The sequence below is a fragment of the Porphyrobacter sp. MBR-155 genome (genome assembly GCF_040547625.1).
GTDB lineage: Bacteria > Pseudomonadota > Alphaproteobacteria > Sphingomonadales > Sphingomonadaceae > Erythrobacter.
Map to the genome: position 1 here is coordinate 1 of NZ_JBEPQB010000001.1, position 55,464 is coordinate 55,464.

Genomic DNA, 55,464 nt, shown 5'->3' on the forward strand with positions numbered 1-55,464 from the left:
CCAGCCATCCAAAGCCCTTCGTCTGGAAGGCGGACCCCGACGAAATCATCGCCGCACGTAACCGGGGGTTCCAAACGTTGGAGTCAATCCACTAGACTCTTGTTAGTCTGCTTTTGGGCGGATGTTTCACGTGAAACATTGCTGGCTGTTGAGTGTTTGGCGGTCAGCCCGCCGCCAACCGCGCGGCGTGTCCTTTCACAAGTGCGATCATATTGGGCACGCCCTGGGTGCGGTTGCTCGATAGCTGGTTTTTGAGGTCAAACGGGGCCAGCGCGCCCATCACGTCCATTTGCGCGACTTCGGCGGCGGGCTTGTCCTGCACGGCGGCGATCACCAGCGCGACGATGCCCTTGGTGATCGCGGCATTGCTGTCGGCGAGGAAGTGGAGTTTCTGCTCCTGTTGCGAGGCGGGATAGACCCACACTGCGGCTGAACACCCGCGCACCAAAGTCGCATCGGTTTTCAGCGCATCGGGCATCGGTTCCAGCGTCCGGCCCAGCTCGATCAGCAACCCGTAACGGTCATCGCCTTCGAGGAATTCATACTCTTCGAGAATGTCGGAAAGGGTGCGCATGGAGTGCAGTTAGTTTGCCTTTTGCGAAAACCCAACCCCCTTCGTCCCACCCCCCCTTCGTCCCAACCCCCCTTCGTCCCAACCCCCCTTCGTCATTGCGAGGAGCCAAAGGCGACGCGGCAATCCAGAGCGTAGCGCGCGCCGCGCTGGATTGCTTCGCTACGCTCGCAATGACGCAATCAGCCTCACCCGCTCAGCCCGCCGGGGCGGGTGAAGGCGTGGTAGATGACATAGAACCAGCCGAAAAACCCGTGGACGATGGCCCAGATGATCGACTTGTTGAGGCTCCAGCTGATCGCCACCGCAATCGCGCTGCCAAGCCCGATCCCCGCCTGCGCGGCGGTATTGGCCCCGCCGCTCACAGTTCCACCCCGCTGGCGATGGCTTCCAGTTTGCGGATGCGTTCCTTGAGGTCAGCCAGTTCGATCCGCGCGGTGCCGATGGTCGAACCTTCGTCGGAGGCAGGGCGGTGGCCGCTGCGCTCCAGCTCCTGCCGTTTCAATTCCAGCCAGCCGTTCCATGCGCGCAGCAGGGCGGCGGCGATGACGATGATCGCGATCAGGCCGGATGTGGCGGTGATCAGCGTCGGGTCGAGAAGGGGCGTAATCATTCGCTGCGTTCCTCCTTGCTTGGCTTGTCTGTCGCAGGCAGTGCCCGCAGTGCTTCGATTTCGGCGGCGATGCGGTCGCGTTCGCGCGCCTCGCCGGTGTTGCCATCGGTGGCGATGCGTTCGAGCACCTTCACCCGTTCGCGCAGTTCTTCGACTTCGCGGCGTGCCTGTTCAAGCTCGGCAGCGCTGCGGCCATCATCGCGCGGGGCGAGGGTTTCCTTGCCATATTCATCGGAAATGATCCCCGCGCGGGCCTTGGCATATTGCACCACGCCCCAAACGATGATCGCGATGACGGCAACGATGGCCCAACCGCTCATCACGCTTCACCTTTGTCCTTGAGGTTCGACAAGGCCCGATCCCTGAGCGCATCGATTTCCGCGCCGAGGTGATAGCCGCCATCGGTCACGATTCGTTCGACATTGGCCATGCGATCCTTGAGGCTGCCGAGTTCAGCGCGCAGTTCGGCGTTTTCCTGGGTCAGCAGGGTGACGCGCTGGGCGTTCTGGGCATCCGATCCGGGCTTCAATGACTGGCCCCACATCCCTTCGAGCGGGTAGCCATTCTTGATCTTCATCCGGGTGGTCTGGAACGAGGTGAGGATTCCCGCCACGCCCAGCACAAACGCCCCGCCGATGATCCAGCCGAGATAGGGGAGAAAGTCGGCAGGCTCCATCACACGCGCTCCTTGCTGCCAAGGCCGAGCGGCACGCCCGCGCCTTCCTCGTCCACCCGGCGCTGGTCGCGCAACGCTTCGATCTGGGTGGCGATGTCGTAACCGCGATCGGTGACGATGCGTTCTAGCACCTGCACCCGGTCTTCCAACCGCTGGATGTGGGTCGCATATTGCGCGGCCTTTTCAGCGGTCTGTTCGGCAGTGGAGCCGATCTGCATTTCGGTCATCTTCTGCTGATGCTTGGTCCAGATTGCCACAAGGGGAATCGACAGGACGATGACGGGTAGCAGCAGTGCGAGTATGCCTTCCATTATTCAAACCCCCTCAGGTCAAAAGTTCAGCGCAGCCGCTCGATTTCGGCGGTCAGGCGCGGGTTGCTGCTGACATAGTGGTGTTCCACCGCCGCCAGCCGCCGGTCGATATCGCGGAAATTGGCGCGGATTTCGCGCGCGGTGCGCTTGGGATTCTGGCGCACGCCCTGCCAGTATTTCTGCTCGCTTTCATCGCGGTAAAGATAGGGCGGTTTTTTGTTGAGCAGGAACCCGGCGATCAGATAGCCGATGATCGATGAGCCGCTAGTGATGAAGAGCGAAGCAACGGCAGCCAGCCTGACCCAGAACACGTTGACCCCGGTGTAATCGGCAATCCCGGCGCAAACGCCCATCAGCTTGCCGTTATGCTTGTCGCGGTAAAGCGTGGTGTGGGGGGTGTTCATGCGCGGGTTCCTTTCTTTTCGGCCATCAGCGCGTCGAGTTCGCGCAGTTGCTGGTTGTCCTTTTCCTGATCGGAAATCAGGCGGCGGGCGGGGGTGAAGGCGGGGTCGTCACTGGCGACCAGCCGTTCCACCGTGTCCATCCGCTCATCCAGCCGCTTGGCGAGGTTGTAGAGTTCCTCCAGCAGCACTTCGTCATCGGTGGTGATGGTGGCGGCGGTTTTCCACTTGGTCATGTAATGAAGGATGACCCATGGCAGGCCGATGAAAAGCGTGGCGACGATCATCACCGCGATAAGTCCGTCTTCCATGGTCTATTCCCCCTTGCTGTCGTCGGCTTTGCCGAGCGCTTTTTTCATCGCTTCCAATTCATCATCAATCGCGTCCGATCCGGCGAGCGCCGCAATTTCATCGGCGAGCGTCGGGGGCTTGCCTTCGGCGATCTGCAAAGCGTCGGCGCGGCCTTCGGCGTAATCGACCCGGCGTTCGAGCTGGTCGAAGCGGGCGAGCGCCTCGTCGGTGCGTTCGGTGCTCATCAGCGTGCGCAGCTTGACGCGGTTTTCCGCGCTTTCGAGCCGCGCGGCGATCGCAGTCTGGCGGCTGCGGGCTTCGCGCAGGCGGTGCTGCAGCTTGGCGATATCGTCTTCGTAAGCGCGCAGCGCATCATCAAGAACCGCGATTTCGGTCTTGAGCTGATCGGCCATGTCACCGGCCTTCTTCTTTTCCACCAGCGCCGCACGGGCGAGGTCTTCGCGATCCTTGGACAGGGCGAGCTGCGCCTTTTCCCCCCAGTCGGCCTGAAGGCGGTCAAGCTTGACCGTGTGGCGGTGCATTTCTTTCTGATCGGCAATCGTGCGCGCCGCGCTGGCGCGGACTTCGACCAGGGTTTCCTCCATTTCGAGGATGATCATGCGGATCATCTTGGTCGGATCATCGGCCTTGTCGAGCATATCGTTGAAATTGGCGGCAATAATGTCGCGGGTGCGGCTGAAAATGCCCATGAAGGCTACTCCATCAAGAAACGAATTGATCTGGTCGCGGGGAGCGACTCGGTCTTGCTCCGGTTCACCGGTGCGCCCGCGCGTTTGCTTCGCGGAAGGGTTGCGGCGCAAGGCTTCGATTTCCTCATCAAGCCGCGACAGCCGCCCTGCGCTCAGCAAGCGGGAAGGTTGGGCCGGAGCGTCGCTGCTCTGGTCGACGCCTGCGGGGCTTGCGTCACCGGCAGCATTTGCGGGGGGGACATTTCGCTCCGGCCCGAGGGGATCGTGTTGGTCACGCGGGTTTCTGGGATTACCCATATCAGGCGATCTCGATCATCGCGCCGACTTCGGACGCGGGGTGAACGATCGGGGCGGCGCTGACCGCACCCGGCTGGATCTGCGAAGACAGCGCGATCATCATCACCATGGCGGCAATGCTGGCCATCGCGGCGTGCCCGAGCTTGCTGCTCCAGAAGGTGTTAGTGGCGGGTTTGGAGTTGATCATGATGAGCCTCTCAGGTGGTATCCGTGGTCTTGCCGAGTATTTTGCAACCCCCGTGCCAAATCGCAAAAATGGCGGATTATCACGGTTTTTTGCTGAAAATCAGCCACGCCCATTGGGGTCTATTGCCAAGCATTGGGAAATTTCACTATAAGTTTGGATATGCAGCACGAAACCCAATTCATCGGCCAGTCGGGGGCTTTTCTGGATGCGGTCGAACGAGCCAGCCGCGCGGCATCGATGAACCGCCCAGTGCTGGTGATCGGTGAGCGTGGCACCGGCAAGGAACTGATCGCCGAACGCTTGCACCGCCTGTCGAGCCGCTGGGACGAGCCGCTCGTCACCATGAACTGCGCGGCCTTGCCCGAAACCCTGATCGAAGCCGAATTGTTCGGGCACGAAGCCGGAGCGTTTACCGGCGCAACCAAATCGCGCGCGGGCCGGTTTGAGGAAGCCGACCGCGGCACGCTGTTCCTTGATGAACTCGGCACGCTGTCGATGGGCGCGCAGGAGCGGTTGCTGCGCGCGGTCGAGTATGGCGAGATCACCCGCATCGGTGCCTCCCGCCCGATCCGGGTCGATGTGCGAATTGTCGCGGCGACCAATGATGATCTGCCCGCGCTGGCAGCGGCGGGCGAGTTTCGCGCCGACCTGCTCGACCGGCTGAGCTTTGAGGTCATCACCTTGCCGCCCTTGCGGGTGCGTGAGGGTGATATCGGCGTGCTGGCGGAATATTTCGGGCGGCGCATGGCGGCAGAGCTGGAATGGGATCGCTGGCCGGGATTTGCAGATCACGTGATGGATGCGCTGGAAGATCACCAGTGGCCCGGCAATGTCCGCGAATTGCGCAACGTGGTTGAACGCGCGGTCTATCGCTGGGCCGATGCAGAAGCGCCGATTGCGCACGTGCAATTCGATCCGTTCGACAGCCCGTGGCGGCCGCAACCGCCGCAGCATCGCCGCGCGCCAACCGCGCCACCTGCCACCGGTGCCGCTGCCCATATTGTGTCTGCTGCAACCGAGGTCGACGCAATCGACGACCTGCGCGCAGCGGTTGACGCGCACGAACGCACCATCCTGCAACATGCGCTGGGCAAGCATCGCTGGAACCAGCGCCAGACCGCGCGGGCGCTTAACCTGACCTATGACCAACTGCGCCATGCGATCCGCAAGCACGGGCTGATGGAGGGGCAGGAGGAGGGCGCCTAATCAGGGATTAATCGCAACCTCATGTTCGTTTGGGAGCGGGACGATGCGCGCACTTCTCGATATTGTTGAAAACCTCACCAGCACTGTCCGGTTCATTTTCGGGATCATTGCGCTTGGCTTTATTGTCACGGGCCTGATGTTCACCATAGGCGCGTCCTATTTCGTGCCCAAGGCAGTCGATTCAGTAGGCGAACGGGCCGAGCGGATCGGCGAAAAGGCGATTATCGCCGCTCAGGAGGAACGCCGCGCTGCAGAAATGGCCAAGGATGGCTGGGGCTACCGGCCGCCAAGCGCGGCATCCCAGCGCGATCGGCAGCCCGATAACTCGCGCGACAGCCACAAGGATGGTGGCTGGGGCTATTAGCTCCTGACCTTATGATCGCCGTCTGATGTCTCAGTAAAAACCCGTAGGTGCATGGTCGCACCGCGCTTACCATGCTGCTGTTATCCTGCAGCACTATGTTGCCGAAACTTGCCACGCCTGATCGCGGCCCGCTGGAAAACGTCGGGCGGCGCGGCGCATCGCGATTGCGGCTATCGATACCAGCGCGGTTGATTACGACCTGCGAAACACAGATGTGCGTGCTGCTCGACCTATCACGAACAGGGGCGCGAATCGGGTTGGCGCGTCCTCTCAATGAAGGCGCAAGCGGCTATCTCCGGATCGAAGGCATGGAGATGTTCGTCACCGCGATCCGGCGCACTGCTGGCATTGATGGCGGCACCAATGGTTTGGCGTTCGACCTGCCGATTGCGCATGATGCGGTCGTGGCGATGCGGCATTACGCAGCCTCCTTCGAACGGCGCAAGCGTGAGGACTTGCGCGATCAGGTTCGCCGCTGGGTCACTGGCTGCAACTGACAGTTGCGACACGGCCCGCTGCCTTCGCGCTTGCCAAACCGGGCGCGCGCGCCTAATGGGCCGCTAATCCCGGCATTGTGGTAACAAGGTTTGGATGCTGGCGCCGCTTGGGGCCGGCACAAACCCGCATTTCTGCATGGCGGCCCTGATGGAGCAAGAATGGCCGATATCGCGCGCCTTATCCAGTTGATCGAACCCGAGGCGCAGGCGCTCGGGTTTGAACTGGTGCGCGTGGCGATGATCGCTTCTGAAGCGGGTGATGGCGGCATGGCGCTGCAGATCATGGCCGAAGACCCGGCTACCGGACAGCTGGTGATCGATCAATGCGCGGCCCTGTCGCGCCGGGTATCCGACGTGATCGACGCCGCCGAAGAAGCGGGCGACGTGCTGATCGAGGGGGCATACCACCTCGAAGTCAGTTCGCCCGGCATCGACCGCCCGCTGACCCGCGAAAAGGATTTCGCGAATTGGGCAGGTCACGACGTGCGGATCGTGATGGACAAGGGCTTTGACGGCCAGCGCGTCAACAAGGGCGTGCTGCATGGCCTTGAAGATGGTATGGTGCATATTACCGAAGTCAAGGCAGGCGATGTTCGCCTGCCGCTGACGCAGATTCACACGGCCAAGCTCGTCCTGACCGACGCGCTGATCGCCGCTACCCGCCCGCTGGATACCAGCGGGGCCGACGAACTTATCGAAGACAACGTAGAAGAAAAGGCAGACGACTGATGGCCAGTGCCATTTCCGCCAATAAGGCCGAACTCCTTGCGATTGCCAATGCGGTCGCCACGGAAAAGATGATCGACAAATCCATCGTTATCGAGGCGATGGAAGAAGCGATCCAGAAATCCGCGCGTAACCGCTACGGTGCGGAAAACGACATCCGGGCCAAGCTTGATCCGCTGACCGGCGATCTGACGCTGTGGCGCGTGGTCGAGGTGGTCGAAGAGGTTGAAGACTACTTCAAGCAGGTCGATCTGAAGCAGGCTGAAAAGCTGCAACCGGGTGCGACCGTTGGCGATTTTATCGTCGATCCGCTGCCGCCGGTCGATCTTGGCCGCATCGACGCGCAATCTGCCAAGCAGGTGATCTTCCAGAAGGTTCGCGATGCTGAGCGTGAGCGCCAGTTCGAAGAATTCAAGGATCGTCAGGGCGAAGTCATCACCGGGGTGATCAAGTCGGTCGAATTCGGCCATGTGATCGTCAACCTTGGCCGCGCCGAAGGCGTGATCCGCCGCGATCAGCAGATCCCGCGCGAAGCCGCCCGCACGGGTGAGCGCGTGCGCGCGCTGATCACCAAGGTCGAACGCAATAATCGCGGCCCGCAGATTTTCCTCAGCCGCGCGCACCCCGATTTCATGCGCAAGCTGTTCGCGCAGGAAGTGCCCGAAATCTACGACGGCATCATCGAAATCAAGGCCGCCGCCCGCGATCCGGGCAGCCGCGCCAAGATTGGCGTGATCAGCCACGATTCCAGCATTGACCCGGTCGGCGCCTGCGTCGGCATGAAGGGCAGCCGCGTGCAGGCGGTGGTGCAGGAATTGCAGGGCGAAAAGATCGACATCATCCCGTGGTCGGAAGACACCGCGACCTTCGTGGTCAACGCGTTGCAGCCCGCCACTGTCAGCCGCGTCGTGCTCGACGAAGATGATGGCCGCATCGAAGTCGTGGTGCCCGACGATCAGCTCAGCCTGGCAATTGGCCGACGCGGCCAGAACGTGCGGCTGGCGAGCCAGCTGACCGGCCACCAGATCGACATCATGACCGAGGAAGAAGCCTCGGAAAAGCGGTCGAAGGAATTTGCCGAGCGTTCGAAGATGTTCGAGGAAGAGCTCGACGTCGACGAAACCCTGTCGCAGCTGCTGGTGGCCGAAGGCTTCGCCGAACTGGTCGAAGTCGCTTATGTCGACCTGGCTGAACTCGCGACCATCGAAGGGTTCGACGAAGAACTCGCCGAAGAATTGCAAAGCCGCGCGCTCGAAGCGCTCGAACGTCAGGAAGCAGCCCACCGTGAGGTGCGCCGCGAACTGGGCGTTGAAGACGCGCTGGCGGAAATGCCGCACCTGAACGAAGCGATGCTGGTCACGCTCGGCAAGGCGGGGATCAAGACGCTGGATGATCTGGCCGATCTTGCCACTGACGAATTGATCGCCAAGAAGCGCGAAGCCCCGCGTCGCCGCAATAATGATGCCGCCGGCCCGCCAATGCGGCGCCCGCAGCGTGAACAAGACAAGGGCGGCGTGCTGGGCGAATATGGCCTGAGCGAAGAACAGGGCAACGAAATCATCATGGCAGCCCGCGCACACTGGTTTGAAGACGAAGACTCCGTCTCCAACCCCGACACTCAGGAGGCCGCCCATGCGGACTCCACCCAATGAGCGCCTGACGTCCGACATCGTTGAGCCGGAACTCCCCGCTGCGGTCGCCAATGACCCGGGGAGCGAGCGGCGCTGTATCCTTTCCGGGGAATGCTCGGCGCGGGATGATCTGCTGCGTCTGGCGATTTCGCCCGACGGGCTGGTGCTGCCCGATGTGGCCGGCAAGGCCCCGGGGCGCGGGGCTTGGATCACGCCGGACCGCGCGCTGCTGGAAACTGCGCTGGCCGATGGCGCGCTGAAGAAAGCACTGCTGCGCGCGTTCAAAGGTGCAGCTCTGACTATCCCCGATGACCTGGCTGACCGCGCGGAAGCCGCGCTGGCGCGCCATTTGTGCGACCGGCTGGGGCTTGAACTGCGTTCTGGCAAGATTGTGCTGGGATCGGCGCGGATCGAAGAACAGGCGCGATCAGGCAGGCTTGCCGCCTTGCTCCACGCCAGCGACAGCAGTGAAGACGGGCGGCGCAAGCTGGATCAGGCCTGGCGCGTCGGGCGTGAGGTTGAAGGCTCGGGCGAACGGGGCCAGGTCTTGCCACTGGACCGCACCGCGCTGTCTGTGGCATTGGGCCGCGACAATGTCGTCCACTTGGGCGTTGCCGGGCATCCCGGCGATACACGCGCGGCGAAGCGGGTGCTCGATCCGGTCACTCGGCTGACGAACTACCTTGGTGAGCGCGGCGCGCACATAACGAATGATATCGGTCGGGACGCATCCGGCCACGGCGACCAGCCCATATCGGGGCTGGCGACAATTGATGAATACGTGAAGGATTAAAGAGTTACAATGAGCGACGACGACAACCAGCGCACCCGCAAGCCCCTCGGCCTCAAACGGTCGGTTGACGCGGGCGAGGTCAAGCAGACCTTCAGCCATGGCCGCACCAACAAGGTGGTGGTCGAGGTGAAGCGTCGCCGCGCGATCGGCAAACCCGGTAGCGAGCCCGCTGCGCCTCCGCCGCCCGCGCCGCCTCCGGTCGCCGAAACGCCCGCTCCGGCGCCAACCCCGAAGCCGCGCCCGGCGCGCGCCGCGCCTGCTGGCGAAACCCCGCAAGAGCGTGTCAAACGCCTCCAGCTTGAAGCCGAGGAAGAGCGGCTGCAACGCGCCCAGGAAGCGCGCAAGCGTGAAGAAATCGAAGCGCGCGAGCGCGATGACGAAGAACGCCGCCGGGTTGAGGACAATCGCCGCGCTGAAGAAGAAGCCGAAAAGCAGCGCGGTGAAGCTGCAAACGCGGCGCCAGCGGTTGAGTCTGAACCTAGTGATGCCGCGCCGGTAGCTCCGGTTGAGGCAGAGTCTGCAACCCCTGCCACAAAGGCGGACGCTGCGCCCAGCCCGCGCCGCTTCACCCCGATCGAACGGCCCGAGCCCAAGCGGCCCGAGGTCAAGAAGAAGAAGGAAGACAAACGCGCCGCGCCAATCGATGCTGACAAAGACAAGCGCCGTTCAGGCAAGCTGACCGTCACCCGCGCACTCAACGAAGACGAAGGCCGCCGCGCCCGCAGCCTCGCCGCGCTCAAGCGTGCGCGCGAAAAGGAACGCCGCGGGCAGGGTGGCCCGTCCAAGCCGCGTGAAAAGCAGGTGCGCGACGTGGTCGTGCCTGAAGCGATCACCGTCGGCGAACTGGCCAACCGTATGGCCGAAAAGGGCGCGGATCTGGTGAAGGCGCTGTTCAACATGGGCATGATGGTCACGGTCAACCAGACCATCGATCAGGACACTGCCGAACTGCTGGTCGAGGAATTCGGCCACAATATCACCCGCGTATCGGCCAGCGATGTCGATATCGACAATTCCGAGGCAATGGACCCGGCAGAAACGCTGCGTCCGCGTCCGCCGGTGGTAACGATCATGGGCCACGTCGATCACGGCAAGACCAGTCTGCTGGATGCGCTGCGCGGCACCGATGTGGTGAAGGGCGAAGCTGGCGGGATCACACAGCATATCGGTGCCTATCAGATCACCGCGAAATCGGGTTCGGGCGATGAGCAGAAGATTACCTTCCTTGATACGCCGGGCCACGCCGCCTTTTCCGAAATGCGTATGCGCGGTGCGAACGTCACCGATATCGTGATTCTGGTGGTCGCGGCGGATGACGGGATCATGCCGCAGACGATTGAAGCGATTAAACATACGCAGGCAGCGGGTGTGCCGATGATCGTGGCGATCAACAAGTGCGACAAGCCCGAAGCCAATCCGCAAAAGGTGCGGGAGCGCTTGCTTGAGCATAACGTGATGGTCGAGGCGATGTCGGGCGAAGTGCAGGATGTTGAAGTATCGGCAACCACCGGCGCGGGGCTTGATAAGCTGATCGAAGCGATCGGATTGCAGGCTGAATTGCTCGAACTCAAAGCCCGGCCTGACCGTGATGCCGAAGCAACCGTGATCGAAGCGCAGCTCGACAAGGGCCGCGGCCCGGTGGCGACTGTGCTGGTGACGCGCGGCACGTTGAAGCGCGGCGACAACTTCGTGGTTGGCACCCAAAGCGGCAAGGTGCGCGCGATTGTCGACGACAAGGGCAATCAGTTGAAGGAGGCCGGGCCTTCGATGCCGGTTGAGGTGCTGGGTCTGGGCGGTGTGCCGTCAGCAGGCGACAACCTCACCGTGGTCGAAAACGAACAGCGCGCGCGCGAAGTTGCCAAATATCGTCTCGAAATCGCGACCGAAAAGCGCACCGCGCTGGCCCCGACCAATTTCGACACGATGTTCAGCACCTTGTCTTCCAGCGTCATCGAATTCCCGGTGGTGGTGAAGGCCGATGTGCAAGGCAGCGTCGAGGCGATCGTCAACGCGCTCCACAACCTGTCGAATGACGAGATCAAGGTGCGCGTGCTGAATGCCGGCGTGGGCGCGATCACTGAAAGCGATGTGACGCTGGCAGCAGCGTCAAAGGCGCCGATCATCGGCTTCAACGTGCGTCCCAATGCCAAGGCGCGCGATTTGCTGAAACGCGATAATGTCCGGATGATGTATTATGATGTCATCTATCACCTGACCGATGCCATCGCCAAGGAAATGGCGGGCGAGCTGGGGCCGGAACGGATCGAAACCGTGGTTGGCCGGGCCGAAGTCAAGCAGGTGTTCCCGGCGGGCAAGAAGGACAAGGCAGCCGGGCTGCTGGTTCTGGAAGGCGCGATCCGCAAGGGCCTGTTCGCGCGCCTTACCCGCGCCGATGTTATCGTTTCGGCGACCAAGATCCAATCGCTGCGGCGGTTCAAGGACGATGTCGACGAAGTCCGCACCGGTCTGGAATGCGGCGTAGTGCTCGAAGACACCAACGACATCAAACCGGGCGACAACCTCGAAGTCTTCTCGGTCGAGGAGCGTGAGCGGACGCTCTAGTCTTGCCTCGAATGCATGACTTTCGACGAGGAGGTTGAATGCCATATAGACCAAACAGGTGGCCTCGATTTGCCGCAGCGATTGTCTTGGCACCAATTGCCTTGATGATGCTCGTGTTTGGTCTTTACGTCCTATGGGGCGCTGGAGTGGGACTGTGAGCGACGACGCCTTTTACCCTGACGATGCCGGGCAGTCGCCGCATACGGCGCTGCTCGGCTCGCAATTTGTGGGCTGGGATTCCGCCAGCCAGACTGCCACCATGCGTTTCACCGTGAAGCGTGAAATGACCACCTGGCGCGGCGGCGTGCAGGGGGGCTTGGTTGCGGGCTATCTGGATGATGTGATGGGCTATGCCTATGTCGCGTCAACCGATGGCGAGATGGCGCCGCTGAACCTGGAAATTTCCATGTCGCTGATCCGCCTGATACCCGAAGGCGCGACGATTATCGGCAAGGGCAGGGTGGTCAAGGCCGGTCGGCGCGTGGTGTTCCTTGAAGGTGAATTGCTGGGAGAAGACGGCACGCTCCACGCCCGCGCCACCTCAACCGCAATCCCGACCCCGCGCCCCACGCCAACCTCCACCGGGATGGTTTGAGGCATGGCAAAGACCCCTTTCACCCCCGAACAGCAATCGGTACGCGTGCTCAAGGTGGGCGAGCGGGTGCGGCATATCCTGTCGGAACTGCTGGCGCGCGGCGAAGTGCATGATGATGTGGTCAGCGCGGCGAACATTTCGGTCACCGAAGTGCGCATGACGCCCGATCTGCGCCACGCCACCGCTTACATCAAACCGATGCTGGGTGCGGGCGAGGATGAGGTGGTGCACGCGCTGCGCCAGAACACCGCGTTCCTGCAGCGCGAGGTGGCCAAACGCCTCGGCCTTAAATTCGCGCCCAAACTGCGCTTTCGCAAGGATGAAAGCTTTGCCGAGGCTGACCGGATCGAGGCGTTGCTGCGCGATCCCAAGGTGGCGCGCGATCTGGGCGAAGAAGAGTGAATCCCCGCCTCTAACGCGGCACCATTCGTGCCTTCAGCATGATGTCCACCTTGTTGCCGACGATCAGCTGATAGGATTTCATTCCATATTGCCGCCGGTCAATCGTGGTGGTGCCGGTGAAGCTGACCGGCTGGCCTACCTGCGTCAGTGGGTCGGCATCGAAGGTGACGGTAAGCGTCTGCGGCTTGGTCACCCCGCGCGCGGTCAACTCGCCTTCCACGGTGCCGCGCGTCGGGCTGGTCAGCTTCAACGATCGGCCGACGAAGTGCACGGTCGGGTATTTTTCGACCCAGAAGAACTTCTCGCCGCGCAGGCGGCTTAACGTCAGGTCATCGGGCGCTTCAATCGCGGTGGCATCAAACGTCACGTCGATTACCGCGCGTTCGGGCGCGCCGGGAACAATCGTGACTGCACCCTGCATTTGGGGAAAGCGTGCGGTTTTGCTGGCGATCCCGAAGAACGGAACCTTGGCCGATACATTGCTGGCGCTGGCATCAAGCGTGTAGCGCTGCGGCGCGCCGATATTCGCAATCGCAAATATCGCCAGCAGCGGCAGCAGGATGATCCGAACAAGGACGGCTGGTTTGCTCATTATGCTGCTTATACGCCTCAACCGGGCAAAAGGTCCAAGCCCTATCTCGCCGTGCGCGCGACGAATCGTTAGGTTGGCGCGATGGCCAAACTCTATTTCTACTATGCCAGCATGAACGCGGGCAAATCATCGCACCTGTTGCAGGCGGATTTCAATTACCGTGAACGCGGGATGCGCACGATGTTGTGGACCGCCGCGCTTGATAGCCGATCAGCCGGGATGGTGCGCAGCCGCATCGGGCTGGAAAGCGCGGCGCAGCGGTTCCACCCGGACACTGATCTGTGGGCAGAGGTTGCCGCTGCCCATGCTGCCACGCCGCTCGATTGCGTGCTGGTGGACGAGGCGCAGTTCCTTGACCCCAAACAGGTTTGGCAGCTTGCGCGGCTGGCGGATGAGACCGGGGTGCCGGTGCTATGCTACGGATTGCGCACCGATTTTCAGGGCGAATTGTTCCCCGGTTCGGCGGTGCTGCTGGGGATTGCGGATGCACTGGTGGAACTGAAAGCGGTATGCCACTGTGGGCGCAAGGCGACGATGAACTTGCGGGTTGATGCCAGCGGAAAAGCCGTGCGGCAGGGCCAGCAGACCGAAATCGGCGGCAATGATCGCTATGTCGCGCTGTGCCGCAAACATTTTTCGCAAGCGTTGGCCGGGTGATTGTGCCCTGCGCCTCTGGCTTTCGCCGGGCTGCACCCTACATGCTGCGGCGATGACCCAAACCCTCTCCCTTGCGCTGGTGCTGATCCCGGCGCTTGTCATTGCCATCGTGTTTCACGAGGTCGCGCATGGCTATGCCGCCAAATTGCTCGGCGATACCACCGCGTCGGATCGCGGGCGGTTGACGCTCAATCCGATCAGGCATGTCGACCCGGTCGGCACGCTGTTGGTGCCGGGCGCGCTGGCGCTGCTGGGCGGGCCGGTGTTTGGCTGGGCCAAGCCGGTGCCGGTCAACAAATGGCGGCTTAGCAATCCGCGGTTCGGGATGATGGCGGTGGCCGCCGCCGGGCCGGGGAGCAATTTCGTGCTTGCAGCTGTGGGCGCAGTGCTGCTGGGGCTGGCGATGCCTTCGGGCGTTGGCATGGGCGGCGATGTGGACGGCGGCGCGGCGCTGCTGGTCAATCGGCTGGGTGAGACCCAATGGCTTGCTACCGGCTTATTTTACTTCATCCTCATCAACATCTTCCTCGGCCTGTTCAACCTGTTGCCGATCCCGCCATTTGATGGATCGCACATTGTCGGCGGGCTGTTGCCAGCGCGGTTGCAGGCGGGGTGGGAAAAGTTGCAAGGCATTGGCATGGCGCTGTTGTTGATCCTGATCGCGGCAAGCTGGGTGTTCGGAACGGGTTGGCTTAGCCAGGTGCTGATGCCGCCGGTCGCCGCGATGATGGGCCTTTATCTAGGTCTGGCAGATGCGATTGCGGCGCTGATTGCCTGATTTGTGCGCGGGCGCATTGCGTGGCGTTTTGGGCGCGGCCTGATTAAGAGGACACGGTGAACGATAGCGTTAAACCTGTGCCGCTGTCTGGCTGGCTGATCCTTGATAAGCCGCGCGGGCTGGGCAGCACCCAAGGCGTGAGCGCGGTCAAGCGCGTGCTACGACAGGGGGGCTATGCCAAGACCAAGGTGGGGCATGGCGGCACGCTCGATCCGCTGGCTGAAGGCGTGCTGCCGATCGCGCTGGGGGAGGCGACGAAACTTGCCGGGCGGATGCTCGACGCCAGCAAGATCTACGAATTCACTGTGCAGTTTGGGGCTGAAACCGCAACGCTTGATACTGAAGGTGAGGTGGTGGCGACCAGCGATCACCGTCCGACGATGGCTGAGATAGAAGCGATACTGCCGCGCTTTACCGGGCCGATCGAACAGGTGCCGCCGGCCTATTCCGCGCTGAAGGTCGATGGCCAGCGCGCCTATGACCGCGCACGGGCGGGCGAGGCGGTGGAATTGCAGGCGAGGGCGGTGACGATCCATTCGCTCGCTATCCGTCATTCCGGCGAAGGTCGCGGTGACGATATTGTGCAAGACATCACCCTTGCCGCCCACGTGTCCAAAGGCACCTATATCCGCAGCCTCGCGCGCGACATTGCCAGCGCGCTTGGCACCTGCGGTCATGTCACCTACCTGCGCCGCACCAAGGCTGGGCCGTTCACCGAGGCCCAAGCGATTTCGCTGGACTTGCTGGAGGAATCCGCTAAGCGCCGCGCATTAGAAAACCTGATCCTGCCGTTAGAGGCAGGGCTGGACGACATCCCGGCCCTCCACCTCGATCAGACAAGCGCGCAGGCGGTCCGTCAGGGCCGGGTATTGTCTGACATGCCCCAATCATCCGGGCTTTATCTGGCGAAACTGGGCGCTGTCCCGGTCGCGCTGATGGAAATCACGGATGGCATGGCCGCGGTCGTGCGGGGTTTTAACCTTCCCGATGTCGCTGAGTAAGGATGAAAAACTATGTCGGTAACCGCCGAAAAGAAGCAGGAAATCATTGCTGACAACGCCCGCGATCCCAAGGATACGGGCAGCCCCGAAGTTCAGGTTGCGATCCTCACGCAGCGCATCCGCAACCTCACCGAACACTTCAAGGGCCACCACAAAGACAACCATTCGCGTCGCGGCCTGTTGATGATGGTCAACAAGCGTCGCACGCTGCTGGCCTACCTCAAGAAAAAGGATGTGGAGCGCTATAATGCTCTGATCCAGAAACTGGGCCTGCGGAAATAAGAGTTTTGCGAAAAGGCGGCTCAACGGGCCGCCTTTTTTGCTTTTGGGGCAAGCAGACATCCGGTCTGCCCGCCTTGGGGCCAAAGCGCCCCACACCGGACCGGGACGGTCTTTTCCCCGGCACATGAGGCCCCGCACGCAATAGGGCGACCGCGGGACAGAAGGAAAATCAATGTTCGACACGAAAACCGTATCGCTGGAATGGGGCGGCAAAACCCTCACTCTGGAAACCGGGCACGTTGCCCGTCAGGCCGATGGCGCAGTGCTGGCCACCTATGGCGAAACCGTGGTGCTGTGCGCCGTGACCGCCGCCAAGAGCGTTCGGGAAGGGCAGGATTTCTTCCCGCTTACCGTCCATTATCAGGAAAAATTCTCAGCCGCCGGACGCATTCCGGGTGGCTTCTTCAAGCGTGAACGCGGCGCGACCGAAAAGGAAACGCTGGTTTCCCGCCTGATCGACCGTCCGCTTCGCCCGCTGTTTCCCGAAGGTTTCTACAACGAAATCAACGTGATTTGTCAGGTTCTTTCGTTTGATGGCGAAACTGATCCCGATATGGTCGCGATGGTCGCCGCTTCGGCTGCGCTAACGATTTCGGGCCTGCCGTTCATGGGCCCGATTGGTGGCTGCCGCGTGGGTTATATTGATGGCGAATATGTCCTCAATCCCAAGCAGGATCGCGCGCTCGCCGAAGGCCGGCTCGATCTGATCGTCGCTGCCACCGATAAGGCGGTGATGATGGTCGAATCCGAAGCCAAGGAACTGACCGAGGAAGAAATGCTCGGCGCGGTGATGTTTGCGCATGACGAATGCCGCAAGGTCATCGGCGCGATCGTCGATCTGGCTGAACAGGCGGCGAAGGAACCGTGGGTGATCGACACCTCGGATGACACCGCCGACATCAAGGCCAAGCTCAAGGATCTGGTGGGCGCGGATATCGCCGCAGCTTACAAGATCACTGACAAATCGGTTCGTTCCAACCTTATCAACGAAGCACGCGCCAAGGCCAAGGCTGCGTTCGCCGATGAAGGCGGGCAGACCCAGAACGTCGCCAGCAAGGTGATGAAGAAGCTCGAAGCCGAAATCGTGCGCGGGGCGATCCTCAAGGATGGCCAGCGGATCGACGGACGCAAGCTTGATCAGGTGCGCCCGATCGAAGCGATCGTTGGCTTCCTGCCGCGCACGCATGGTTCGTCGCTGTTCACCCGCGGTGAAACGCAGGCGATCTGCACCACCACGCTGGGCACCAAGGATGCCGAGCAGATGATCGACGGGCTCGAAGGCCTCAGCTATACCAGCTTCATGCTTCACTATAACTTCCCGCCCTATTCGGTCGGCGAAGTGGGCCGGTTCGGTGGTTCAAACCGCCGCGAAATCGGGCACGGCAAGCTGGCGTGGCGCGCGCTCAACCCGATCCTGCCGTCAAAGGAAGACTTCCCCTATACCATCCGCGTGTTGTCGGACATCACCGAGTCCAATGGCTCGTCCTCGATGGCGACGGTGTGCGGCGGGTGTCTGTCGATGATGGATGCCGGCGTGCCGGTGAAGGCGCCGGTTTCGGGCATCGCGATGGGCCTGATCCTGGAAGGTGATGAATTCGCCGTCCTGTCCGACATTCTGGGTGATGAAGATCACCTGGGCGACATGGACTTCAAGGTTGCGGGCACCGAAAACGGTATCACCACCATGCAGATGGACATCAAGATTGCCGGCATCACGCAGGAAATCATGGCCAAGGCATTGGAACAGGCTAAGGCTGGCCGTGCGCACATCCTGAGCGAAATGACCAAGGCGCTGGGCTCTGCCCGCACCGAAGTTTCCAAGCACGCGCCGCGCATCGAAACGATCCAGATCGACAAGTCGAAGATCCGCGACATCATCGGCACCGGCGGCAAGGTGATCCGCGAAATCGTGGCTGAAACCGGCGCCAAGGTCGACATCGACGATGAAGGCGTGATCAAGATCTCATCGAGCAACGTCGATGAAATCGAAGCCGCCAAGAAGTGGATCCTCGGCATTGTCGAGGAAGCCGAAGTCGGCAAGGTCTATAACGGCAAGGTCGTGAACATAGTCGATTTCGGCGCATTCGTGAACTTCATGGGCGGCAAGGACGGACTCGTCCACGTTTCGGAAATGCGCAACGAGCGGGTTGAAAAGCCCACCGATGTCGTTTCCGAAGGCATGGACGTGAAGGTCAAGGTGCTCGAAATCGACCAGCGCGGCAAGGTGCGCCTGTCGATGCGGGTGGTCGATCAGGAAACCGGCGCAGAGCTTGAAGACACCCGCCCGCCGCGCGAACCGCGTGAGCCGCGTGAAGGCGGCCGGGGCGGTGATCGGGGTAACGACCGGCGCGGGCCCAGAGGTGATCGCGGCGGTGATCGGGGTGGCCGTGGTCGCAGCGGCGGCGGTGATCGCGGTGGCCGTGATCAGGACAGCGGACCGGCCGGTCTGCCCGACTTCCTCAAGGACTGATCGTCTTATTTGAGGGTAACAATTGGGGCCGCCCGGAGCGATCCGGGCGGCCTTTTTGTTGAAAGGGATATCTGAGGATGCTCAAACGCGAACACCTCGCCAGCGCACAGATTGCCGATGGCGAATTGCTCGATCTCTATACCCACGCTGGCCACTTCATGATCGTGATGGGGCGTAATGAGTTGATGAGCTCGCGGATGCGCTTTTCCGAAGAACAGCTCGCCGAACTCACCATCGACCGGCTCGGCAAAGCCAATGCGCGCATCCTGATCGGCGGTTATGGCATGGGCTTCACCTACCGAGCCGCGCGCGCGCGGCTGGGTGACAAGGCACAGATCATAATCGCTGAAATCGCCGAGGCGATCATCGATTGGGCCAAGGGTCCGATGGTCGAGTTGACCGGAGACAGCCTGTCAGACCCGCGCCTCGATCTCAGGATTTGCGATGTCGCGGCGCTGATCGATGATGCCAATGATGGCACCTCGGCCAAGTTTGATGCGATCCTGCTCGATGTCGATAACGGCCCCGATGGGCTGGTGCGCGAGGCGAATAACCGGCTCTATTCGCGCACGGGTCTTGCCAAGGCGCGCGATGCGCTTGCACCCGGCGGTATTCTGGCCGTGTGGTCAGCTGCGCCCGACCCCGCATTCCGCAAGCGGTTGTACGACACCGGCCTCACCGTGATCGAGTGGAACGTGCGTTCGCGCCCCAACAACAAGGGCGCGCATCACGTGATCTGGTTTGCACAAAAATGATCGCGCACTGTGAGAAGCTGGATCGGGAATTTGCGCGTGATGGCGTCGATCACACCCGCTACATGCTGCGGCGCAGTAACGCTGATAAATATAGTAATTGCATGATTAGTCAGAGAGCTTTTAATGGGCCAATGCGTTGCCCTGCGAAGGGCTGCTCTGCCGCGCCTTTGTGCAGCCCCCGCACCAGCATCGGGCCGAAGACATAGAAGGCCGCGCTGCCTGCAAAGCACACGCCTGCATTCAATGACCAGAACAGCGCAGGCGACATGGTTTCGTAGAAAGTGGCGATGTAGCCGCTGATTACGTTGCCGAAAAAGGCGACCAGATAGGCGGCAGCCATCATGCGTGCGGCAATCTTGGCCGGTGAATAGCGCGATACCAGTGCGAGCCAGGTCGCCCAGAACCAGGCAAAACCAATCCCGGTGAATGCAAAGGCCAGGACGGGGAAAGCGATACTGACCTTGCCACTTTCCGCCATCGCTGCGCCGACAGCGATGATTGCGACCCCGATGGTGGTCAATGCCCCGCCAATCGCGATCTTTGTGCTTTCAGAACTGCTACGCCCGTGGTTCGCCTGCCATTGCCATAATGCAATCACGCCGGCCGTAGCCGCGACGATCGCGACGGAATCTATCGATACGAACCAGGCGACCGGCAAGCGCCCCAGCGCAGTGTCCAGATCAACCGCCTGATCGATCCAGACCATGCCCATATTGTACATCTGATCGTAGCCCAGTCCCAGCACAACCATCATCGACAGCATCGCCATGATCGCTGCGATGCTGCGCCATTCCTGCATCGTCAGCGCACCTTCCTGCGACCGGTCGCGCCGGACAGGCGGTTCCTCCGGAAAATAGCGCAGGCCCTTCAGGTATACGCCCAGCGCTACCAGCATCAGCAGGCCTGCCACACCAAATCCATAATGCCAACCATAGGCCTGCGCCAGCAAGCCGCACGCCAATGGGCCAAATATCGCGCCGATATTGATGGCCATGCTGAAGGCGGCAAAGGCGGTAGTCCTGCGCGCATCCTGTGTCGCGTAAAGTTGACCGACCTGTGCTGCGATATTGCCCTTGAGTGCGCCCGAACCCAGGATCAGCAGCAACAGCGCCAACAGGAAACTCTGGTCGAACACCATCGCCGCGTGTCCGGCGGTCATAAGCACGACACCGATGACCACGGTTTTTTTCGAGCCAAGCCAGCGATCCGCCACCCACCCGCCGATCAGCGGGGTGAAATAGACCAGTCCGGCATAAAAGCCGAAGGTCTGCCCGGCCAAGGCCTGCGCCGAAAGCGGCCCCAGCATTGCCTCAATCGCGCTGCGATAGGCCGCCATCCCTGCCACATTCTCGATCTGCCCTGGCACGAACAGCGACTGCACCATGTACAGCACCAGCAGCGACTGCATCCCGTAGAACGAAAACCGCTCCCACGCCTCGGTAAACGCCAGATAGGCTAGCCCGCGCGGATGGCCGAGGAAGGTGGCGTCAGTGCCTTGCGATCTGATTGAAAGGGATGCCATGTTCGTTAATTCCCGGCCTTTCGGTGGCGGTGCAGCAGGATGCCGACCGGAATGCAGGTGGCGATCAGCGCGGCCATATAGGCCCCGCTTACCGGATCGGCTGCGATGAAAGCGATCAGCAATGATCCGTCGATCAGCAGCAATAATGCTGGCAGGAATGGATAGCCGATGGCGCGGAACGGTCGCGGCAGATCCGGCTGCTTCCAGCGCAGGCCGAACAAGGATGCGTCGTAAAGAATGAAGGAGAAGATGATCAGCGCGCCCATCAGCCGGAATACAAATTCAAACCCGCCGGAGAAGATCAGCAGCACCGACAACGCCAAAGTCATCGCAAACGCAATATCAGGCGTGCCGCCCGCATTGACCCGCATTGTTGATCGTAGGAACAGGCCATCGCGCGCCATTCCGTATAATATGCGCGGGCCGCCCATTATGTTGGCATTCAGAGACGTTGACGCCATGACGATGGCCAGCACAGCCACTGCAATGGCACCGGCAGGGCCAAATATATTCGCCAGCACCAACGCAACGGGGAGATCGGACGTGCGGATCGCATCAAGGTCGAGCGCCTTCATGATGCCCAGATTGAACAGCACATAAACCGCGCTGATGGCGAGGATCGATAGCGCCAGCGCACGCGGAATATTGGTCAGCGCATTTTCGTCTTCTTCGACGAAATTGATCGCGCTGTCCCACCCGGCGTAGGCACCGTAGATCATCTGATAGGCGGCGATCACAGCGAAAGCGCCAAGGGCAGCTGTACCGCCTTGCGTCCCGACACTCGAGAAACCGGGCCGGGGCGGCTCGGCAAAAAACGCGATGGCGATCACGATGACGAGCAGCGCGAATTTGATGGCGCTGCCAGCGGTTTGCAGCGCCGCCCCTTCGCGCACGCCGAGCCAGTTGAAACCAAAGAGGATCACGATAAGACTTGTCGCGATACCAATACTGTGGACGGCCAACGGAGGGAAGATGACGGCCGAAAAGTCGGCGCAGACAATCGCGAGAGATGCGCCAGCGGCCACATAGGAAAGATAGCTCGCCCAGCCGGACAGCAGCCCCATTGAATCGCCAAACGCCGCACGAACCGGCACAAAAATACCCCCAGCCTTGGGGATGCTGGTAACAAGTTCGGACGCCACATTGGCTGCCAGCATCACATGGACACCGCCGAGCGCCCATAACAGGATGACAAGCCAGGCGAGCGGCACCTCGTCGATGACCGAGCCGCTGGTGCGCATCAGACCTGCGCCGATCACCGCACCCAGTCCGATCGCGGCTGCAAAGGCGAAACCCAATCGCTTTTGCAAGCCGCGCGGCTGGCTGGAAAGAAGGGCATCAGCCTTGGCTGCAGCTCTGCCCATTGTCATGCCGCCGCATCCATCAGGACAATGTCCCCGCGATACCCGGTGGGCGCGTTCATGCTTGCACGCCCGCTATGGCGGCGCGGCGCATCGGCGGTGGTTTGCCATAGGTCAGCGCGCGCCAGAGCCATTCCGCAGGGCCAAACGCGAAGGCCTTCATCCAGACGTGGCTGAACACGATCTGCGCGGCGAAAAAGGCGATGACGAGCGGCAGGAAGGTTGAAACACCCGCTTTCCCGGCAAGACCAAGGCCCGGCCCCACGCTGGTCAGGATCAGAATGATCGCGACGCTTTGCATAAGGTAATTGGTCAGCGCCATCTGGCCGACCGGGGCAAACGGTTTTACCAGCCATGCGAGCGAGCGTTTCTGGAACAGCAACACCAAAGCGCAGACATAACCTGCCGCGATCATCGGTGTGGCGACCGCGTGGATAGCACCGCGCGCCAGTTCAAACCACGGCGCATCGGCAGCATCGATGCTGAGCAGGTGCACCAGTTCCAATGCCAGCCCGCCCAGCAGCAGCGGCCACAACCACCGCCGGAACAGCGGCAGATTGGCAGGTGCGTTCTGGATCCACTCCTTACGCGCAACCCATGCGCCCATCAGAAACCGTCCCAGCGCATAGGCAATCCACGCCATCAGGGCGCCGGTCATCAGCCACTCGTAATAGAGCATCTCGCGCATCGCCGCAGTGAAGGCGAAAAGATCGCCCGATTGCGCCGCCGCCTGACGCGCGAGCACCGCCGATTCTGCTGTCCAAATGGCATCGAAAGGCCCAGAAATGCCGCTCGCTGCAAATATCCAGGCAATCAGCGGCTTACCAAACAACAGCAGTGCCGCGCCTAGCCAAAACAAGGTGCGATCAGGCAGCTTGCGGCAGAAAAACAGGATGACGGCTGCGATGGCGTAAACATGCAGGATGTCCCACGCGAACAAGAACATTACATGCGCCAGACCGATCATCAGCAGGATCGCGATACGGCGCAGATAGATTGGCGCGAACGCCGCACCGCGTGCTTCCAGCCGCTGCATCTGGATTGCAAACCCCAGCCCGAACAGGAACGCGAACAGCGTGTTGGCCTTGTCATAAACCAACAGCTTCACACAGAATGACATTGCATCATTCAGACCGGCTGATGGCAATGCCGCCAATTGCTGGGCGGTGATCAGAACATCTTCGCCGCCCAGTTCGTAAATGTTGACCAGCATCACTCCGAACAACGCAAAGCCGCGCAGCACATCCATGATGAGGTAGCGGTCGTCCTTTGCCGTCGGCGCGAGTGCCATCGTTTTTTCCTTTGGGTTTTGGAGTGATGAAGCCCCGGGGAATCGCCATTCGACCATTGCGTGCGGCGTTGCGGTCGAAAAAACAGCCCGGCGGATGACATTCGCAGTTCCACCCGCCGGGCCGTTGCCTGATCATAATCGCCCGCACGCTTCAGAATTACGGGCGCAGCGCACACTACGGTCAGGGTTTTCGCAGTTCTAGCGCTTGGTCCACTCCTGCAGCATCATCGAGCCGCGAACGGTGCGGAATTCGGCGCGATTGCCGTTTTCCGCTTCCAGCTGCGCGTCAGACTTTTTTGCCCAGGCGCGGTAGGCCGCGCCGCGCCGTTCACCTTCAGCGGCATCGGGAACGGAGGGGTAAGTGACCACCAGATACAGATCAGGCTCACCATCGCGCCTGTTCACATTCGCATAAATCCTGTAATCCGTGATCCAGCCTTGCGACTTGGCAAATTCCTGATTTTTCACCCATTGGTCAGCCAGATAGGTGGCATAGGCCAGGCCGCCGCCATCCTTGACGGTGATGCCGGTAATGTCCGAATATTGCCCACCAACCAGCGGGAATTCTTGCGCCGCAGCGGCGGTTGGCAGCGCCATCGGCGCAGCGATCAGGGCGACACTGGCCGCCATCATCATGGTTTTGATCAATTTCATTGCTTCTCTCCTGTTTGGTGCCCTCGGGACTGAGGGCGGCTCGTAAAAACTTGCTGCGATTATGAGATTGCGCTGCCTGCCGGGACGCCGGGCAGTGGTGCGGGATCGGTCATGATGCGGGCGCTGGCAGGATTTCGGATCGTCTCCAGCCGTCCATATCCGGCGATCAGACACAGGCCGACACCCATGGCGACAGAGCCAGCCGCGACCAGAAAAGCAGCGTCATAGCCGTAGCTGTCGACAATCTGGCCATGACCGCCCGAGCCAAGCGAGCGCACGAAGTTGGGAATGGCCATGAACAGCGCATACTGGCTGGCGGCGACCACCGGATTGGTCAGGTTCATCGACCAGGCAATGTTGAGGACGAAGACACCTGCAAAACCACCCCAGAACATAGTGATGTAGGTCTGCATGGCCAGGGTTCCGAATGTCCCTGCCGGGGCAAGATAGGCTGCGAGGTTGGGCAGCAGCATCAAGCCTGCGAAAAATACCATCAGGATGCGGTTGTCGAACCGGCTGCACAGGGGGCCGATCGCCACCATCACGAGCAGCGTGGTGGCCATCGCGCTGATGCTGCTGTAATTGGTGAATGCTTCGCTGCTCCAGCCCAATTCGGATACGCTGAAAACTGGGGAGACCACGTCGACCATACCCACGCTTGACGTGATGAACCCAACGCCAGCCATAAACAGCGCGGTGCGCCATTGTGCCAGCCCGCGCAGCACTTTCCCCAGAATGGGCAGGAACTTGGTGTGCGCGCTCGCCAGACATTCCGCCGATGCCAAACCAGCAGTCCACGGCAGAAACTTCTCGCCGGGCCGTTCGCGCAGCAAGGTGACGGTGATGGTCAACACCACAATCACCGCCGCAGCCATAGCGGCGGCCAGCTCCACGCCGCCCGCGACAAGAGCCGCGCCCGCCATGATCGCGGAACCGGAAATGCCAATGATCTGCCCACCCGCCATGGCTCCGTTAACCTTCTCGCGCTCATCTTCGGGCAAGATGTCGACCGCCATCCCGTCGACCGCGACATCGTTCACCGCGGCGCACAGGTTGAAGGCGAAGGCCAGACCGGCAAGCAGGGCGATCTCGTCAGGGCCGGGCGCAAGAGAGGCTGTGACAATCAATGCGGCAATCATCATCACTTGCGAACCGATGATCCACGCCCGCCTGCGTCCCATCGGGCTGTAGCAAAAGCGGTCCATCACCAGCCCGTTCACCAGCTTAAAGGACCACGGCAGCATCGCGGTGCCGATGAAGAACCCGACTTGTCCGGCGCTCGCGCCATTGGCGGCGAGCCATGCCGGGATCGCCGTCATTACCAATCCCATGGGCACGCCCTGCGAGATATACATGAGAAAGAAGCCCACCAGCCGCAGGCGGCGGCTTTCGGATAGCGCAGGCAGCGCAGACAGCGCGCCCATCACCACGCGCCGTCCCGCCCACATCCGTCCTGAACCGCGTTTGGCGGTGACACCATCCGTTTCAGAAATCGAACTTCGCCGCCTATGCAATCGGAATGGGATGAAGGTGGTATGCCAGCATCGACTTGATCAGGCAGCGGGCCCACAGCTTCGAACTGGGCGGCCGTTTGCTGTTCGTTTGCAGCATCCGCAGTTGTCAACGCGGTAGCAATGGCCGCTGCGGCTACCAGCCAAAATCCAGCGCTGACGCGTGATGATCCCGGCTTCAACGAAGTAATCATGGACGCCCCCCAGCTACACACACAGCTTCCCCGCAGGCGGCAACGCGGTTTCCCGGGCCGGTCCAAGGATCTGAGCTGTTTGCGATTTCCCCGCGCCGTTAATGCGCCAAAGCGGGATTCGGCGTCAACGCCGCTACCGTCAATAAAACGTCAATAATCGCCTATCTGGCGCTGGCAGGGGCCGGGATCAGGTCTGGGATCAGGGTCAGGCCAGCCATCTTTGTGCCAACCGATGCGTTCGGCAAAGCTCAGAAAATCGGACTGGGTGCGAGTCTGCCTGACCGGTTCGATGTCGGCCCACAGCGCCATCAGGCCGACCATGGCGCGGGCGCATCACTTGCGACCGCCTCGGGCGCGCGGATAAGCTTTATCCGGCAAACCGCGCTGGAAGCCACAGAGACAGCGCGGGAACATAGGTTATCAGCAACAGCGCCGCAATTAGTGTAAGGTAGAATGGCAAGATGGTGCGAACCAGCGTCGTCACCGGGATATTGCCCACCGCAGAACCGACAAACAGCACTGAACCGACTGGCGGCGTCACCAGTCCGATGCCGAGATTGATCATCATGATGATCCCGAAATGCACTGGGTTCACCCCGACATCCATTGCCACCGGCAGGAAAATCGGCGTGGTGATCACGATCAGCGGTGCCATGTCCATAAAGGTGCCGAGCAGCAGCAGAAGCACATTGATGATCAGCAGGGTCAGCAACGGATTGTCGGTCATGAACCCGATCATCTGGCCCAGAGCTTGCGGCACTTCCAACAGCGCCATGGCAAAACCGAACGCGGTGGCGGCTGCGATGATGAACAGCACCATTGCTGCCGTCCGCACTGATTTGCCCGCAGCTTCCCAGAAACTGTTCCAGCCCAGACTGCGATAGACCAGCACGCCGACCAGCACGGTATAGAGCACCGCCACGGCGGAACTTTCTGTCGGTGTGAAAATACCGCTCAGGATTCCGCCCATGATGATGATTGCGGTCATCAAACCGGGCACCGCGAAAACCAGTGCGCGGGCAAATGCGCGCCAACCGGGAAAGTTGCCGTGCGGCAGATTGCGGCGGCGCGCCACCAGCCAGGTCGTGCCCATTAGCATGATCCCGGTCAGCAAGCCGGGGATCACCCCAGCCAGAAACAGATCGCCGATCGACACGCCAAGGCCCGAAGCCGCCGAATAGATGATCATGTTATGCGAAGGCGGAATCAACAGCCCGACAATTGCCGCTGTCACCGTGACATTGACTGCGAAATCGGGCGGATAGCCTTTTTCCTTCATCAACGGCACCATCGTCGATCCGATAGCCGATGCGCTGGCAATGGCCGATCCCGATACCGCGCCGAACATCATCGAAGCGCCGACATCGACCAGCCCCAGCCCGCCGCGCACCCGGCCCATCGCCGCATCCGCGACGCGTACCAACCGTTCGGCAATCCCGGCGCGGTACATGAGGTCTCCGGCAAAGATGAAGAACGGGATCGCCATCAGAGTGAATACGCTGATGCCCGCCGCCACTCGTTGCACCGCGACCAGTGGGGGTATCCCCATCACCGCAAAACAGGCCAGCGCCGCGCCCAGCAGCGCATAGGCGACCGGCACACCCAGGATCAGCAGCGCGAACAGCGCGCCGAACAGAACCACCACTTCCATCAGTTGTCGTCCCTTGCGCCGCGCGGTTTTCCGTCAAGGATCTGCGGTACTGAAAACAGCGCCATCAACAGTCCGGCCACCGGCATGGGGGCATAGGCAACAGCGCGGCTGATCCCCAGCGACGGCACAACATTGCCGCGCACCAACCAGACCAACTGCGCGCCATAAACCAACAGCACCAACCCCAGCCCCAAGACGATCAGCGCAGTAATCCGCCGGACGGGCTCAGCGCGTGCGCCCAACCGTTCTTCCAACAGCGCGATACGGATGTGGAAACCTTCATGCACACCTGCCGCCGCAGCGAACATCACGTACCAGATCATCAGGATCAGGGCCGCCTGTTCGGTCCAGGATGGGCTGGCATCAAGCACATAGCGCCCGAACACCTGCCACACCACGATCGCTGCCATCGTCACAAGACCCAGTGCGGCAAGACTGGCCAGCCAATCGGACATTCGTGTCATCCAGTTCATGGCGCGCGCATTTCCAATATCCGTTGAACCACTGATTTTTGTGCAGGCGTGGTGGTGAAACGATCCCAGACCGGGCGCATCAGTGCGGCGAATGGCGCCCTGTCCACATCATTCACCTGAACTTGCGACCCCGCCAGCGTTGCACGCGCATCGGCCACCCGCGCATCCCATAATTTCCGCATTTCAGGCACTGAACGCCGAGCGGCCTCGCGTACCAGTTCCTGGTCGCTGCCCGACAGGCGATCATAGCTGGCCTTGCTCATCACCAGAGCTTCAGGCGTAAGCAGGTGATCGGTGATGCTGAAGAAAGTCGCAACTTCGTAATGGCGGGCACTTATGAACGACGGCAAGTTGTTCTCAGCTCCGTCAATAACCCCCTGCGCGAGCGATTGATATGTCTCCCCAAACGGGATGGGGACGGCATTGGCTCCCAGCGCATTGATCATCGCCACGGCAAGATCGGACCCCGGCACGCGCAGTTTTAAGCCAGACATGTCAGCCGGGCTGCGGATCGCACGTTTTGTGTTGTAAAAGCTGCGCGATCCGGAATCGTAGATGCACAGCCCGACCAACCCATGCGGTTCCAGCGAAGCCAGCACTTCATCGCCAACCTTGCTGTCAACCACGCGGCGCATATGATCAATCGTATCGAAGACGAACGGAAGCGAGAATGGCAGCGTCATCGGTTCGACCGAATTCAGCGCCGCGAAATAGACACGATTGATATCAATCCCGCCGAAGCTGGTAAGTTCCAGCGTGTCGGTCTCGCTGCCCAGTTGACCACCGGCAAACATCTTCACACCCAGTCGCCCTCCGGTCCGTTCGGCCAGAAACTGCCCCATGAATTCAACCGCGCGCACTGTGGGATAATCGGCCGGGTGGGCATCGGCCGCTGTGAACATCCCGCCAAGTCGCGGCGCACATCCCGCCAGCATTGCGCCCGCGGATAGCAATAGTCCGCCGCCAAGAACGCCGCGCCGCGTGTGCCGACCTGCACCCACCCGTGGGTCTGCTAATGTCTGCCCAGCTAGTGTCCTCGAAGCCATTTCCATCTCAATCGTCCAGCGCGGTGAAGCGGAAATTGCGAAACCGGGAGTGCCTCGGCCTCGCCGCGAAAAGTCCCGGGCGCAGCATCAGGAATTCGCCGTGTACATTATGGTGATAGGCCGAAACTTCCATCCCCTGATCGAACCACAAGCGGGATTTTCCGCCATCACAGCCGGTGGTTCGCATGAGTGCGGGAATCAGGGTGCGGCTTTCGGTCTGCATCAGCCCAGACCAGCGCCCCGCGCCCATTCCCGCCACAGATCGGGCCATGCTGCAACCGGCTTGCCCACCGCTTGGCGCAGACCAAAGCCGTGACCGCCATGTTCGAACAGGTGCATTTCGACCCTGACTCCCTGATCGCGCAAAGCTGCACGCATCAAGAGGCTGTTTTCAACCGGAACCACATCGTCATCGTCGGCATGGAGGAGGAAGACGGGCGGCGAGTCCTTCGGCACGTTGCGATCGGGGGAATGTATGATCTCCAGCGCGGGCGCGGGGTTCGCGCCGAGCAAGCGTTCACGCGACCCGGCGTGGGCGGTGGGTAGTCGCATTGAGACAACCGGATAAATTGGCGCGGCGCATACCGGCTTGGCGCTGAGACTGTCGGCGCTGTCAACTGCAGCATAGGTTCGCGTGGCAAAGCGCGTGCAGAGGTCAGCGCACAAATGGCCCCCTGCGGAAAAACCCATCGCCGCCACCCGTTCGGGGTCTATGGCAAAATCGGCATGGCGATGGCGGATCAATCGCATGGCCCGCTGCGCGTCGGACAGGCATACATTCGGCCCCGCAGACCAGCCGTCAGTGGGCAGCCGATAGAACAGCACGAACGCCGTGAAGCCACGCGCTGCCAGCCAGCGCGCCATTTCATAGCCTTCTTTGTCGACCACAACATGGCGGTAGCCCCCGCCAGGGATCAGCAGCACCGCTGCACCGTTGGGTCGATCGGGGCGGAACACTGCCATCCGGGGAACCGCAATGCCCATCACCGCGCGATCTGTGACCAGTGGATTGATCGAACGTTCGGTTGTCACTTCGGTCGGCAAAAGCGCCGGTGCCCCCGGCGCGCCAGACGGCCACAGATCAACCGTTTCGCGGGGCTGCGGCAGGCCCGGCGGCGGCTGACCGACTGCCGTCGGTGGGGCGGTCTGAGCGGCCGCGCCGCTGGCCCATAGCGCGATCGTACCGCCAAGAAATATCCGTCGGTCGATCATCCGTGCCGCCTTTCGGTCAAAACCACCCTGCCGACCGGTCTGATCGTGCGGCGATTCCTCAATATAAGGCGCTGCACGACCGGACTGGCGGGCAGACCTGGCATTACAGCGTGAAGCGTGCCCCGAACAAAATGGTTCGCCCGGTGTGGTTATGCGTAACCGGACGCTGGCCGACGCTATCGACAAATTGCGTGCGGATTTCGTCGGTGAGGTTAATCCCCTCCAGCGTGAGCTTGATCTGCTTGGTCAAGGCATAGCTCATCGACGCATCGATATTCAGCGTTGCATTTGTGCCCTCGATGTCATTACCGTTCTGCCCGGGAACCCGTGTCAGGAAGCTGCTGCGATAAGCGCCGGAAACGCGCGCGCTGAATTTCTCGTCCTCATAATACAGCGTCGAATTGAACCCGGTCTTGGACAGACCGGTAAGCTGGTTGAGGTTGGGATTGGCCAGCGTCCCGAAATTCACTTTGGAATCCAGCAACGTCAGGTTGCCGATGAAGCCGAAATTACGCAGCACCCCGGGTAAGAAGGTGAAGGGCTGCTGGTACTGGATTTCCACCCCCTTCAGATTGCCGCCTTGCCCATTGATGTTGCGTGTAACGGTGAAGATATTGTCGGGCGATGACGGCGTGCCGTCCAACAGGCTGTCGGGCAGGCCAAGATCCCTGAACGGCACCGATGCCGTCTCGCGTGTCACAAAAGTCCTGATATCCTTGTAGAAAAATGCTGCCGACAGCAAGGCTTCGGGCGCAAAATACCATTCCACCCCGACATCGATTGAATTGGCCCGGAACGGATCAAGCTGCGGATTGCCAAAGGACAAGGTCTCGCTGAACGCGCTGAAGGTGCCGCCGGGGGTCAGGCTGGTCAGCGTGGGCCGCGCCATCTGCCGCGCCACATTGGCGCGCAGCAGCAGCTTGTCGCTGGGTTCCAGCACCGCAGACAGCGATGGCAGCCAGTCGTTGTAGCTGTTGTCGACTGAGACCGTAGTGCCGCTCAGGATACCGGTTGCGGTGACTTCAGTGCGGACATAGCGCAGCCCGCCCAGCAAGCGAAGTCGCATCGCCCCCAATTGCGTATCGATCGCGCCCTGCAAGAAGGCGGCATAGTCATCTTCCACCACATCGTTGACAGCGCCGTTCTGTAGCACGAGCGGGAAATTGCCTGTGAACAGGCCGATCTGGCTGGCAATGCTATCAATATCGGGGGTCACGAACACCCGGTCGATCCCGTCGGGCGCGCCAAAACCATTTCCTAAAGTGGCGAGCGTGGACGTGGCGTCGGTCAGCTGAAACGGCTGAACCACGGTGGCACCGGAAAGCACCGTGTCGCGCCGCGATTCCGTCGAAGAAAATTCGAACTTCTTGTAAGACCCGCCCGCCTGGACGCTCAAGATATCGCTGGCTTGCCAGTCAGCCTCCATCGACAAGGTCGAAAACTGGTTCAGCGTCGATTGCGGACGGTCGCGCACTTCATTGACCAGGAAATTGGCCGGATTTGTGGGATCAATTCCAAAATTGATGAAGGGCACATTGCGGTTCTCAGTGAAATCAAGCCCGAAGCCATCCACATTCAAAGCATCAGCAATGATCGTGGTCTGCTGTTTGACCTTGAAATCGGATTCCGACAGGCCGCCCAGCACACGCACATTGAGGCGATCCGAAAACTCATGCGTAAGTTCCAGTGTCCCCTGCGTGAAATCGGTTTTCAGATCATCCAACCGGTTTTCGATGCGGACATCGACATTGTTGAATGTGCCGCTGACGATGTTACTCGTGGCGGGGTCAACCGTCAGACTGACGATCTCGGTCTCGCGGATACCGGTCGCATTGTTGCGGCTGAAGGAAATGGCTTCCACAAATTGTTCGCGCCTGGTGCCCTTGAACTGGGAGTAGAGCAGGTCGAGCGAAATCAGAGTGCGGTCTGACGGACGAAACTGCAGCGCACCGGTAATGCCCAGCCGTTCCTGATCAGACGTTAGCACGCCATAGCGCGGAATGCGCGGGAAGAAGGTTGTGGCAGCATCGGGAAAAGCTGCCTCGTTCGCAAAGGCATTGCGCTGCGTGAAGGATTGCGCGCCCCCGGCTGCGGGCGGGGCATTGCCGGCAAACCGCACCGAGGAAAAACCTTCCTCGATAATGTCCCGTTGACTGAACGCGACCGACACCAACGCCCCGAACGTTTCGTCCTCATTGGACCAGCCAAGCAGACCGGCAAGGCGAGGGTTCAGCTGCTCGGATGCATCATTATACAGCCCCTGCGCCGACAGGGCGGCGGTAACTCCGGCACCAAAGTCCAGCGGCCGTCCGGTCGAAAGGTCGACCACTGCGCCCAATGAGCCTTCTTCGGTCGACGGCATCGGCGATTTGCTTACCTTGATGCTGCGGAACAGTTCAGAGGCAAAGGTATTGAAATCGAATCCGCGCCCGCGATTGGTGCCTCCTGATGAATCAGTCGAACCCGTGGTCGAAAGCGTCTCCATTCCATTGATCCGCACGCGGGTGAAATCAGCATTAAGACCGCGCACCGTGATCGTCCGGCCTTCGCCATTGTCGCGGTCAATCGAGACGCCGGGGATGCGTTGAATGGATTCGGCAAGGTTGAGATCAGGGAAGTCGGCAATATCCTCGGCTAGAATGACATCAACCGCATTCACCGCTTCGCGTTTTTGCCCAAGCGCCGCGTTCAGGCTGTTGCGAAACCCAGTAACAATGATGTCCGGCGCATTCTCGTCCGCACTTACCGAAGCTTCAGCCGTCTGGCCTAGCGCCGCAGTCGGCAGAAACAGCGCGCTGCCGACCAGCAGAGCAGACTTGAAACCAAAGTTACCGAAAATGTGTGACACGCCGCCTTCTCCCTCTGTTTGAAGAAGTGACACCGGTTTCCGTTCGCGACACAAAGTCCCGATCCTGTCCCTGCATCTCTCTTCTTCCCGATTTTGGTAACCGGTGTCATTATGAATTGCCATGCCCTGTCGTTTCTGTCAAGCAGATAGGAGAAACTTGGGAGAGTGGCGGAAATGCGTAGATTATTCACCCTGATTGCAGCCTTCGCGCTGCTTGCTGTGTTCATGCCGCAACAGGCCAGTGCGCATCCCGACGATCCAACCCAAGGCGGCGCGGGCGGGCAGATCATTCGCGTTACGACGCTCGCCAAATCGGGGCCGGGAAGCCTTGCCGAGGCATTGAAAAAGAAGGGGCCGCGCATCATCGTGTTTGAAGTGGGCGGTGTGATTGATCTTGAACGGTCAACCCTTTCGATCCGCGAACCCTTTGTCACTATCGCCGGTCAAACCGCGCCATCGCCCGGGATTACATTGGTCAAGGGCGGGATCGATGTGCGCACCCATGACGTGAAGGTACAGCACCTGCGTATCCTGAGCGGAGCCGATGGTCAGGCCAGGCGTAGCGGGTGGGAAGCCGATTCAATCTCGACCGTCGGTGCGGCACGCGTGGTGATTGAAAATTCCACCTTCATGTGGGGGGTGGATGAAAACATGTCCGCGTCCGGCCCGCGCTTTACCGGTTCCACTGTTGCCGAATGGCGCGCAGGCACCAGCCACGACATTGTGTTTCGGCTCAACATCGCCGCCGAAGGGCTGGCGGATTCGAGCCACCCCAAGGGCGAACATTCCAAGGGGTCACTGGTTCACGACAACGCCACCGGGATCGTGTTCGATCGCAATATCTGGGCGCACAATGTCGAACGCAGCCCGCTGGTAAAGGGCGGGGCGCAGGTGTTGATGGTCAACAACCTGATCTACAATCCAGCCCGGCGCGCGGTGCATTACAACCTGATGGATCTCGAATGGGCCGGGCAACCACACGTGACCGGAGAGATCACGGCGATCGGCAATGTCATGCGCGGCGGCGACAATACCGATCCTGGCCTGCCGTTCCTGATGCTGGGCGGGGTGGGCGATCTGGCCTATTACGGGCGCGATAACAGCGCGGTCGACCGGCTGGGCAATCCGCTGCCGATGTTCGGCCGCTATGGCAAGACACAGGCGAAGCTGATCGAGGCTGACGCTCCGCTCGCCAGTCTTGATGGTTACGATATTCTGCCCACCGACGACGTTGAAACCACCTTGCTCGCCACTGCTGGCGCGCGCCCGTGGGATCGCGGCGAGCATGAAATCAGGATGCTGTTCTTCGTGGCCGAGGGGCGCGGTGCCATCATCGACGATGAAAGCGAAGTCGGCGGCTATCCGGTGATCGAACCATCGGCGGCTCCGTTCGTTGAGGCCGATTGGGATCTTGCCACCATGACGCCCCGTTCAGGCACCTTTCCGGGGCAGAAGCCCGGCGCGCAGGAGCATCTGTCGCCGCGAGACCGCGCAATGCGGCAGCAGCCATGACCATGATCGGATGCCTGTTTCTGCCGCTGCTGATCGGGGCTGTGCAACCCGCACCAGCCGCACCGACTGCTGCCCCGCCGATGGTGGTGATCCACGAGGCCGATACGCAGCGCGAAGAACCGCCGCCGCATGGGGCAATCGGCATGAGCACCGCGTTCCGCATATCCGATGCAGCGGCGCAACCGCGGGCGATGGAATTCCGTCGCCGGGTATTGCATCCAGGCGCCGCGATTGGCGAACATCTGATCGATCATGATGAGGTCTATTATGTTCTGTCTGGTCGGGGGGAGGTGGTGTCGGATGGGGTAAAGGCGACGCTTGAACCAGGGATGGCGGCCTATCTCTATCGCGGCGCAGTGGTGGGAATCGTGCAGGTCGGCGATGCACCGCTGAACCTGATTATAAGCTATCCCAACTCGCCCCGTTAAATCGCTCAGGTGCCCGGCTGCACGTAGGGCACGCGGGCGAATAGCCGCCGTTCCCACCCTCGCGGATCGCTGACCACTTGGCTTTGGCGGTCGAACACCATGGTTGCGCGGGTATCCAGATCGTAGGCTGGCCAGCCAGGATCGCCGCTGCGGGCAAAGCGGACGAAGGTGTCCATCATCACCGCGCTCATCGTGGATTGCGCCGCAGTGGAATCGGGCACTGTGCCAAATGCCAGTCCGATATCGTCGGTATGTCGGGCGTTTTCAAAATCAAGCTGATAAACGAACGTGTTACCCTGTGCGCTGCGGGCCCGCGCTTCGGCCTCCTCAACCTGTCCGCGCCAGCTGCGCGCTGCGGTGACAATGCGGTGGAACAGGTCGAGCGGGGAGGCTTCGGGGTAACGCACGCGGAACTGATCGACCACCCAATCAGGCGCGATATCGATCCGCATTTCGGGCGCGATCCGGGCTGCGAGATTTTCAAAATCCAGCCCTTTCAGTACCTTGCCATCGGCAGGATAGAAGGCGCGCGTCTCAGCAATGGTGTTCCCCAGCAACATCGGAATCTGTGCCGATTGCGAAGGGGCATCGGGCCAGAACGGGTGGCGCAGCAGGCTGCGCATATCCATCACCGGCCCCATGTAAACCCGCCCGCCCAGCACCGGATCGGTGGCATCAAGCGCCATCAAGAGCTGGTCTAGCGGCACCAAGACGGGGTCAAGCCGAGGCAAGGCGGGGTCAAGACCGCCCCTAAGCCGGGCAAGAAACGCCTCGGCGCGCTTTTTCGCGTTCAACGGGCCGGACGCGGTGACCTGCTGGCCGCTCATGGTGATGGCCTTGTGAAATAACCCGGCGGCAGCGGGCATTGCCATCAGCGTCGCGATTTTCGCGCCGCCGCCAGATTGACCGAACAATGTGACATTGCCCGGATCGCCGCCAAACGCCGCGATATTGCGCTGCACCCATTTGAGCGCGCAGATCAGATCAAGCTGCCCGGCATTCCCGCTGTCAGGGAAGCGGTCTGGCAAGTAGAGATAGCCCAGCGCGTTCAGCCGGTGGTTTACCGTCACCACCACCACATTGCCGCGCGCCGCCAGCGCCGCGCCATCGTTCAGCGGATCGGTGACGCTACCGGTCGAGTAAGCGCCGCCGTGGAAATACACCATCACCGGCAGTTGCGTGCTCAGGCTACGCTGCTCCCTTGCCGGAACCCAGACATTTAGGAAAAGACAATCTTCCGATTGCGGCTGATAGGCCCCCACCCCTGTCTTCGGCCCCGGCTGCGGGCAGGCTGGGCCGAAGCCGGGGGTTTGTTCCGCCATCGGTGCGCTTGAAACGACCGGCACCGGCGGCTGGAACCGCTCAGCACGGGCATAGCGGATGCCGGCGAAGCGGTGGGCGCGCACCGTAACGCGGTCGGCGGGGTCATAGACGAAGCTGCCGACATATTCGCCCGAGGCGCTGCGCACCTGCGGGCTGAATATGGTCGTCGCACCAGCAGGCACCGCCATCGCGCCCACCGCCGCCGCGCCGCCCGCCAATACAGCGCGGCGCGTGATGCCGTCAGCGGCGGACATCGCCGGCGCCTATGCTGAAGCTGTTCAGCGTCGCCCGGTTGATCAGGCACATATCGCCGGGGATCGTGTGCTTGAGCGCGGCCAGCGCCAGCCCGCGATGCGCCATCACCGCCAGATCGCCCGCTTCCATCCAGCCATCTAGCACGCCTGCGGCAAAGGCATCGCCGGTGCCGATCCGGTCGACGATCCCGGTTACGTCAATCTCGTCGGTCTGATATCCGCCAGCGCGGCTATCGACCCGCGCTGAAATCCGGTGGTGATCACTGGTGACCAGATGGCGCGCGGTTGAGGCGATCAGTTCAAGGCCGGGGAAGGCGGCAAACGCTGCCTCCGCCGCCTCGCGCCGCCGCGCCTCACCCTCGCCCGAAAATTCGCGGCCCAGCAGCAACGAAATGTCGCGGTGGTTGCCGATCAGGATGGTTGCCTGACTGACCAGATCGCGCAGGATCGCGCGCGGATCGCTATCCCATGCGTCCCACAATTGCGCACGGTAATTGCCATCAAAACAGATCGGCACACCCGCCGCGCGCGCCGCGGCCTGCGCCGCCTGCGCCAATTTTACCCCGTTCCTGCCCAATGCCGGAGTGATCCCGCCGCAATGAAACAACGTCGCGCCGGTCAATGCCGCCGTAAAATCAATCTGGTCTGGATCGGCCAGCGCAAATGCGCTTCCTGCCCGGTCATAGGTGATTGCCGCCGGACGCGGGCCTGACCCTGTTTCGAGGAAATAGAGCCCCATCCGCCCTGATGCGCGGGCGATGAAGCTGGTGTCGATCCCGCAGCCCCGCAGCGCGGCCAGCGCCCGGTCACCCAGCGGATTATCGCTCACCATCCCGGCAAACCGCACCACGTGGCCAAGCGAGGCGAGCGCCGAGGCAACATTGGCCTCTGCCCCGCCAACTGCCAGATCAAACCCGCCTGCCTGCACCAGTAATTGCCGCTGGGGTGGCGAAAGGCGCAGCAGAATCTCGCCAAAGCAGGTGACGCTCATGATTGCTGCCTACCGTGCCAGCCAGCCGCCGTCGACCGCGAGGATATGTCCGGTGACATAATCCGCCGCGCCCGATGCGAGGAACACCGCCGCCCCGGCAATATCCTCAGGCTTGCCCCAGCGTCCCGCCGGTATCCGTTCAAGGATCTGGCGATTGCGGGTTTCATCCGCCTGCAACGCGGCGGTGTTGTTGGTGGTGATATAGCCCGGCGCGATTCCGTTGACCTGCACGCCCTTGGGCGCCAGTTCGTTCGCCATCGCCTTGGTTAGCCCGGCCACGCCCGATTTCGCCGCCGCGTAACTTGGCACCCTGATGCCGCCCTGAAAACTGAGCAGGGACGCGATGTTGATGATCTTGCCCGATCCCTGCGCCATCATCGCCCTGGCCGCTGCCTGGCTGAGAAAGAACAGCGTCTTCAGATTGGTATCGACCACCGCATCCCAATCGCCTTCGGTGAAATCGGCCAGATCATTGCGGCGGATGATCCCGGCATTGTTCACCAGGATATCGATCCCGCCCAGCGCCGCGACGGTCTGATCGACCAGCCCCTGCACCGGGGCGATGGAGGACAGGTCGGCGCGCAGATCAAGCCCCACGCGCCCCGTCTCCGCGATCAACGCCAGCGTTTCGGCAGGTTCGCTGCGTCCGGCCAGCGCAATATCGGCGCCCGCCTGCGCCAGCGCGACTGCAATCGCCTGACCAATGCCGGTATTGGCACCGGTCACCAACGCGCGTTTGCCGGTCAGATCAAATGATATCGCCATGATTGCCCTTTTCCGATCTGTATCACAGCGCTTTCAGATAGGCCGCAATCCCGGCGTCCTGCGCATTGGGGTAGAAATAATCCGCGAACCTTTCACCTGCGATCGCAGCGCGCAGCAGATCCTGATCGACCGTCTTCAGCACCGTCAGCATATCGTGGCAGCTTGCCGCCTTGACGTCGGCCAGAATCCCGCGATTGGTGGCCATGATCGCGGCGCGTTCTTTCGGATAGCCCAGCCCCGGCTCGCTTTCGAACAGCTTGCGATAACAATCCTGCAAGTTGAGTTCTGCCGCCCAGCCAAAACCCTTGGCATAGGGCATCGACATCGCGTTGCCCGCGTTGATCTGGCTGAACAGGAAGGCATCGGTCGGATCGATAACCAGCCCGCAGAATACCCCCGGCATGGCGTTGCAGGCGAGCATCGATCCCATGCCGGTGCCGCAACCGGTAACGACGAAATCAGCCGCCTTGGCGTTGAGCAGAATTCCGGTCAGCAGCCCGTTCATCACGTAGGTTAGCGAAGCGTTGTCTTCAGCGCTGTACATGCCGTAATTGAACACCTCGTGTCCCAGCGGTTCGGCAACTGCGGTCAGCGCGTCGTGGATGATGCCGTTTTTGGCAGCCTGACTGTTCTCGGTAATCAGCGCTATCTTCATGATCTCTCTCTTTCGCCCCCCTGAGTGAGGGATTGCCTTCATGGCCGTGTTAGGAAACCGGTGTCATCAGCCGGTATAGCCGCAAACCCATCCACCTTTCAACCGTGCATTTCATCTGCGCGGTGGGCCGACTGACTGGCGCTTTACCAAGGTTGCGGGAAAGCGGTATTGCTGCGCGGCTTCATCGGTCGGCGCCATCAGTTTGAGCGCGGCGGCACGTCCCATTTCGCGTATCGGCCAGCCAACCGTTGTCATTGGCGGCCAGATGTGTGCGGCGATGGGCGAATCGTCGAAACCGATGATCGACAGGTCGTCGGGCACCTTGAGTTCGCGTTGGCGCGCGGCGTGAAATGCGCCCGCTGCCATTTCATCATTGCTGGCAAAAATTGCGGTCGGCCGGTCGGCAATGTCGAGCAGGCGGCTAGCGGCGGCGATGCCGGAATCGAACCGATAATTGCCTTGTGCACGCATTTCCGGCGGCAAGGTCAATCCGTGCGCCTGCATCGCCGCGAGAAACCCCTCCCGCCGTTCGAAGGCGGAACGGAATCCTTCCGGCCCTTCGATCAACGCAATCCGCCGGTGCCCCAGTTCGATCAGATAATCGACTGCCTGGCTTACCACTTCGCGATCATTCGAGGCGACGATATGGTCGGGATCGTCAAGCATGGCGGATCCCATGCGAACATAGCCGCAGCCCATTTCGTGGCACAGTTCGGCAAGCGCATCATTTTCGGAAATCGGCGGCAGGATCAGCACGCCGTAAAGCCGCTGCAATTCCAGAAACCGCCGGATATCATCCATCATCCTTGGCGAATGGCGATCCACCGGACGCACCACCAGCGCAAATTCGGTTTCGCGGATCGCGTCAAGCACGCCTTCCTGAAAATTGAGCACGGTCTGCGCATTGGGATTGTCGTGCAGCAACCCAAGCAGGAAATTGCGCCGCAGCGCCAGCGCGCGGGCCTGCGGATTGGGGACATAACCAAGGTCGGCAATCACCGCCTCAACCTTGATTCGGGTATCTTCGTTCAGCAAGGCAGAGCGGTTGATGACGCGGCTGACGGTCTTTTTCGACACCCCGGCAAGCCGGGCCACGTCATTGATCGTTGGCGTCTTGTTCGGCTTTGACATATCGAGTTTTGAACGCCTTTTGTTTGATCGGACACCCTCATAAAGAACAATCGCGCGATTGCCAAAATCCCCTGCAGGACATCAGACTGCGGCTGCGTGGAAAGCTTTTGACACCGGTTACCTTTTTCGCCAAGGCTCCGTTTCGTGAGATTAAGAGACGAGAGGAACATTGTGCCTTACGAAGCTCGCGAAATCGCTGAAGCGTTCGTTGCCGCGCGTCGCAGCGGAACTGCGATCAGCCAGTTTCCGGGCCGCCGTCCGCGTGATCTTGCCAGTGCTTACGCCATTCAGGATTGTGCTATTTCGCTATGGGACCGGGAGATCGGTGGCTGGAAAGTCGGCCGGATCAACGCGCCTGATGATGTGCGGCTGGGTGCCAATCGACTGGTCGGCCCGGCGTTCAGCGACGCGATTATCATGTCCGCAGATGGCCCCGGCACATTGCAAGTGTTTCACGGCGGATTCGCTGCGGTCGAGGCTGAATTCATGTTGCGGCTTGCCCCGCAGGACGGGCCGCTGCCCGCGACTCCCGATGCCGCGATGGCGTGGATTGACGAGGTACGAATCGGCATCGAAATCGCATCGTCCCCCTATGCTGCAATCAATGCCGATGGCCCGTGCGTTACCATTTCGGATCACGGCAATAATGCCGGGCTGCTGCTTGGCCCGCTCGTGCCCCGAGCCTTGTGGGATCGGCTCGACGAGGTTGAGGCAGAACTGGTGATTGACGGGCGCGAGGTCGGCCGTGCGACGACGGCATCCATGCTTGATGGCCCCTTCGGCGCGGCACGGTTCCTGATCGAAAATCTTGCCGGACGAGGCATCGCGCTGAAGCCCGGATGGTGGATTTCAAGCGGAGCGATTACCGGCGTCCATAAGATTTCGCCGGGCAGCAAGGCGGTGGCCACCTTTGCTGATATCGGATCGGTGGAGGCATGGGTCAGCTGATCACACTGGCTTTCCAGACGGATCGATCACGCCGGGTGTGACGAACGCGAACCAACACGGGACTGCTCCGGCCAAGCAAATGGCGCGGATTACAGGTTTCTTTCCTTTGAGGGGGGGCTCGGTCTAGGTGCACCACAAGCGCCATCGGCACCGTTAGAGAAGTGGGCCGCGCTGCCCGATCATGCGATCTTGTAAGCGGCGCGGCCCCGACCAGCAGTTGGGGTTGGGGGGGGGAGCTGCTGGTTCAATGGGTCATTCGCGATAAACCCGCAAACGGTTACAACACCGATTTCAGCGCCCGCTTGTTTCCCGATGTCTTGCGTGTAACCCGCAGGGGGATCGCGCCGAACGGGGTCGGGTGCGGCAACCATGCTGTGCTGGCATGCTGGTGCTGGAAAGGAAAAGGGCCAATCATGAAGCTGTTGCAATATGCCTTGACGCGGCCTGTGATCACCAATGCGTTGAAGGTGGCGCTGGTTGTGGGGCTCTGCCTCAATGCCATCAATCAGGGGTCGCAGCTTTGGCATGGTGTGGGGATTGACTGGCCCAGAGTCGGGATGAACTTTCTCGTCCCCTACCTCGTGGCAAGTTACAGCGCGGCCCGGATGTTCATGAAATCGGGCCCTGATTAGAGCATCGTGCTGAAAAGTGGGAACCGGTTTTCAGCTTTTCACGATGCGACAACCAAAGTTAGAGCGGGCGACCTGCGTCAGATTTAACGCAGCCCGCTCTGGATCGCCGATCCGTCTGCGCAATTGTAACCTTTGGCGCCGCGCGGCCGAAAGGAAAGACAGCATGCCTGCAACAGGCAACCTGCAATCCCATAGCCATTCGACCTGAAAGGACGCCGCTGATGTTTGTTCGAGCCATAAGCACCTTTTTAGCTTTTCTTGCTGTTGCCTTCACGGCACCGGCAATCGCGGCCCCGGCATGGCAGGATTACACCCCGGCCGCATTTGCCCGCGCGCAAGATGCCGGCAAAACGATCGTGGTTGATGTTCATGCCGTGTGGTGCCCAACCTGCAAGGCGCAGGCACCGACATTGGATGCCTTGCGCCAAGAACCCCGGCTTAAGGACGCGGTGTTCTTCAAGGTCGATTTCGACAAGGAAAAGGCGTTTCTGCGTCAGCACCGCATTCCGCGCCAATCGACCGTGCTGGTGTTTCGCGGCAAGCAGGAATCGGTGCGCTCGATCGCTGAAAGCCGGCCAAAACAACTGCGCCAAGCGGTGATGGCGGGGATCTAGATTCTGACCTTACGGCGCTTGCTCCATTTGAATGGGAACTGATGTTCAGCGAACTTGCACTTGCGTTCGTTGCCGGTCTGGTAACGATCCTCAACCCTTGCGTCTTGCCCTTGATCCCGATCCTGGTCGGATCGGCGCTGGGCAAGCACCGCATGGGGCCGGTGGCGTTGGCAAGCGGGCTGGCGCTGTCGTTTTCGACATTTGGCTTTGTGATCGTCGCTTTCGGATTTCAGCTGGGCATTCCCGAACAAGGCATCCGAATGTTCGCCGGAGGCCTGCTTGCGGCGACGGGGGTTATCCTGCTGGTTCCGGCCTTGCAGACCCGGTTGACGATGCTGTTTGCGCCCCTCACCAACCGCGCCCAGGGCGCGCTTGAACGCACCAGCGGCGATGGGCTGGGCGGCCAATTCGCAATCGGGGCGCTGCTCGGTATTGTCTGGGCACCCTGTGTCGGCCCGACGCTGGGCGCAGCCATCGCTGCGGCCAGTCAGGGTGAAGACCTCGCATCGGCATTTGTGACATTCCTGGTGTTTGCCATCGGCGTCGCGCTGTCGGTGACGGGCTTTGCCTATGGATCGAGGCGCGCCATCGGCAAACGGGCCGGAACGCTGCAAAAGCTGGCCCGTTATGCCAAGCCGGTGTTCGGTGCGATGTTGGTGCTGGTCGGCGCATTGGTGCTGACGGGCGCGGACAAGCTGATTGAAGCGGCGCTGGTGAACATCATGCCCGACTGGCTGATCATTTTCACGACACGCTTTTGACCGGCGCGCTTTCGATCAGATCGGCAGGATCGCTCCAACTGATGGCCCGGTGATCGAAACCTGCACGAAGCGTCGGCTTGATCACCTCAAAATAGGGTGAGACATCGAAATCGCGCGGGGTAAACAGGCTGTGGTGGCGAATATGCATGATGTCACGCACGCAGCCTTCACAATCGGGGTCGTTGCTGATTTGCTGCGTGATTTCGGGCAGGATCGGATAGCGGATTGACTGGAACGCTTGGGCGATCAGCGTCGAACAGATCGCCTTGGTCGGCTCCCCGCTGCCCAGCGCAATCATCCGCCGCCGCCAACTGGTCGGCACTGGTGGGGTGGGGATAAGGTAGCGTGCGAGGTCGATGACATTGTCGAGATCATATTCGTCGCCAATATGGCTTTTGGCAAAGGCGACAATCTGCGCCACCTCGTCATCGCTCAACCCCGGGGGCCGGCAGATTCTGGTGTGGTTATCAGCAAACTGGCTAAGCGAAACCTGCCGAACGCCATCCACGACATCGGCTTCGACGAACAGCGGTAACGCGCCGGTTTCGCGGTCCTGCCCGGCCACGCACAAGGCGGCGTGTGACCAGGTTGATTGCGTTAGATACTTGATCGCGGTGCTGACCCGCTGGCGTCCGTCAACCAGCAGGACATCGCCGGGGCGCAGGCAATTGGCGAGCGCATCGGGATCGGCTGGCAGTGCAGCATAGGGAGCGCGCGAGGGGCCGGTGAGGAAGCCTGCCAGAAGGCGGCCCACTGTCCTCAGCACCAGCCCCATCCGTCAGGCCGATTCGGACAGAAGATGCGATCGTGCCATATCGCGCAGCACGCCCGCTTCAAGCTGTGCATCTTCAAGCAGCGCGGCGACCAGATCGCCCATCGATACCAGCCCGGCCACATCGCCTGTTTGATTGCGGACAATGGCGTGGCGGCTGCGCGCGCGGGTCATCGCCTGCATCACGCTGGATGCATCATCCTCGCACGTGCAGCTGAGGATCGATCGGCGCACGAAGATGACGACGGGCAGGTTGAGGCCATGGATGCCGCGGGTGGAAATGGCTTCCATCAATTCCGGCTGCGACACGATGCCGATGATTTCGTGCGTATTGTTCGCCGCAACCCCGATAGAGCCGATCGACAGTTCGTGCATGATCCCGACCGCTTCGATCAACGGAACCGCTTCCCGCACTGTTTCAAAATGGCGACCCTTGCGATTGATGATGGAAGCGATCTTCATTCTAGGCACTCCTTTACGAGACCCCTTCCATTTGTTCGACGCGCCGCAACAATCCGTTACAGATTAGCCTGTTTGATTTGCGGTTGGGCCTGTCAGAGTGTGACGCAGGTGCCGTCCGCAGCGATCAGCGTGGCGCCATCATAGTTACGCGCAATCGCCGACAGGCTTTCTTCCAGACGCGAAATCGAACGCTCCATATGGTGTGACAGCAGCAGTTGGCGCGGGGCGATACCCGCCGCCATTTCGCCGATCCCGCTGGGCGGGCGATGCAGGCCGATCGGCTGGCCATCACCTTCGGGGATCACGTGATGCGCGATCAGCAGATCGGGCTTGCTGTCGCGCAATTGCCGCTCAAACCCGATCGAGGACGCGCTCTGATCGCTCGCAAACACGATGGAGCGGCCCTTGACCTTGACCAGATAGGCCAGCGTAGGGACAACGCCGTGGTGAACGGGAATGGCGGTAATCGTCAGATCAGGGGCGATTTCCACCTCAGCAGTGGGGGATTCCTGGGTATTGTTGGCCGCGATCTCGCGCACATCCAGCTTCCGCTTGTCCTCGGTGCCGTCCATGTAACCGCCCAGATAGCTCCACGCGCCGCGCTCGCGCCCGATCTGTGCCCGGATAAAATCGCCCGCACCGGGAAACACGCTGCCCGCAGCCGGGCCGATGACCGTCAGCGGTTCGCCTGATTGTTCAAACCCGCCGGAATTGAGGATGCCGGTCAGGCCTGCGCTGTGATCGGCGTGAAAATGGCTGAGCGCGATGGCTTTGAGGTCCGCGACCTTCAGCCCCGCCTCGCCAAAGCGGATAAAGCTGCCCGGCCCGGCATCGATCAGCAATTGCGCGCGTCCATCGATCCATACCGCGTAACTGGTCCCGGCGCGCGAACCTTCGGCAATCGGCCCGCCCGAGCCCAGCACCTGCACGCCGACTTCGGCCTCGCGGCAGATGTCAGCGCCGCTTGCCGCGGGCGGCAGTTCTTCCGGGCTGGCGGACGTATTGCTGCACGCTGCGATCAGGATACAGCACGCGGCAGAGGCGCGCAGCGACAGGGAATTTTTCAGCATGGAGTGACCTTTCGCCTGATCTTACGTTTGCTGCCGCCGAATTACTACAGCGCAGCATCATTCAGCAACCGCTGATCCCGCCTGCGGTTCTACCGGAAGCGGGCAGGCTTTAGATCGTATTTCGCCAGCTTGTCGTAAATCGTCTTGCGCGGGGTATTGAGCAGGGCTTGCAGTGTGGCGATGTCTCCGCGAGTTTGTCGCAGCCCGTCTTCGAGCACCGTCCGTTCAAAATCCGCGACGATCCGTTGCAGCGTGCGCTGCTCACCGCCTGACGTGGGCGCGGTGCTGATATCCGCCAGCCCCAGCACGAATGCGCGCGCGAAGCCGCCGAGTTCGTGCAGGTTGCCCGGCCAGTCATGCGACTGGACGTGGTGCCATTGCCGTTCACCGATGGCGGGTGCGGGAAGGCCGAGTTCGCGCGCGTGACGGGCAACGAACAGCCGGAAAATCTCGGGAATGTCCGCGCGCCGTTCGGACAGCGGCGGGAACGCGATCTGCACCGCGCCGAGCCGGTGCCACAGCGGATCGCGCGGCAGGGGCGCTGGCCCCGCGCTGTCATCCAGCAAATGCGATACGATGATACGGATGTTGAGCCTGCGCGCCCGGTCCGCGCCGATTGGCAGCACCTGCCGTGTTTCGACCAGCGATAGCAGCCGGGCGGACAGCGCGCTGCTCGCGCTCTCGATCCCGTCGATGAACAAGGTTCCACCATTGGCGCGTTCGACCAGGCCGGTGCGCGATAGTCCTGCGCCGGGGTCGCGTCCGAACAGCAGCAATTCGGCATCCTCATGCGCCATCACCCCGGCATCAACGCTGATGAACGGCCGTGCGCGGCGCGGGCTGGAATCGTGAATCAATCGCGCCGCATGGGTCTTGCCAGTCCCCGGCGGCCCGATCAGCACCACATCGATTTCCGAGCGCGCCACCCCTTCGATCACCGATCGCAGCCGTTCGGCGGTTGGTGATGTGCCGGGAATTGCGGCACCGGCGCTGCGCCCGGCTTCCTCTCGCAGTCGGCGGTTTTCCAAGGCCAGCCCGCGCCGCGATGCCGCCGCGCGCACCGCGCGGATCAGGTTGGCTGAGGCGTAAGGCTTGGTCAGAAAATCCGCCGCGCCATTCTTCATCGCTTCCACTGCCATCGCGATGTCGCCATGTCCGGTGGTGAGGATCACTGGCAGATCGGGATCGATGTCGCGCAGCCGGGTGAAGAATTCGATCCCGTCGATGCCCGGCATCCGCACATCACTCACCACCACTCCGGGAAAGTCTGCCGATAACCAGCCGAGCGCAGCGCGCGCATCGGGAAAGGCAACCACTTGCGCCCCGTCAAGCGATAATGCCTGCGTGGATGCATCGCGCAGCGCCGTATCATCCTCGACCAGCGCGACGTGTATGGGCTCATCGGCGGGGTTCATGCGGCGGGCATGATCATGGTGAAGCGCGCGCCCTTTTCCATGTCTTCGTGGATCAGATCGCCGCCCAGCTGCCGCATGATGTCGCGGGAAATTGCCAGCCCCAGTCCGATGCCTTCAGCCTTGCCGGTGACGAAGGGCTGGAACAGTTCATCGCGCAAGTTCTCCGGCACGCCCGGCCCATCATCGCTTACGCTTAGCCGGATTATTGGCCCGTCCGCCACAATCGTCACCACAATCTGCCCGCCATCCGTCTCGGTAGCCTGTAAAGCGTTCTGGAGCAGATTCACCAGCACCTGTTCCAGTTGGACGTGCGGCGCACACACCGCTGCGCCAGCCGCTTCGGCCCCCGGCAATGTCAGGCTTATGCCCTTTTGCCGAATCTGATCGCGCAGCAGCAGCAGCGAACCGTCGATCACTTCGGCAAGGCTGATCTGTTTGGGTTCACCCACCGATCGCCGGCTGAATTGCAGCTGTTCCTCGGTAATCTGGCCGATCCGCCCTGCAAGCCCGGCGATCTTGTCGAAATTCCCGGCTGCTTCTGCGTGGCGTTGGGCCTGGATCAGGCGTTCGCCGCTTTCGGCATAGACCCGCATTGCGGCGAGCGGCTGGCGAATTTCATGGCCAAGCCCGGCGGTAATCTGGCCCAGCGTTGCCAGCCGGTTGGCCTGTTGCAACTGTTCGCGCAGAACTGCCGTATGCGCATCGAGTTGCGCCGTCGCGCGAGCTTCGCGGCGGCGTTGCCATACAAATGCACCAGCCGCCATCAGACCCAGCACACCCAGTCCGACAACTCCCGCCAGCCGCCCATTGGCGACGGCCGCCGACAGGCGCGGGGCCGGATCGGTGAGCAGGTGCAATTCCCAGTCGATGGGGGCGATTGGTTGGATATTCTCGATCATTCGCACCGGCGATCCGGCTGCACCGGCATCCGGAAGTGCCAAGGGGGCGATCCGGTCTTTCCCGAACCGCATCGCATCGCGCGCTGGATCGCGGGCTGCCAGGCGGCTATCCTGATTGTCGCTGGCCGCCGCCCGAAAACGCCAGTCAGGATTGCTGCTCAATAGCACGATCCCATCGGCATCGGTAACGAACACGCCTGCCTTGGCATCGCGCCATTTGCGTTCGAGGGTATCGAATTCGACCTTTACGGCGACCACGCCCTGCGGGCTTTGGGATGTGCCGACCCGTTCGGAAAGATACAGGCCCGGACGGCGGCTGACCGTGCCGAGAGCAAATTCACTCGCAGTGCCATCGCCCAATGCGTCCGTGAAATAGTCGCGGAAGCCATATACCGACCCGACAAAGCTATCAGGCCGCTCCCAGTTGCTCGCCGCCAGCGTCAACCCGTCAGCATCCATCAGGTAGATCGCCGCAGCATTGGTCTGCTGTGCCAGCGCGGCCAATCGCCGGTTGAGCACATCGCGCTGGCTTCGATCCCCGGCGAGCAACGCGGAGACTTCGGGATCGACCGCGAGCACCTGCGGAACAAGCGAAAATTTGTTGAGTTCGCTTTCGAGGCCCGCCGCCAGTATAGCCGCGTCGCTTGTCGCCTCTGCGCGGGTTTCTTCCAGCGCGTTGACCCGCATTGCGCGGTCAAGCCCAAGCATCGCCAGCGCGCCGATCAGGAACACGCCGATCAGTGCGATCAGCAGCAGATTCCGGCGTTCCATTCTGCTGCGCATGATGCGCGCTCCCTTGGTATCCCGAGCAGGTCTTGTGCGGATTTTCGCACTCAGCGCAAGAAATTTGTGCGGATTTTCGCACAAAATGGTCACGGTGAGGTCACAACCTGTTGAATTTGCGCCGCTGTTCTGTGGGTTGCGATTTGCTTGCAGCCGGGCTCCTGTGGCCCGATCCTGCGGATGGGAAATATGGGGCAGAGGATCAGCGACCAATGGTATCGCACGCAGCGATAATGCCGGAAATACCAATGGTGCCGCCGCGCCGAAAGCCGCTGTATCAGCAGTTATACGTGCAGGTGCTGACGGCGATCGTGCTGGGCGCGCTGATTGGCCATTTCTATCCCGAATTCGGAACCGCGCTGAAACCGCTGGGCGATGGCTTCATCAAGCTGGTCAAGATGATCATTGCGCCGGTGATTTTCCTGACGGTCGCCACCGGGATTGCCGGGATGAGCGACATGAAGGCGGTCGGCAGCGTTGCGGGCAAGGCCTTTGCCTATTTCCTGTTCTTTTCCACGCTGGCGCTGATTATCGGGCTGATCGTCGCCAACGTCGTGCGGCCGGGCGAAGGGCTGAATATCGATCCCGCCACGCTCGATGCGGGCGCCGTTGCGACCTATACCAAAAGCGCCGAAGCCCACACGATCAGCGCGTTTCTGCTCAACATCATCCCCGAAACCCTGTTCAGCGCGATGACCGAAGGGCAGATTCTGCAAGTGCTGCTGGTCGCTATTCTTGCAGGAGTAGCGTTGGCCATGACCCGCCCGGCGAGCGATCTGGTGCTGGACGTGCTCGCCTCGTTCAACGCGGTGGTGTTCCGGCTGGTGCATATGCTGATGAAGCTGGCCCCGATCGGCGCGTTCGGTGCGATTGCGTTTACCATCGGCGAATTCGGGATCGGCAGCCTCGCCAATCTCGCCGCGCTGATTGCGACCTTCTATCTCACCTCGCTATTTTTCGTGATCGTAGTGCTGGGGCTGGTCGGTTGGTTCAACGGCTTTTCGATCTTCGCGCTGATCCGTTATCTGCGCGAAGAATTGCTGCTGGTGCTGGGCACGTCATCCTCCGAAGCCGCGCTGCCGAGCCTGATGGAAAAGATGGAGATAGCCGGATGCCGCAAGGCGGTGGTCGGGTTGGTGGTGCCCACCGGTTACTCGTTCAACCTTGATGGCACCAACATCTACATGACGCTCGCCGCGCTGTTCATCGCGCAGGCCGTTGGGGTCGATCTGAGCCTTGGCGAACAGCTGACGCTGGTGTTGGTGGCGATGATCAGTTCCAAGGGCGCAGCAGGCGTGACCGGCGCGGGCTTCGTGATCCTGGCCGCGACGCTTTCGGTCGTGCCGAGCGTTCCGGTGGCGGGCATGGCGCTGATCCTCGGGATTGACCGGTTTATGAGCGAATGCCGCGCGCTGACCAATTTTGTCGGCAATGCCGTGGCGACGATTGTGGTGGCGCGCTGGGAAAGCGCGTTGGACAAGACCCGGCTGGCAGCGGCGATGGCGGGCGCTCCGATGCCGCTCCCGGAGGAGGACATCGAACGCCACGAACGCAGCGGCCCGGTAAGCGAGAAAATCGCCGAAGTGCTGGAGGAGCGGCAATGATCGCGCCAATTTTCGCACGCCGCATGATGATTGTCGCAAGCGCGGCGCTGGTGTTGCTGGCAGCCGCGTTCCCGGCTTTTCCGCTTGCGGCTGCCGCGCCTGAGGAGATCCTGCTGTGGCCGGGCACACCGCCGGGCAATGGCGCGGTCACCGGGCCGGAAAAACTGGGGGAGGCGGGCGCAGGTTATGGCGCGGTCTCCAATATCGCCACGCCGCGAATGCGGGTCTTTCGCCCAGCGGTGCCCAATGGCGCGGCGGTGCTGGTGGCAGGCGGGGGCGGCTATTTTCGCATCCAGTTGTGGAAGGAAAGCACCCCTGCGGCCGAATGGTTGCAGGCGCAGGGCTTTACCGTGTTCGAACTCATCTACCGCTTGCCCAATGATGGGTGGGACGCGCCTGCGCCGTTTATGGACGCGCAGCGGGCGATGAAGATCATCCGCACCCGCGCGGGCGAATTCGGCATCAAGCCTGACCGCATCGGGATCATGGGCTTTTCTGCTGGCGGGCATCTGGCTGGTTTCACCGCGTATCAGCCCGAACGTGCGCTGTATGCCGGGGCGGATGCTTACGAGCGGGTGTCCGCGCGGCCCGATTTCGCGGTGCTGCTGTTCCCGGTGGTGACGCTGCGCAAGCCGTATGACACCACCCGCACCCGGCGCGAGATCATCGGCGAAAAGCCCACGTCCAAGGCCGAGGCCGAATGGTCGCTTGATACGCACGTCAGCAAGGACGCGCCGCCGACGATTATCTTCGCTTCGGCCGACGATAAAACCACGCCGCCGGGGCACAGTATTTTGTTGTTCGAAACCCTGATTGCCTCCAGAGCAAGTGCAGAACTGCATTTGTTCCGTGACGGCGGTCATGGCTGGGGTCTGGGCAAGCCCGAGCAGGTTATCAGCCAATGGCCCGCGCTGTTCGCGAAGTGGGTCGAATCACTTAAAATCATTGAAAAACGGGGAGAATAATGATGTCGATTACACTTTTAAGCAGGCTCGCCCTGATGTGCGGTGGCAGCATGATTGCCGCCAGCGCCCTCCACGCGCAAGAGGCTGAGGCGCCCGCGAATGCACCGCGTCCCGAACGTGAGATTATTGTTACCGGCACGCAGATCCAGGGGGCCAAGATCAACGACGTGCTGCCGGTCACGGTGGTGGACGAAATCGATATCGAAAATACCGGCGCGGTATCGGGCGACGAGATTTTCAGGGCGATCCCGCAGGCTGGCTCAGTAGCGTTCAACGAACAGAACGCCACCACTCAGAACAATGCACGCGGCGATGTTGCATCGATCAACCTGCGCGATCTTGGCACCGGCAATACGCTGCTGTTGATCAATGGTCGCCGGATGAACCTGCATCCCGGTTTCCAGACCGAATTGCTGGTTCCGGTGGTCAGCCCCGACGCCAATGAAATCGCACCGGGCAGCGTGCGCCGGATCGAGGTGCTGCGCGATGGCGCTTCGGCGCTTTATGGTGCGGATGCGGTTGCGGGTGTGGTCAACACTGTTCTGCGCGGCAAGCGCAAGGGCGGTTTTATCGAGGCCGACTGGCGCGGCTCGGATGAAACCGACCTTTACAACGTCACCATCAACGGTGGTTTTGGTTTCGATTTCGGCGGCGGGCGCGGCAATCTGACGGTCTATGGCGGCTATTTCCACGAAAACGGCATCGCTGCGTCCGAACGCGATTTTTCCGCCGATGATAACCGGTTGCCGCTGGTCGTCGGCACGGATTTCGAAGGCGATGCCTCGTTTAACAATCGCAACACTTTTGGCCCGTTTGGTCAGTTTGATATTCAGGCACCAGCCAACCGCACGCCGATTGGCGATGATGATTTCTTTCTTCAGCCGAGCAGCTTTCCCGGTTGCAGGCTCGATTTTGGCAATGGCCTGTGTGCCCGCAATGGCACAACCCCAGTCACCGCAGTGCGTTTCAACACCCTCGACGGCGATACCCTGATCAGCCGCAAAAACCGCTATAACGCGAGCGCGCTGCTCAGCTATGACCTGACCGACAACGTCGAAGCCTATTTCGAAGGCAGTTTTTTCCGGTCAGAAAGCCAGCGCAATAATGATGCATCGGCCATCCTGAGCGCGGTGCCGGTAGGGATTGCCCGCGATGCATTCTGGAACCCGTTCGGCCCGGTTCTGTTGGCTGATGGCTCGCCCAATCCCAACCGACTGCCCGGAACCACGATTGCGGCGGGAGGGGCTGACGTTATCTTGGAACGTCTTCGGTTCGTGGATGTCGGCAATCGCAATATTACGGTAAACAAGGACTCCTATCGTCTGGTGACCGGTCTGCGCGGTGACTTGGGCGCATGGAATTTTGACACGGGCTTCGTCTATTCCGACGCCAGGCTGAGCGATATCACCGGCAACCGCGTTTCGCTCACGCTGTTGCAGCAGCAGATGAATCTTACCACGCCGGATGCTTTCAACCCCTTCAACGGCGGCTGTGTTACCGGCGATCCGGGGATCGGCGATTGCACCCCCAACCCGGCTTCTTCGATTGATCCGTTCCGCATCAATGTGTTCCGCAAGGGTGGAACCACGCTGGCGCTGGCCGATTTCAAGGTCAGCCGTGATGATCTGTTCCAGCTGCCGGGCGGCGACCTTGGCGTTGCGGCGGGGATTGAATGGCGGCGAGAAACCTTTTTCGATGACCGCGATCCGCGGTTGGATGGCACGATCACCTTCACTGACAGCGTGACCGGTGTGTTCAACGGCAGCGACGTTTCCGGCACCAGCCCCACGCCTGATACCAATGGTGCGCGGCAGGTTTATTCCGCCTTTGCCGAAGTGTTCGTCCCGCTGGTTAGCGAGGACATGAACATTCCTCTGGTTGAGGCGCTCAACCTGCAAGTTGCCGGCCGGATGGAATATTTCACCGATATCGAAGAGACCGCCATCGTCCCGCGTGTTGCGGCATCATGGACCGCCATCCCCGGTGTCACCTTTCGCGGTGCATGGTCGCAGGGCTTTCGTGCCCCCAACCTTGTTCAGGTGAATGATACAGGCACCACCCGGGTCAACACGCGCGACGATTTTGTGATTTGCCAGGCGCAGCTTGAAAAGGGGCTGATTGCCAATCTTGGCGTATGTACCGGTGGGGGCACGGTCAGCTTCCGTTCGGGCAGCGACCAATTGGAACCTGAAGACAGCACCAGCACAAATTTTGGCGTGGTGCTGGAACCCCGGTTTCTGCCGGGGCTGACGCTGACCGGGGATTACTGGCGGGTCAAACAGACTGGGCTGGTCGGCACACTTGGCGATGATAATGCCATCGCGCTTGATCTGCTGCGGCGGATCAATGGTAGCACCAACCCGAATGTCATCCGTGCCGATCCGACTCAGGAGGAGCTTGACCTGTTCGCCGGCACCAGCCTTGCGCCGGCTGGCAGGATTATTCAGGTGCTGGACCCCTTCTTCAATCTCGACAGCCGCATTTCCAAGGGTTGGGATTTCGGGATGTCCTACAATGTGCCGGACTTTGGCGTGGGCAAGTTCCGGCTGCGCTTCAACGCTGCGCGGCTGGAAAGCATTGTCCAGAATGCCGGGGCGGATGGACAGGAAATCCTTGATGCGATTGATAGCGGAGTGCTGCCGCTTGATGTTGCGGTTGAGGGGCTGGGCCAACTGCTCGAAATTGATGGTCGGCCAAAATGGCGCTTCAGCAGCTCGATCAACTGGGACAATGGGCCTCTCGATATTGGCCTGTTCGGCCGATATGTCGGTAAGGTGTGGGATACCAGTGTCATCCGTGACGAGTTGATCGTGAGTGACGACCCCAATGCCAATTTCTTCCGGGTGGATTCGTTCTTCACAATGAACTTTTCGATCGCTTACACCATCAACAATGACACCGCGCTTGATGGCACGCGGTTGCGGTTTGCGATCAACAACCTGTTCGATGAGGATCCGCCGCTGGCTGACGAAACCTTTGGCTTCTTCAGCGAGCTGCACAGCCCACGCGGGCGACAATTCGCGGTGCAAGTGCGCAAGACGTTCTGATCGGAACGTCGATGGAGATGTCGGTGCGATATTTGTTGGTCGCAATGGCAGTGATGCTGGGGGTGGGCGCGCAGGCGCAGCCCCCGGCAACTTCCGTCGATCCAATCGTCCCCGCTAACGAATGTCGCACCGCATCAGCGACGATCGCGTTCGATTTCGATGGCGCGTCAGCCTCTGCCTGCGCGATTTTGGGTGAGCGCGAATTTGCGGTGCTGGTGTCACCCGAACACGCTCCGCCGATCAATCCGAGCCCGTGGTATGCATTTCGTTATGAAAGCACGGGCGATGCACCGGTCACGATAACCTTGCGCTATCTGGGTGGGAAACACCGCTACGCGCCGAAATGGAACGGCGGTGGTGGCTGGCGCGAATTGGTGGCCGATGTCGCCGATGACGGCGCGGCGGCGCGCCTGCGTGTGCCGGGCGGGACGGGCATGATCGCAGCGCAGGAAGTGATCGTGCAGGACAATCACGCAGCCGATCTGCGGCGCTGGAGCGCGGCGACCGGCGCACCGGTATTCACCCTTGGCCAGTCTCACGATGGCCGCCCGGTCGAGGCTTTGCGCTTAGGCCGCCACGATGCACCGCGGCTGGTGGTGCTGATCGGCCGTCAGCATCCGCCCGAAGTGACCGGGGCGATTGCCATGCAGGCATTCGTCGATGAACTGGTGGCGATCGCCGGGCGCGATCCGGGGCTGGGCGCTGACACGCAATTTCTGATCGTGCCGCTGATCAACCCCGATGGCACCGCGCGCGGGCATTGGCGTGCCAATCGCGGTGCGACCGATCTCAACCGCGACTGGGGCGCTTTCGCCCAGCCGGAAACCCGCGCGGTGAAAGCATGGCTGGATGCGTTACCGGCCCACGTCCGGCCAGTGTTGATGATCGATTTCCATTCGACTACCCGCAATCTGTTTTACGTGCAAGGCGATGAGGCAAGCGCGGTGCAGCAGCGGTTTCTGGCGGCATGGCTTGCCGGACGGGAGGATGATTTTGTAGGCTATCCCTTCACAGTCGAACCGCGCAACGCCAACCCCGACAGTGGCACCGCCAAGAACTGGTTTTATGCCACCTATGACATCCCCGCTTACACTTACGAGGTTGCCGACACCGCTGATCGTTCCGCCGCACGACGGGCGGCTGGCGACCTGGCCGCCAGCCTGATCACGGCGCTTGCGGAACTGAAGCGTTAGAGCTGCCTTAGCCTCAGAATTTTATCGCCAGCCCGAACTGGAACTGGCGCGGCGGGCCGGCATTGCGTTGAACAAATGGCGCGCCGCCGCCGAACTGCACCTGGTTGGA

Annotated in this window: 60 protein-coding genes (1 of these 60 only partly in view); 26 read left to right on the plus strand and 34 right to left on the minus strand. The window is 61.3% G+C overall.

The annotated features are described in order from the left end of the window. Positions 1-163: 163 nt before the first annotated feature. The 10 genes from ABIE62_RS00005 to ABIE62_RS00050 form a co-directional block, all read right to left on the minus strand. Positions 164-574 (minus strand): SufE family protein, encoded by a 411-nt coding sequence (locus tag ABIE62_RS00005; protein ID WP_354322472.1) that lies wholly within the window; start codon positions 572-574, stop codon positions 164-166. Positions 575-759: 185 nt separating this feature from the next. Continuing rightward, positions 760-936, minus strand: a complete 177-nt coding sequence (locus ABIE62_RS00010) for a hypothetical protein (RefSeq protein WP_354322473.1) — start codon at positions 934-936, stop codon at positions 760-762. Then, the gene (locus ABIE62_RS00015) at positions 933-1,184 is read right to left on the minus strand and encodes a hypothetical protein (protein WP_354322474.1); all 252 of its coding nucleotides are present in this window, start codon (positions 1,182-1,184) and stop codon (positions 933-935) included. The genes ABIE62_RS00010 and ABIE62_RS00015 overlap by 4 nt, the downstream gene beginning before the upstream one ends. Continuing rightward, positions 1,181-1,504, minus strand: a complete 324-nt coding sequence (locus ABIE62_RS00020; RefSeq protein ID WP_354322475.1) for a hypothetical protein — start codon at positions 1,502-1,504, stop codon at positions 1,181-1,183. The genes ABIE62_RS00015 and ABIE62_RS00020 overlap by 4 nt, the downstream gene beginning before the upstream one ends. Next, positions 1,504-1,860, minus strand: a complete 357-nt coding sequence (locus ABIE62_RS00025; protein WP_354322477.1) for a hypothetical protein — start codon at positions 1,858-1,860, stop codon at positions 1,504-1,506. The genes ABIE62_RS00020 and ABIE62_RS00025 overlap by 1 nt, the downstream gene beginning before the upstream one ends. Beyond that, complete coding sequence (locus ABIE62_RS00030; protein ID WP_354322479.1) at positions 1,860-2,171, minus strand: hypothetical protein; 312 nt, start codon at positions 2,169-2,171, stop codon at positions 1,860-1,862. Before ABIE62_RS00030 ends, ABIE62_RS00025 begins: the two co-directional genes overlap by 1 nt. A gap of 26 nt (positions 2,172-2,197) precedes the next feature. Next, positions 2,198-2,575 (minus strand): envelope stress response membrane protein PspC, encoded by a 378-nt coding sequence (pspC, locus tag ABIE62_RS00035; RefSeq protein WP_354322481.1) that lies wholly within the window; start codon positions 2,573-2,575, stop codon positions 2,198-2,200. Further along, positions 2,572-2,883 (minus strand): envelope stress response membrane protein PspB, encoded by a 312-nt coding sequence (gene pspB / locus ABIE62_RS00040; protein ID WP_354322483.1) that lies wholly within the window; start codon positions 2,881-2,883, stop codon positions 2,572-2,574. Before pspB ends, pspC begins: the two co-directional genes overlap by 4 nt. A 3-nt stretch (positions 2,884-2,886) precedes the next feature. After that, positions 2,887-3,732 carry a phage shock protein PspA gene (gene pspA, locus ABIE62_RS00045; RefSeq protein WP_454184754.1) on the minus strand — a complete coding sequence of 282 codons (846 nt, stop codon included), beginning with the start codon at positions 3,730-3,732 and terminating at the stop codon, positions 2,887-2,889. A 139-nt stretch (positions 3,733-3,871) separates the two neighbouring features. Next, positions 3,872-4,057 (minus strand): hypothetical protein, encoded by a 186-nt coding sequence (locus tag ABIE62_RS00050; RefSeq protein WP_354322485.1) that lies wholly within the window; start codon positions 4,055-4,057, stop codon positions 3,872-3,874. On the opposite strand from ABIE62_RS00050, the gene ABIE62_RS00055 reads away from it, so the two are divergent. The 10 genes from ABIE62_RS00055 (at position 4,056) to rbfA (ending at position 12,833) form a co-directional block, all read left to right on the plus strand. Continuing rightward, positions 4,056-4,208: a hypothetical protein gene (locus tag ABIE62_RS00055; protein WP_354322487.1), complete on the plus strand. Its 153-nt coding sequence runs from the start codon at positions 4,056-4,058 to the stop codon at positions 4,206-4,208. The two genes, ABIE62_RS00050 and ABIE62_RS00055, sit on opposite strands and share 2 nt — an antisense overlap. Positions 4,209-4,216: 8 nt before the next feature. Beyond that, entirely contained in the window at positions 4,217-5,263 is a 1,047-nt protein-coding gene (gene pspF, locus ABIE62_RS00060; RefSeq protein ID WP_354322489.1) for a phage shock protein operon transcriptional activator, read from the plus strand. A 43-nt stretch (positions 5,264-5,306) separates the two neighbouring features. Beyond that, entirely contained in the window at positions 5,307-5,627 is a 321-nt protein-coding gene (locus ABIE62_RS00065) for a hypothetical protein (protein ID WP_354322491.1), read from the plus strand. Positions 5,628-5,722: 95 nt separating this feature from the next. After that, positions 5,723-6,124, plus strand: a complete 402-nt coding sequence (locus ABIE62_RS00070) for a PilZ domain-containing protein (protein ID WP_354322493.1) — start codon at positions 5,723-5,725, stop codon at positions 6,122-6,124. 159 nt (positions 6,125-6,283) lie between these two features. Further along, entirely contained in the window at positions 6,284-6,853 is a 570-nt protein-coding gene (gene rimP / locus ABIE62_RS00075; RefSeq protein ID WP_354322494.1) for a ribosome maturation protein RimP, read from the plus strand. Beyond that, positions 6,853-8,502, plus strand: a complete 1,650-nt coding sequence (gene nusA, locus ABIE62_RS00080) for a transcription termination factor NusA (RefSeq protein ID WP_354322495.1) — start codon at positions 6,853-6,855, stop codon at positions 8,500-8,502. Before rimP ends, nusA begins: the two co-directional genes overlap by 1 nt. Then, complete coding sequence (locus ABIE62_RS00085) at positions 8,483-9,274, plus strand: DUF448 domain-containing protein (protein ID WP_354322497.1); 792 nt, start codon at positions 8,483-8,485, stop codon at positions 9,272-9,274. Before nusA ends, ABIE62_RS00085 begins: the two co-directional genes overlap by 20 nt. A 9-nt stretch (positions 9,275-9,283) precedes the next feature. Next, the gene (gene infB / locus ABIE62_RS00090; RefSeq protein ID WP_354322499.1) at positions 9,284-11,836 is read left to right on the plus strand and encodes a translation initiation factor IF-2; all 2,553 of its coding nucleotides are present in this window, start codon (positions 9,284-9,286) and stop codon (positions 11,834-11,836) included. 154 nt (positions 11,837-11,990) lie between these two features. Continuing rightward, positions 11,991-12,431, plus strand: a complete 441-nt coding sequence (locus ABIE62_RS00095; RefSeq protein WP_354322501.1) for a PaaI family thioesterase — start codon at positions 11,991-11,993, stop codon at positions 12,429-12,431. A 3-nt stretch (positions 12,432-12,434) separates the two neighbouring features. After that, a complete protein-coding gene (gene rbfA, locus ABIE62_RS00100; protein ID WP_354322503.1) occupies positions 12,435-12,833 on the plus strand; it encodes a 30S ribosome-binding factor RbfA in 399 nt (132 codons plus the stop codon). 10 nt (positions 12,834-12,843) lie between these two features. On the opposite strand, the gene ABIE62_RS00105 is transcribed toward rbfA, so the two are convergent. After that, a complete protein-coding gene (locus ABIE62_RS00105) occupies positions 12,844-13,425 on the minus strand; it encodes a YceI family protein (protein WP_354322505.1) in 582 nt (193 codons plus the stop codon). An 81-nt stretch (positions 13,426-13,506) separates the two neighbouring features. Here ABIE62_RS00105 and ABIE62_RS00110 point away from each other — a divergent pair, with 81 nt between their 5' ends. From ABIE62_RS00110 to ABIE62_RS00135, 6 genes are all read left to right on the plus strand, one after another. Further along, positions 13,507-14,082, plus strand: coding sequence for a thymidine kinase (locus ABIE62_RS00110; protein ID WP_354322506.1), 576 nt, complete (start codon positions 13,507-13,509; stop codon positions 14,080-14,082). 52 nt (positions 14,083-14,134) lie between these two features. Continuing rightward, the gene (locus ABIE62_RS00115; RefSeq protein WP_354322508.1) at positions 14,135-14,860 is read left to right on the plus strand and encodes a site-2 protease family protein; all 726 of its coding nucleotides are present in this window, start codon (positions 14,135-14,137) and stop codon (positions 14,858-14,860) included. A gap of 56 nt (positions 14,861-14,916) precedes the next feature. After that, positions 14,917-15,861, plus strand: a complete 945-nt coding sequence (gene truB / locus ABIE62_RS00120) for a tRNA pseudouridine(55) synthase TruB (RefSeq protein WP_454184755.1) — start codon at positions 14,917-14,919, stop codon at positions 15,859-15,861. Positions 15,862-15,873: 12 nt separating this feature from the next. Further along, the gene (gene rpsO / locus ABIE62_RS00125) at positions 15,874-16,143 is read left to right on the plus strand and encodes a 30S ribosomal protein S15 (RefSeq protein ID WP_354322510.1); all 270 of its coding nucleotides are present in this window, start codon (positions 15,874-15,876) and stop codon (positions 16,141-16,143) included. 172 nt (positions 16,144-16,315) lie between these two features. Continuing rightward, positions 16,316-18,613: a polyribonucleotide nucleotidyltransferase gene (gene pnp / locus ABIE62_RS00130; RefSeq protein ID WP_354322511.1), complete on the plus strand. Its 2,298-nt coding sequence runs from the start codon at positions 16,316-16,318 to the stop codon at positions 18,611-18,613. 77 nt (positions 18,614-18,690) lie between these two features. Beyond that, a complete protein-coding gene (locus ABIE62_RS00135) occupies positions 18,691-19,368 on the plus strand; it encodes a spermidine synthase (RefSeq protein WP_354322513.1) in 678 nt (225 codons plus the stop codon). Positions 19,369-19,477: 109 nt separating this feature from the next. Here the strand turns inward: ABIE62_RS00135 and ABIE62_RS00140 are convergent, their stop codons facing one another. From ABIE62_RS00140 to ABIE62_RS00195, 12 genes are all read right to left on the minus strand, one after another. Continuing rightward, positions 19,478-20,890, minus strand: coding sequence for a peptide MFS transporter (locus ABIE62_RS00140; protein WP_354322514.1), 1,413 nt, complete (start codon positions 20,888-20,890; stop codon positions 19,478-19,480). Between the two features lie 5 nt (positions 20,891-20,895). Next, positions 20,896-22,260, minus strand: a complete 1,365-nt coding sequence (locus ABIE62_RS00145) for an APC family permease (RefSeq protein ID WP_354322516.1) — start codon at positions 22,258-22,260, stop codon at positions 20,896-20,898. A gap of 49 nt (positions 22,261-22,309) precedes the next feature. Next, positions 22,310-23,542, minus strand: coding sequence for a DUF418 domain-containing protein (locus ABIE62_RS00150; RefSeq protein ID WP_354322518.1), 1,233 nt, complete (start codon positions 23,540-23,542; stop codon positions 22,310-22,312). Between the two features lie 198 nt (positions 23,543-23,740). Continuing rightward, complete coding sequence (locus tag ABIE62_RS00155) at positions 23,741-24,196, minus strand: hypothetical protein (RefSeq protein WP_354322520.1); 456 nt, start codon at positions 24,194-24,196, stop codon at positions 23,741-23,743. 59 nt (positions 24,197-24,255) lie between these two features. Continuing rightward, entirely contained in the window at positions 24,256-25,620 is a 1,365-nt protein-coding gene (locus ABIE62_RS00160) for an MFS transporter (RefSeq protein WP_354322522.1), read from the minus strand. A gap of 431 nt (positions 25,621-26,051) precedes the next feature. Next, positions 26,052-26,222, minus strand: coding sequence for a hypothetical protein (locus ABIE62_RS00165; protein WP_354322524.1), 171 nt, complete (start codon positions 26,220-26,222; stop codon positions 26,052-26,054). Positions 26,223-26,268: 46 nt separating this feature from the next. Further along, a complete protein-coding gene (locus tag ABIE62_RS00170; RefSeq protein ID WP_354322526.1) occupies positions 26,269-27,552 on the minus strand; it encodes a TRAP transporter large permease in 1,284 nt (427 codons plus the stop codon). Then, entirely contained in the window at positions 27,552-28,025 is a 474-nt protein-coding gene (locus tag ABIE62_RS00175) for a TRAP transporter small permease (RefSeq protein WP_354322528.1), read from the minus strand. The genes ABIE62_RS00170 and ABIE62_RS00175 overlap by 1 nt, the downstream gene beginning before the upstream one ends. Then, entirely contained in the window at positions 28,022-28,960 is a 939-nt protein-coding gene (locus ABIE62_RS00180; protein WP_354322530.1) for a TRAP transporter substrate-binding protein, read from the minus strand. The genes ABIE62_RS00175 and ABIE62_RS00180 overlap by 4 nt, the downstream gene beginning before the upstream one ends. A 118-nt stretch (positions 28,961-29,078) precedes the next feature. Continuing rightward, entirely contained in the window at positions 29,079-29,294 is a 216-nt protein-coding gene (locus ABIE62_RS00185) for a hypothetical protein (protein ID WP_354322532.1), read from the minus strand. Next, the gene (locus tag ABIE62_RS00190) at positions 29,294-30,283 is read right to left on the minus strand and encodes an alpha/beta hydrolase (protein ID WP_354322534.1); all 990 of its coding nucleotides are present in this window, start codon (positions 30,281-30,283) and stop codon (positions 29,294-29,296) included. The genes ABIE62_RS00185 and ABIE62_RS00190 overlap by 1 nt, the downstream gene beginning before the upstream one ends. Positions 30,284-30,386: 103 nt before the next feature. After that, a complete protein-coding gene (locus ABIE62_RS00195; protein ID WP_354322536.1) occupies positions 30,387-33,131 on the minus strand; it encodes a TonB-dependent receptor in 2,745 nt (914 codons plus the stop codon). A 225-nt stretch (positions 33,132-33,356) separates the two neighbouring features. On the opposite strand from ABIE62_RS00195, the gene ABIE62_RS00200 reads away from it, so the two are divergent. Both ABIE62_RS00200 and ABIE62_RS00205 read left to right on the plus strand, forming a co-directional pair. Beyond that, positions 33,357-34,643 carry a pectate lyase family protein gene (locus ABIE62_RS00200; RefSeq protein ID WP_354323017.1) on the plus strand — a complete coding sequence of 429 codons (1,287 nt, stop codon included), beginning with the start codon at positions 33,357-33,359 and terminating at the stop codon, positions 34,641-34,643. A 2-nt stretch (positions 34,644-34,645) separates the two neighbouring features. After that, on the plus strand, positions 34,646-35,071 hold the full coding sequence (locus ABIE62_RS00205) for a cupin domain-containing protein (RefSeq protein WP_454184765.1): 426 nt from the start codon (positions 34,646-34,648) through the stop codon (positions 35,069-35,071). Between the two features lie 5 nt (positions 35,072-35,076). On the opposite strand, the gene ABIE62_RS00210 is transcribed toward ABIE62_RS00205, so the two are convergent. The 5 genes from ABIE62_RS00210 to ABIE62_RS00230 form a co-directional block, all read right to left on the minus strand. Beyond that, on the minus strand, positions 35,077-36,648 hold the full coding sequence (locus ABIE62_RS00210; RefSeq protein WP_354322537.1) for a carboxylesterase/lipase family protein: 1,572 nt from the start codon (positions 36,646-36,648) through the stop codon (positions 35,077-35,079). Beyond that, positions 36,635-37,639: a sugar kinase gene (locus ABIE62_RS00215; RefSeq protein ID WP_354322539.1), complete on the minus strand. Its 1,005-nt coding sequence runs from the start codon at positions 37,637-37,639 to the stop codon at positions 36,635-36,637. Before ABIE62_RS00215 ends, ABIE62_RS00210 begins: the two co-directional genes overlap by 14 nt. Positions 37,640-37,648: 9 nt before the next feature. After that, complete coding sequence (gene kduD / locus ABIE62_RS00220) at positions 37,649-38,404, minus strand: 2-dehydro-3-deoxy-D-gluconate 5-dehydrogenase KduD (protein WP_354322541.1); 756 nt, start codon at positions 38,402-38,404, stop codon at positions 37,649-37,651. A gap of 22 nt (positions 38,405-38,426) precedes the next feature. Beyond that, positions 38,427-39,059, minus strand: a complete 633-nt coding sequence (locus tag ABIE62_RS00225; RefSeq protein WP_354322542.1) for an RpiB/LacA/LacB family sugar-phosphate isomerase — start codon at positions 39,057-39,059, stop codon at positions 38,427-38,429. A 111-nt stretch (positions 39,060-39,170) separates the two neighbouring features. Further along, positions 39,171-40,190, minus strand: a complete 1,020-nt coding sequence (locus tag ABIE62_RS00230; protein WP_354322544.1) for a LacI family DNA-binding transcriptional regulator — start codon at positions 40,188-40,190, stop codon at positions 39,171-39,173. A gap of 144 nt (positions 40,191-40,334) precedes the next feature. Between ABIE62_RS00230 and ABIE62_RS00235 the strand changes: the two genes are divergently transcribed. The 4 genes from ABIE62_RS00235 (at position 40,335) to ABIE62_RS00250 (ending at position 43,145) form a co-directional block, all read left to right on the plus strand. Next, entirely contained in the window at positions 40,335-41,138 is an 804-nt protein-coding gene (locus ABIE62_RS00235; RefSeq protein WP_354322546.1) for a 2-keto-4-pentenoate hydratase, read from the plus strand. A gap of 413 nt (positions 41,139-41,551) precedes the next feature. Beyond that, positions 41,552-41,770 (plus strand): nitrate/nitrite transporter NrtS, encoded by a 219-nt coding sequence (gene nrtS / locus ABIE62_RS00240; RefSeq protein ID WP_354322548.1) that lies wholly within the window; start codon positions 41,552-41,554, stop codon positions 41,768-41,770. Positions 41,771-41,991: 221 nt separating this feature from the next. Further along, on the plus strand, positions 41,992-42,384 hold the full coding sequence (locus ABIE62_RS00245) for a thioredoxin family protein (protein WP_354322549.1): 393 nt from the start codon (positions 41,992-41,994) through the stop codon (positions 42,382-42,384). Between the two features lie 41 nt (positions 42,385-42,425). After that, a complete protein-coding gene (locus ABIE62_RS00250; RefSeq protein ID WP_354322551.1) occupies positions 42,426-43,145 on the plus strand; it encodes a cytochrome c biogenesis CcdA family protein in 720 nt (239 codons plus the stop codon). Here ABIE62_RS00250 and ABIE62_RS00255 read toward each other — a convergent pair. From ABIE62_RS00255 to ABIE62_RS00275, 5 genes are all read right to left on the minus strand, one after another. Then, positions 43,129-43,920 carry a YiiX/YebB-like N1pC/P60 family cysteine hydrolase gene (locus tag ABIE62_RS00255; RefSeq protein WP_354322552.1) on the minus strand — a complete coding sequence of 264 codons (792 nt, stop codon included), beginning with the start codon at positions 43,918-43,920 and terminating at the stop codon, positions 43,129-43,131. The two genes, ABIE62_RS00250 and ABIE62_RS00255, sit on opposite strands and share 17 nt — an antisense overlap. A gap of 3 nt (positions 43,921-43,923) precedes the next feature. After that, complete coding sequence (locus tag ABIE62_RS00260; protein ID WP_354322554.1) at positions 43,924-44,379, minus strand: CBS domain-containing protein; 456 nt, start codon at positions 44,377-44,379, stop codon at positions 43,924-43,926. A gap of 92 nt (positions 44,380-44,471) precedes the next feature. Further along, positions 44,472-45,449 (minus strand): MBL fold metallo-hydrolase, encoded by a 978-nt coding sequence (locus ABIE62_RS00265; RefSeq protein ID WP_354322556.1) that lies wholly within the window; start codon positions 45,447-45,449, stop codon positions 44,472-44,474. An 89-nt stretch (positions 45,450-45,538) separates the two neighbouring features. Further along, the gene (locus ABIE62_RS00270) at positions 45,539-46,864 is read right to left on the minus strand and encodes a sigma-54-dependent transcriptional regulator (protein ID WP_354322558.1); all 1,326 of its coding nucleotides are present in this window, start codon (positions 46,862-46,864) and stop codon (positions 45,539-45,541) included. After that, positions 46,861-48,546: a sensor histidine kinase gene (locus ABIE62_RS00275; protein WP_354322560.1), complete on the minus strand. Its 1,686-nt coding sequence runs from the start codon at positions 48,544-48,546 to the stop codon at positions 46,861-46,863. The genes ABIE62_RS00270 and ABIE62_RS00275 overlap by 4 nt, the downstream gene beginning before the upstream one ends. Before the next feature lie 212 nt (positions 48,547-48,758). On the opposite strand from ABIE62_RS00275, the gene ABIE62_RS00280 reads away from it, so the two are divergent. From ABIE62_RS00280 to ABIE62_RS00295, 4 genes are read left to right on the plus strand one after another with little or no spacing between them, the layout of a single operon-like run. After that, positions 48,759-50,150: a dicarboxylate/amino acid:cation symporter gene (locus ABIE62_RS00280; protein ID WP_354322561.1), complete on the plus strand. Its 1,392-nt coding sequence runs from the start codon at positions 48,759-48,761 to the stop codon at positions 50,148-50,150. Then, the gene (locus ABIE62_RS00285; RefSeq protein ID WP_354322563.1) at positions 50,147-51,115 is read left to right on the plus strand and encodes an alpha/beta hydrolase; all 969 of its coding nucleotides are present in this window, start codon (positions 50,147-50,149) and stop codon (positions 51,113-51,115) included. Before ABIE62_RS00280 ends, ABIE62_RS00285 begins: the two co-directional genes overlap by 4 nt. Then, on the plus strand, positions 51,115-54,162 hold the full coding sequence (locus ABIE62_RS00290; RefSeq protein WP_354322565.1) for a TonB-dependent receptor domain-containing protein: 3,048 nt from the start codon (positions 51,115-51,117) through the stop codon (positions 54,160-54,162). The genes ABIE62_RS00285 and ABIE62_RS00290 overlap by 1 nt, the downstream gene beginning before the upstream one ends. 23 nt (positions 54,163-54,185) lie before the next feature. Continuing rightward, complete coding sequence (locus ABIE62_RS00295; protein WP_354322567.1) at positions 54,186-55,355, plus strand: M14 family metallopeptidase; 1,170 nt, start codon at positions 54,186-54,188, stop codon at positions 55,353-55,355. Between the two features lie 13 nt (positions 55,356-55,368). On the opposite strand, the gene ABIE62_RS00300 is transcribed toward ABIE62_RS00295, so the two are convergent. Further along, positions 55,369-55,464 carry the final stretch of a TonB-dependent receptor domain-containing protein gene (locus ABIE62_RS00300; RefSeq protein WP_354322568.1) on the minus strand. 2,943 nt of this gene lie beyond the right edge of the window, so 96 of the gene's 3,039 nt are visible here — the last part of the coding sequence; the start codon falls outside the window, past its right edge; the stop codon is at positions 55,369-55,371.

Bases quoted from the DNA above. Each gene is read 5' to 3' on its own strand.
- ABIE62_RS00005 (WP_354322472.1), bottom strand. From the start codon at position 574: ATGCGCACCCTTTCCGACATTCTCGAAGAGTATGAATTCCTCGAAGGC.
- ABIE62_RS00015 (WP_354322474.1), bottom strand. From the start codon at position 1,184: ATGATTACGCCCCTTCTCGACCCGACGCTGATCACCGCCACATCCGGC.
- ABIE62_RS00020 (WP_354322475.1), bottom strand. From the start codon at position 1,504: ATGAGCGGTTGGGCCATCGTTGCCGTCATCGCGATCATCGTTTGGGGC.
- ABIE62_RS00025 (WP_354322477.1), bottom strand. From the start codon at position 1,860: ATGGAGCCTGCCGACTTTCTCCCCTATCTCGGCTGGATCATCGGCGGG.
- ABIE62_RS00030 (WP_354322479.1), bottom strand. From the start codon at position 2,171: ATGGAAGGCATACTCGCACTGCTGCTACCCGTCATCGTCCTGTCGATT.
- pspC (WP_354322481.1), bottom strand. From the start codon at position 2,575: ATGAACACCCCCCACACCACGCTTTACCGCGACAAGCATAACGGCAAG.
- pspB (WP_354322483.1), bottom strand. From the start codon at position 2,883: ATGGAAGACGGACTTATCGCGGTGATGATCGTCGCCACGCTTTTCATC.
- ABIE62_RS00055 (WP_354322487.1), top strand. From the start codon at position 4,056: ATGATGAGCCTCTCAGGTGGTATCCGTGGTCTTGCCGAGTATTTTGCA.
- ABIE62_RS00050 (WP_354322485.1), bottom strand. From the start codon at position 4,057: ATGATCAACTCCAAACCCGCCACTAACACCTTCTGGAGCAGCAAGCTC.
- pspF (WP_354322489.1), top strand. From the start codon at position 4,217: ATGCAGCACGAAACCCAATTCATCGGCCAGTCGGGGGCTTTTCTGGAT.
- ABIE62_RS00065 (WP_354322491.1), top strand. From the start codon at position 5,307: ATGCGCGCACTTCTCGATATTGTTGAAAACCTCACCAGCACTGTCCGG.
- ABIE62_RS00070 (WP_354322493.1), top strand. From the start codon at position 5,723: ATGTTGCCGAAACTTGCCACGCCTGATCGCGGCCCGCTGGAAAACGTC.
- rimP (WP_354322494.1), top strand. From the start codon at position 6,284: ATGGCCGATATCGCGCGCCTTATCCAGTTGATCGAACCCGAGGCGCAG.
- nusA (WP_354322495.1), top strand. From the start codon at position 6,853: ATGGCCAGTGCCATTTCCGCCAATAAGGCCGAACTCCTTGCGATTGCC.
- ABIE62_RS00085 (WP_354322497.1), top strand. From the start codon at position 8,483: ATGCGGACTCCACCCAATGAGCGCCTGACGTCCGACATCGTTGAGCCG.
- infB (WP_354322499.1), top strand. From the start codon at position 9,284: ATGAGCGACGACGACAACCAGCGCACCCGCAAGCCCCTCGGCCTCAAA.
- rbfA (WP_354322503.1), top strand. From the start codon at position 12,435: ATGGCAAAGACCCCTTTCACCCCCGAACAGCAATCGGTACGCGTGCTC.
- ABIE62_RS00105 (WP_354322505.1), bottom strand. From the start codon at position 13,425: ATGAGCAAACCAGCCGTCCTTGTTCGGATCATCCTGCTGCCGCTGCTG.
- ABIE62_RS00110 (WP_354322506.1), top strand. From the start codon at position 13,507: ATGGCCAAACTCTATTTCTACTATGCCAGCATGAACGCGGGCAAATCA.
- ABIE62_RS00115 (WP_354322508.1), top strand. From the start codon at position 14,135: ATGACCCAAACCCTCTCCCTTGCGCTGGTGCTGATCCCGGCGCTTGTC.
- rpsO (WP_354322510.1), top strand. From the start codon at position 15,874: ATGTCGGTAACCGCCGAAAAGAAGCAGGAAATCATTGCTGACAACGCC.
- pnp (WP_354322511.1), top strand. From the start codon at position 16,316: ATGTTCGACACGAAAACCGTATCGCTGGAATGGGGCGGCAAAACCCTC.
- ABIE62_RS00135 (WP_354322513.1), top strand. From the start codon at position 18,691: ATGCTCAAACGCGAACACCTCGCCAGCGCACAGATTGCCGATGGCGAA.
- ABIE62_RS00140 (WP_354322514.1), bottom strand. From the start codon at position 20,890: ATGGCATCCCTTTCAATCAGATCGCAAGGCACTGACGCCACCTTCCTC.
- ABIE62_RS00145 (WP_354322516.1), bottom strand. From the start codon at position 22,260: ATGACAATGGGCAGAGCTGCAGCCAAGGCTGATGCCCTTCTTTCCAGC.
- ABIE62_RS00150 (WP_354322518.1), bottom strand. From the start codon at position 23,542: ATGGCACTCGCGCCGACGGCAAAGGACGACCGCTACCTCATCATGGAT.
- ABIE62_RS00155 (WP_354322520.1), bottom strand. From the start codon at position 24,196: ATGAAATTGATCAAAACCATGATGATGGCGGCCAGTGTCGCCCTGATC.
- ABIE62_RS00160 (WP_354322522.1), bottom strand. From the start codon at position 25,620: ATGGGCGCGCTGTCTGCGCTGCCTGCGCTATCCGAAAGCCGCCGCCTG.
- ABIE62_RS00165 (WP_354322524.1), bottom strand. From the start codon at position 26,222: ATGGTCGGCCTGATGGCGCTGTGGGCCGACATCGAACCGGTCAGGCAG.
- ABIE62_RS00170 (WP_354322526.1), bottom strand. From the start codon at position 27,552: ATGGAAGTGGTGGTTCTGTTCGGCGCGCTGTTCGCGCTGCTGATCCTG.
- ABIE62_RS00175 (WP_354322528.1), bottom strand. From the start codon at position 28,025: ATGAACTGGATGACACGAATGTCCGATTGGCTGGCCAGTCTTGCCGCA.
- ABIE62_RS00180 (WP_354322530.1), bottom strand. From the start codon at position 28,960: ATGCTGGCGGGATGTGCGCCGCGACTTGGCGGGATGTTCACAGCGGCC.
- ABIE62_RS00185 (WP_354322532.1), bottom strand. From the start codon at position 29,294: ATGCAGACCGAAAGCCGCACCCTGATTCCCGCACTCATGCGAACCACC.
- ABIE62_RS00190 (WP_354322534.1), bottom strand. From the start codon at position 30,283: ATGATCGACCGACGGATATTTCTTGGCGGTACGATCGCGCTATGGGCC.
- ABIE62_RS00200 (WP_354323017.1), top strand. From the start codon at position 33,357: ATGCCGCAACAGGCCAGTGCGCATCCCGACGATCCAACCCAAGGCGGC.
- ABIE62_RS00205 (WP_454184765.1), top strand. From the start codon at position 34,646: ATGATCGGATGCCTGTTTCTGCCGCTGCTGATCGGGGCTGTGCAACCC.
- ABIE62_RS00210 (WP_354322537.1), bottom strand. From the start codon at position 36,648: ATGTCCGCCGCTGACGGCATCACGCGCCGCGCTGTATTGGCGGGCGGC.
- ABIE62_RS00215 (WP_354322539.1), bottom strand. From the start codon at position 37,639: ATGAGCGTCACCTGCTTTGGCGAGATTCTGCTGCGCCTTTCGCCACCC.
- kduD (WP_354322541.1), bottom strand. From the start codon at position 38,404: ATGGCGATATCATTTGATCTGACCGGCAAACGCGCGTTGGTGACCGGT.
- ABIE62_RS00225 (WP_354322542.1), bottom strand. From the start codon at position 39,059: ATGAAGATAGCGCTGATTACCGAGAACAGTCAGGCTGCCAAAAACGGC.
- ABIE62_RS00230 (WP_354322544.1), bottom strand. From the start codon at position 40,190: ATGTCAAAGCCGAACAAGACGCCAACGATCAATGACGTGGCCCGGCTT.
- nrtS (WP_354322548.1), top strand. From the start codon at position 41,552: ATGAAGCTGTTGCAATATGCCTTGACGCGGCCTGTGATCACCAATGCG.
- ABIE62_RS00245 (WP_354322549.1), top strand. From the start codon at position 41,992: ATGTTTGTTCGAGCCATAAGCACCTTTTTAGCTTTTCTTGCTGTTGCC.
- ABIE62_RS00250 (WP_354322551.1), top strand. From the start codon at position 42,426: ATGTTCAGCGAACTTGCACTTGCGTTCGTTGCCGGTCTGGTAACGATC.
- ABIE62_RS00255 (WP_354322552.1), bottom strand. From the start codon at position 43,920: ATGGGGCTGGTGCTGAGGACAGTGGGCCGCCTTCTGGCAGGCTTCCTC.
- ABIE62_RS00260 (WP_354322554.1), bottom strand. From the start codon at position 44,379: ATGAAGATCGCTTCCATCATCAATCGCAAGGGTCGCCATTTTGAAACA.
- ABIE62_RS00265 (WP_354322556.1), bottom strand. From the start codon at position 45,449: ATGCTGAAAAATTCCCTGTCGCTGCGCGCCTCTGCCGCGTGCTGTATC.
- ABIE62_RS00270 (WP_354322558.1), bottom strand. From the start codon at position 46,864: ATGAACCCCGCCGATGAGCCCATACACGTCGCGCTGGTCGAGGATGAT.
- ABIE62_RS00275 (WP_354322560.1), bottom strand. From the start codon at position 48,546: ATGCGCAGCAGAATGGAACGCCGGAATCTGCTGCTGATCGCACTGATC.
- ABIE62_RS00280 (WP_354322561.1), top strand. From the start codon at position 48,759: ATGGTATCGCACGCAGCGATAATGCCGGAAATACCAATGGTGCCGCCG.
- ABIE62_RS00285 (WP_354322563.1), top strand. From the start codon at position 50,147: ATGATCGCGCCAATTTTCGCACGCCGCATGATGATTGTCGCAAGCGCG.
- ABIE62_RS00290 (WP_354322565.1), top strand. From the start codon at position 51,115: ATGATGTCGATTACACTTTTAAGCAGGCTCGCCCTGATGTGCGGTGGC.